The organism is Mycobacteroides franklinii (assembly GCF_001853795.1).
Classification (GTDB): Bacteria; Actinomycetota; Actinomycetes; order Mycobacteriales; family Mycobacteriaceae; genus Mycobacterium; species Mycobacterium franklinii.
On record NZ_MLIK01000004.1, the window covers coordinates 169393 to 226382 of the forward strand.

56 protein-coding genes and 2 tRNA genes (2 of these 58 only partly in view) are annotated in these 56990 nt (G+C 62.9%); 22 read left to right on the plus strand and 36 right to left on the minus strand.

Annotated elements, in window-relative coordinates; genetic code table 11:
* The 3 genes in view from BKG76_RS01330 to BKG76_RS01340 are tightly spaced (at most 46 nt apart) and all read left to right on the plus strand, a layout consistent with a single transcriptional unit that may run on beyond the window.
* Nucleotides 1-552, plus strand: the 3' end of a protein-coding gene (locus BKG76_RS01330) for a glycogen/starch/alpha-glucan phosphorylase (protein WP_070935278.1). It extends 1932 nt beyond the left edge of the window; 552 of the gene's 2484 nt are visible here — the last part of the coding sequence; its start codon lies beyond the left edge, outside the window; it ends in the stop codon at nt 550-552.
* A gap of 46 nt (nt 553-598) precedes the next feature.
* Nucleotides 599-1225 (plus strand): TIGR03086 family metal-binding protein, encoded by a 627-nt coding sequence (locus tag BKG76_RS01335; RefSeq protein ID WP_070935281.1) that lies wholly within the window; start codon nt 599-601, stop codon nt 1223-1225.
* Nucleotides 1222-1848 (plus strand): cysteine hydrolase family protein, encoded by a 627-nt coding sequence (locus tag BKG76_RS01340; RefSeq protein ID WP_070935284.1) that lies wholly within the window; start codon nt 1222-1224, stop codon nt 1846-1848. The genes BKG76_RS01335 and BKG76_RS01340 overlap by 4 nt, the downstream gene beginning before the upstream one ends.
* Here the strand turns inward: BKG76_RS01340 and BKG76_RS01345 are convergent.
* Nucleotides 1845-3779 carry a neutral/alkaline non-lysosomal ceramidase N-terminal domain-containing protein gene (locus BKG76_RS01345; RefSeq protein WP_269085927.1) on the minus strand — a complete coding sequence of 645 codons (1935 nt, stop codon included), beginning with the start codon at nt 3777-3779 and terminating at the stop codon, nt 1845-1847. The genes BKG76_RS01340 and BKG76_RS01345 overlap by 4 nt on opposite strands.
* A 139-nt stretch (nt 3780-3918) precedes the next feature.
* On the opposite strand from BKG76_RS01345, the gene BKG76_RS01350 reads away from it, so the two are divergent.
* On the plus strand, nt 3919-4497 hold the full coding sequence (locus BKG76_RS01350; protein ID WP_070935287.1) for a TetR/AcrR family transcriptional regulator: 579 nt from the start codon (nt 3919-3921) through the stop codon (nt 4495-4497).
* 167 nt (nt 4498-4664) lie between these two features.
* On the opposite strand, the gene BKG76_RS01355 is transcribed toward BKG76_RS01350, so the two are convergent.
* Nucleotides 4665-5804, minus strand: coding sequence for an acyl-CoA dehydrogenase family protein (locus BKG76_RS01355; RefSeq protein WP_070935289.1), 1140 nt, complete (start codon nt 5802-5804; stop codon nt 4665-4667).
* Nucleotides 5805-5903: 99 nt separating this feature from the next.
* Between BKG76_RS01355 and BKG76_RS01360 the strand changes: the two genes are divergently transcribed.
* Nucleotides 5904-6221 (plus strand): hypothetical protein, encoded by a 318-nt coding sequence (locus BKG76_RS01360; RefSeq protein WP_070935291.1) that lies wholly within the window; start codon nt 5904-5906, stop codon nt 6219-6221.
* On the opposite strand, the gene BKG76_RS01365 is transcribed toward BKG76_RS01360, so the two are convergent.
* Together BKG76_RS01365 and BKG76_RS01370 are read right to left on the minus strand one after the other, a co-directional pair.
* Nucleotides 6218-7804 (minus strand): ABC-F family ATP-binding cassette domain-containing protein, encoded by a 1587-nt coding sequence (locus tag BKG76_RS01365; protein WP_070936779.1) that lies wholly within the window; start codon nt 7802-7804, stop codon nt 6218-6220. The genes BKG76_RS01360 and BKG76_RS01365 overlap by 4 nt on opposite strands.
* Before the next feature lie 155 nt (nt 7805-7959).
* Nucleotides 7960-8616, minus strand: a complete 657-nt coding sequence (locus tag BKG76_RS01370; protein ID WP_083337873.1) for a M15 family metallopeptidase — start codon at nt 8614-8616, stop codon at nt 7960-7962.
* A gap of 50 nt (nt 8617-8666) precedes the next feature.
* On the opposite strand from BKG76_RS01370, the gene BKG76_RS01375 reads away from it, so the two are divergent.
* From BKG76_RS01375 to BKG76_RS01385, 3 genes are all read left to right on the plus strand, one after another.
* On the plus strand, nt 8667-9698 hold the full coding sequence (locus tag BKG76_RS01375) for a catalase family peroxidase (protein ID WP_070935293.1): 1032 nt from the start codon (nt 8667-8669) through the stop codon (nt 9696-9698).
* Complete coding sequence (locus tag BKG76_RS01380; RefSeq protein ID WP_070935295.1) at nt 9698-10237, plus strand: cytochrome b; 540 nt, start codon at nt 9698-9700, stop codon at nt 10235-10237. Before BKG76_RS01375 ends, BKG76_RS01380 begins: the two co-directional genes overlap by 1 nt.
* Before the next feature lie 66 nt (nt 10238-10303).
* Complete coding sequence (locus BKG76_RS01385) at nt 10304-11128, plus strand: glycoside hydrolase family 16 protein (RefSeq protein ID WP_070935297.1); 825 nt, start codon at nt 10304-10306, stop codon at nt 11126-11128.
* Nucleotides 11129-11149: 21 nt separating this feature from the next.
* Here the strand turns inward: BKG76_RS01385 and BKG76_RS01390 are convergent, their stop codons facing one another.
* The 3 genes from BKG76_RS01390 to BKG76_RS01400 form a co-directional block, all read right to left on the minus strand.
* Nucleotides 11150-11701: a hypothetical protein gene (locus BKG76_RS01390; RefSeq protein WP_070935300.1), complete on the minus strand. Its 552-nt coding sequence runs from the start codon at nt 11699-11701 to the stop codon at nt 11150-11152.
* A gap of 229 nt (nt 11702-11930) precedes the next feature.
* The gene (locus BKG76_RS25435; protein WP_070935302.1) at nt 11931-13037 is read right to left on the minus strand and encodes a GGDEF domain-containing protein; all 1107 of its coding nucleotides are present in this window, start codon (nt 13035-13037) and stop codon (nt 11931-11933) included.
* A 203-nt stretch (nt 13038-13240) separates the two neighbouring features.
* The gene (locus BKG76_RS01400; protein WP_070935303.1) at nt 13241-15601 is read right to left on the minus strand and encodes an arylsulfatase; all 2361 of its coding nucleotides are present in this window, start codon (nt 15599-15601) and stop codon (nt 13241-13243) included.
* Nucleotides 15602-15729: 128 nt separating this feature from the next.
* Here BKG76_RS01400 and BKG76_RS01405 point away from each other — a divergent pair, with 128 nt between their 5' ends.
* The gene (locus tag BKG76_RS01405) at nt 15730-16557 is read left to right on the plus strand and encodes an RsiV family protein (RefSeq protein ID WP_109420518.1); all 828 of its coding nucleotides are present in this window, start codon (nt 15730-15732) and stop codon (nt 16555-16557) included.
* A gap of 500 nt (nt 16558-17057) precedes the next feature.
* Here the strand turns inward: BKG76_RS01405 and BKG76_RS01410 are convergent, their stop codons facing one another.
* The 7 genes from BKG76_RS01410 to BKG76_RS01440 all read right to left on the minus strand — a co-directional run bounded on the left by BKG76_RS01410 (nt 17058) and on the right by BKG76_RS01440 (nt 25266).
* Nucleotides 17058-17933, minus strand: a complete 876-nt coding sequence (locus BKG76_RS01410) for a DNA adenine methylase (protein WP_070936782.1) — start codon at nt 17931-17933, stop codon at nt 17058-17060.
* A gap of 82 nt (nt 17934-18015) precedes the next feature.
* A complete protein-coding gene (locus tag BKG76_RS01415; protein WP_131815779.1) occupies nt 18016-19524 on the minus strand; it encodes a hypothetical protein in 1509 nt (502 codons plus the stop codon).
* A 259-nt stretch (nt 19525-19783) separates the two neighbouring features.
* A complete protein-coding gene (locus BKG76_RS01420; RefSeq protein WP_131815780.1) occupies nt 19784-21490 on the minus strand; it encodes an AAA family ATPase in 1707 nt (568 codons plus the stop codon).
* Between the two features lie 429 nt (nt 21491-21919).
* Nucleotides 21920-21993, minus strand: a tRNA-Ile gene (locus tag BKG76_RS01425).
* Between the two features lie 50 nt (nt 21994-22043).
* On the minus strand, nt 22044-23594 hold the full coding sequence (locus BKG76_RS01430) for a DUF4153 domain-containing protein (protein ID WP_070935307.1): 1551 nt from the start codon (nt 23592-23594) through the stop codon (nt 22044-22046).
* On the minus strand, nt 23591-24607 hold the full coding sequence (locus BKG76_RS01435; protein WP_070935309.1) for a sensor histidine kinase: 1017 nt from the start codon (nt 24605-24607) through the stop codon (nt 23591-23593). The genes BKG76_RS01430 and BKG76_RS01435 overlap by 4 nt, the downstream gene beginning before the upstream one ends.
* On the minus strand, nt 24604-25266 hold the full coding sequence (locus BKG76_RS01440; protein WP_083337875.1) for a response regulator transcription factor: 663 nt from the start codon (nt 25264-25266) through the stop codon (nt 24604-24606). The genes BKG76_RS01435 and BKG76_RS01440 overlap by 4 nt, the downstream gene beginning before the upstream one ends.
* 240 nt (nt 25267-25506) lie before the next feature.
* Between BKG76_RS01440 and BKG76_RS01445 the strand changes: the two genes are divergently transcribed.
* From BKG76_RS01445 to BKG76_RS01460, 4 genes are read left to right on the plus strand one after another with little or no spacing between them, the layout of a single operon-like run.
* Nucleotides 25507-26439 (plus strand): metal-dependent hydrolase, encoded by a 933-nt coding sequence (locus tag BKG76_RS01445; RefSeq protein ID WP_070935313.1) that lies wholly within the window; start codon nt 25507-25509, stop codon nt 26437-26439.
* 50 nt (nt 26440-26489) lie between these two features.
* The gene (locus BKG76_RS01450; RefSeq protein WP_070935315.1) at nt 26490-27563 is read left to right on the plus strand and encodes a PDR/VanB family oxidoreductase; all 1074 of its coding nucleotides are present in this window, start codon (nt 26490-26492) and stop codon (nt 27561-27563) included.
* Nucleotides 27564-27609: 46 nt separating this feature from the next.
* The gene (locus BKG76_RS01455) at nt 27610-29451 is read left to right on the plus strand and encodes an SDR family oxidoreductase (RefSeq protein ID WP_070935317.1); all 1842 of its coding nucleotides are present in this window, start codon (nt 27610-27612) and stop codon (nt 29449-29451) included.
* The gene (locus BKG76_RS01460; RefSeq protein ID WP_070935320.1) at nt 29448-31031 is read left to right on the plus strand and encodes a flavin-containing monooxygenase; all 1584 of its coding nucleotides are present in this window, start codon (nt 29448-29450) and stop codon (nt 31029-31031) included. Before BKG76_RS01455 ends, BKG76_RS01460 begins: the two co-directional genes overlap by 4 nt.
* Before the next feature lie 12 nt (nt 31032-31043).
* Here BKG76_RS01460 and BKG76_RS01465 read toward each other — a convergent pair whose 3' ends face one another.
* Nucleotides 31044-32420, minus strand: a complete 1377-nt coding sequence (locus BKG76_RS01465) for a metallopeptidase TldD-related protein (protein ID WP_070935322.1) — start codon at nt 32418-32420, stop codon at nt 31044-31046.
* Nucleotides 32417-33931, minus strand: coding sequence for a TldD/PmbA family protein (locus tag BKG76_RS01470; RefSeq protein ID WP_070936784.1), 1515 nt, complete (start codon nt 33929-33931; stop codon nt 32417-32419). Before BKG76_RS01470 ends, BKG76_RS01465 begins: the two co-directional genes overlap by 4 nt.
* Before the next feature lie 41 nt (nt 33932-33972).
* Here BKG76_RS01470 and BKG76_RS01475 point away from each other — a divergent pair, with 41 nt between their 5' ends.
* From BKG76_RS01475 to BKG76_RS01490, 4 genes are all read left to right on the plus strand, one after another.
* Complete coding sequence (locus BKG76_RS01475) at nt 33973-34839, plus strand: carbohydrate ABC transporter permease (protein WP_070935323.1); 867 nt, start codon at nt 33973-33975, stop codon at nt 34837-34839.
* Between the two features lie 174 nt (nt 34840-35013).
* Entirely contained in the window at nt 35014-36600 is a 1587-nt protein-coding gene (locus BKG76_RS01480; protein WP_070935324.1) for a PPE family protein, read from the plus strand.
* A gap of 39 nt (nt 36601-36639) precedes the next feature.
* Nucleotides 36640-37476, plus strand: coding sequence for a carbohydrate ABC transporter permease (locus tag BKG76_RS01485; protein WP_070935328.1), 837 nt, complete (start codon nt 36640-36642; stop codon nt 37474-37476).
* Nucleotides 37476-38738, plus strand: coding sequence for an ABC transporter substrate-binding protein (locus BKG76_RS01490; RefSeq protein ID WP_070935330.1), 1263 nt, complete (start codon nt 37476-37478; stop codon nt 38736-38738). The genes BKG76_RS01485 and BKG76_RS01490 overlap by 1 nt, the downstream gene beginning before the upstream one ends.
* Before the next feature lie 31 nt (nt 38739-38769).
* Here BKG76_RS01490 and BKG76_RS01495 read toward each other — a convergent pair whose 3' ends face one another.
* From BKG76_RS01495 to BKG76_RS01505, 3 genes are all read right to left on the minus strand, one after another.
* The gene (locus tag BKG76_RS01495; protein WP_070935333.1) at nt 38770-39576 is read right to left on the minus strand and encodes an energy-coupling factor transporter transmembrane component T family protein; all 807 of its coding nucleotides are present in this window, start codon (nt 39574-39576) and stop codon (nt 38770-38772) included.
* Entirely contained in the window at nt 39573-41573 is a 2001-nt protein-coding gene (locus tag BKG76_RS01500) for an ABC transporter ATP-binding protein (protein ID WP_083337932.1), read from the minus strand. The genes BKG76_RS01495 and BKG76_RS01500 overlap by 4 nt, the downstream gene beginning before the upstream one ends.
* Nucleotides 41574-41657: 84 nt before the next feature.
* Complete coding sequence (locus BKG76_RS01505) at nt 41658-42389, minus strand: VIT1/CCC1 transporter family protein (protein WP_070935337.1); 732 nt, start codon at nt 42387-42389, stop codon at nt 41658-41660.
* Nucleotides 42390-42448: 59 nt separating this feature from the next.
* Here BKG76_RS01505 and BKG76_RS01510 point away from each other — a divergent pair, with 59 nt between their 5' ends.
* The gene (locus BKG76_RS01510; RefSeq protein ID WP_070935339.1) at nt 42449-43165 is read left to right on the plus strand and encodes a DUF5642 family protein; all 717 of its coding nucleotides are present in this window, start codon (nt 42449-42451) and stop codon (nt 43163-43165) included.
* On the opposite strand, the gene BKG76_RS24980 is transcribed toward BKG76_RS01510, so the two are convergent.
* The 4 genes from BKG76_RS24980 to BKG76_RS24990 form a co-directional block, all read right to left on the minus strand.
* Entirely contained in the window at nt 43155-43421 is a 267-nt protein-coding gene (locus BKG76_RS24980; RefSeq protein WP_131815781.1) for a hypothetical protein, read from the minus strand. The genes BKG76_RS01510 and BKG76_RS24980 overlap by 11 nt on opposite strands.
* Before the next feature lie 70 nt (nt 43422-43491).
* Entirely contained in the window at nt 43492-44193 is a 702-nt protein-coding gene (locus BKG76_RS01515; RefSeq protein ID WP_070935342.1) for an alpha/beta hydrolase family protein, read from the minus strand.
* Nucleotides 44190-44630 (minus strand): VOC family protein, encoded by a 441-nt coding sequence (locus BKG76_RS01520; protein ID WP_070935344.1) that lies wholly within the window; start codon nt 44628-44630, stop codon nt 44190-44192. The genes BKG76_RS01515 and BKG76_RS01520 overlap by 4 nt, the downstream gene beginning before the upstream one ends.
* A 539-nt stretch (nt 44631-45169) precedes the next feature.
* Entirely contained in the window at nt 45170-45388 is a 219-nt protein-coding gene (locus BKG76_RS24990; protein ID WP_070935349.1) for a cold-shock protein, read from the minus strand.
* A 102-nt stretch (nt 45389-45490) separates the two neighbouring features.
* Between BKG76_RS24990 and BKG76_RS01535 the strand changes: the two genes are divergently transcribed.
* A complete protein-coding gene (locus BKG76_RS01535) occupies nt 45491-46078 on the plus strand; it encodes a hypothetical protein (RefSeq protein ID WP_070935351.1) in 588 nt (195 codons plus the stop codon).
* A gap of 184 nt (nt 46079-46262) precedes the next feature.
* Here BKG76_RS01535 and BKG76_RS01540 read toward each other — a convergent pair whose 3' ends face one another.
* A complete protein-coding gene (locus tag BKG76_RS01540) occupies nt 46263-46706 on the minus strand; it encodes a hypothetical protein (RefSeq protein WP_131815782.1) in 444 nt (147 codons plus the stop codon).
* 190 nt (nt 46707-46896) lie between these two features.
* Between BKG76_RS01540 and BKG76_RS24155 the strand changes: the two genes are divergently transcribed.
* Together BKG76_RS24155 and BKG76_RS01550 are read left to right on the plus strand one after the other, a co-directional pair.
* A complete protein-coding gene (locus tag BKG76_RS24155; protein WP_236737510.1) occupies nt 46897-47415 on the plus strand; it encodes an LGFP repeat-containing protein in 519 nt (172 codons plus the stop codon).
* A 183-nt stretch (nt 47416-47598) separates the two neighbouring features.
* Nucleotides 47599-47811 (plus strand): CsbD family protein, encoded by a 213-nt coding sequence (locus BKG76_RS01550; protein WP_070935356.1) that lies wholly within the window; start codon nt 47599-47601, stop codon nt 47809-47811.
* A 44-nt stretch (nt 47812-47855) separates the two neighbouring features.
* Here the strand turns inward: BKG76_RS01550 and BKG76_RS25075 are convergent, their stop codons facing one another.
* The 11 genes from BKG76_RS25075 to BKG76_RS01605 all read right to left on the minus strand — a co-directional run bounded on the left by BKG76_RS25075 (nt 47856) and on the right by BKG76_RS01605 (nt 55965).
* A complete protein-coding gene (locus BKG76_RS25075) occupies nt 47856-48014 on the minus strand; it encodes a hypothetical protein (protein ID WP_165611477.1) in 159 nt (52 codons plus the stop codon).
* 155 nt (nt 48015-48169) lie between these two features.
* The gene (locus tag BKG76_RS01560) at nt 48170-48523 is read right to left on the minus strand and encodes a hypothetical protein (RefSeq protein WP_070935360.1); all 354 of its coding nucleotides are present in this window, start codon (nt 48521-48523) and stop codon (nt 48170-48172) included.
* Nucleotides 48524-48667: 144 nt separating this feature from the next.
* Nucleotides 48668-49063 carry a hypothetical protein gene (locus tag BKG76_RS01565; RefSeq protein WP_070935362.1) on the minus strand — a complete coding sequence of 132 codons (396 nt, stop codon included), beginning with the start codon at nt 49061-49063 and terminating at the stop codon, nt 48668-48670.
* Entirely contained in the window at nt 49060-49542 is a 483-nt protein-coding gene (locus tag BKG76_RS01570; RefSeq protein WP_070935363.1) for a hypothetical protein, read from the minus strand. The genes BKG76_RS01565 and BKG76_RS01570 overlap by 4 nt, the downstream gene beginning before the upstream one ends.
* 417 nt (nt 49543-49959) lie before the next feature.
* The gene (locus BKG76_RS24715; protein ID WP_109420519.1) at nt 49960-50727 is read right to left on the minus strand and encodes a hypothetical protein; all 768 of its coding nucleotides are present in this window, start codon (nt 50725-50727) and stop codon (nt 49960-49962) included.
* Nucleotides 50728-50729: 2 nt separating this feature from the next.
* Nucleotides 50730-53084 carry a TPR repeat region-containing protein gene (locus BKG76_RS01580; protein ID WP_131815783.1) on the minus strand — a complete coding sequence of 785 codons (2355 nt, stop codon included), beginning with the start codon at nt 53082-53084 and terminating at the stop codon, nt 50730-50732.
* Between the two features lie 27 nt (nt 53085-53111).
* Entirely contained in the window at nt 53112-53435 is a 324-nt protein-coding gene (locus BKG76_RS01585) for a type VII secretion target (RefSeq protein WP_070936787.1), read from the minus strand.
* Between the two features lie 27 nt (nt 53436-53462).
* A complete protein-coding gene (locus tag BKG76_RS01590) occupies nt 53463-54677 on the minus strand; it encodes a hypothetical protein (RefSeq protein ID WP_070935367.1) in 1215 nt (404 codons plus the stop codon).
* A gap of 15 nt (nt 54678-54692) precedes the next feature.
* Nucleotides 54693-55289 (minus strand): DUF3558 family protein, encoded by a 597-nt coding sequence (locus BKG76_RS01595; RefSeq protein WP_070935369.1) that lies wholly within the window; start codon nt 55287-55289, stop codon nt 54693-54695.
* A complete protein-coding gene (locus BKG76_RS01600; protein ID WP_070935371.1) occupies nt 55289-55684 on the minus strand; it encodes a hypothetical protein in 396 nt (131 codons plus the stop codon). Before BKG76_RS01600 ends, BKG76_RS01595 begins: the two co-directional genes overlap by 1 nt.
* Before the next feature lie 208 nt (nt 55685-55892).
* Nucleotides 55893-55965: transfer RNA gene (locus tag BKG76_RS01605), tRNA-Asn, on the minus strand.
* Between the two features lie 224 nt (nt 55966-56189).
* Here BKG76_RS01605 and BKG76_RS01610 point away from each other — a divergent pair.
* Nucleotides 56190-56438 (plus strand): hypothetical protein, encoded by a 249-nt coding sequence (locus BKG76_RS01610; protein ID WP_030095233.1) that lies wholly within the window; start codon nt 56190-56192, stop codon nt 56436-56438.
* Nucleotide 56439: 1 nt separating this feature from the next.
* Here BKG76_RS01610 and dnaG read toward each other — a convergent pair whose 3' ends face one another.
* Nucleotides 56440-56990, minus strand: partial view of a DNA primase gene (gene dnaG, locus BKG76_RS01615; RefSeq protein ID WP_070935373.1) — the 3' end only. The gene runs 1354 nt beyond the window's last position; 551 of the gene's 1905 nt are visible here — the last part of the coding sequence; its start codon lies off the right edge, out of view; its stop codon occupies nt 56440-56442.

Genomic DNA, 56990 nt, shown 5'->3' on the forward strand with positions numbered 1-56990 from the left:
AGCGCGCACCTGATCTACCCGGCGGCCGACCTGTCGGAGCAGATTTCCACGGCGGGCAAGGAGGCGTCGGGCACCGGGAACATGAAGTTCATGCTCAACGGGGCGCTCACCATCGGCACGCTCGACGGCGCCAATGTCGAGATGCGCGAGGAGGCCGGGGCCGAGAACTTCTTCCTGTTCGGGCTGACCGTCGACGAGGTGCAGCGCCTGGTGCACGAGGGATACCGGCCCGAAGACTTCGTCGAACTGAACGACGAGTTGCGTGCGGTGTTGGATCTGATTGCCAGCGGCCACTTCTCGGAGGGGGATCCATCGGTGTTCGCCCCGATTGTCGACTCGTTGCGCAGCCACGACCCGTTCCTGGTGCTGGCCGACTACTCCTCGTACATCGAATGCCAGCAGCGAGTGTCCGAGGCATGGCATGACGCGACGGCGTGGACGCGGATGTCGATCCTCAACACGGCCCGCAGCGGCAAGTTTTCCTCGGACCGTGCCATCGCCGAGTACTGCGACGAGATCTGGGGTGTGCAGCCGGTCACTGTCCAGGTGTAGATAAATACGCCTTGGCACATCATATGTGTGCGCATATGATGTGTGTATGAACACGCCCGCTGATCTTCGAGATGTGCACAGAACCGCCGTCCTGGCGTCCGCCGATATCGTCGCGGCGGCCACCCGGGACGACCTGCAGCGCCCGACCCCATGCGTGGGGTGGACGCTGTCCGACCTGCTGATCCACATGACCGTCCAGCACCATGGTTTCGCGGCTGCCGCCCGTGGAGCCGGTGCCGATCCAGCAGTCTGGAACCCCGCCACCGTCACCGATGCGGTGATCGTCGACCCCGCGGGCGCCTATCGCCGCGCGGTCGACGACGTACTCGAGGCGTTCGGCGCCGACGGGGTGCTGGAGGCGACCTTCACGCTGGGAGAGCTGGGCCCGGAGGCCTCCTTTCCCGGTGCCACGGCCATCGGCTTTCACTTCATCGACTACGTGGTGCACGGATGGGATGCGGCGCGCAGCATCGGTGCGCCGTTCGAGCTTTCCGATGACGTGATCGCCGCGGCCGTCCCGATCGCATTGGCCGTGCCCGACGGCGACTTTCGTTCCGCCCAGGGGTCGGTATTCGCACGCGCGCTGAGCGGAACCGATGGCCAGGGCGATTTCGACCTGATCCTGCGTCACCTCGGCCGCTCACCGGATTGGGCACCTACTGTGGTGGGGTGACTAGCTTCGTCGCTCCCGAGTGGGACCGCTCAGCCCTGGTGGTCATCGACGTGCAAACCGAGTTTGTCTCCGGCGCCATGACGGTGCCGGGGACCGCGGACCGGATTCCGGCGCTCGGTCGACTGGTCTCGGTATTCCGCACGGCCGGGCGCCCGATCGTGCATGTGGTGCGGCTCTACGTTCCCGGCGGCACCGATACCGATTTACCCCGTCGCGCAGAGATTCTCGCCGGACGCGAGGTCGCCGCGCCGGGCAGTGAGGGTTCGCAGATTCCCGTCGAGCTCTTACCCGCCGGCGAGCAGCTGGATCCAGAGCTGCTGTTGGCGGGCGGATTCCAGGAAGTCGGTCCCGCCGAGCACATTCTGTTCAAGCCGCGCTGGAGCGCGTTCTACCGCACCGAGCTGGAGCGGCATCTGCGCGAACGCGGCGTCTCGACCCTGGTGGTGGCGGGCTGCAATCTGCCGAATTGCCCGCGCGCCACACTGTTCGACGCCTCCGAACGGGACTACCGCGCGGTGATCGTCGAAGACGCGACCTCACAAGTCACGCCCGAGCGGCTGCACGACCTGACGCTCATCGGGGTGACCGTGACCGACGTCGCGTCGGTGGAGAAGGAGTTCTAATTGACGTGGAACGGCTCTGAGCACCCGCTGAACGAGCGAAGAGTCCCGTCACCGGCCAAAGCTTCTCCGTGATAAGCGATCCGGTAGCGACCGGCGGGGGTCGCCGGGGGAATGTCCCAGGTGATTGTCACGCGGAAGGCGTGTTTCCCGGCTCGGTTCCATCGTATTTTCGTTGACCAGTCGCCGTCGTCGGCAATGGTGCTCCACTGTGTGCCCGATTCACGATTGATCTCGAGATACGTACTGCGCGTGTGGAGATCATTGTTTGGGTTGGCACCTGCGAAGGCGACGCTGACCTGCTCACCCACCCCGTAATGCGTAGCCGGGCCGTCGACCACATCGCCGAACTGGAAGCCAGACAATGGCTCGTCCACCGTTGCGGAGTGTTCCCGCCCACGGCGTGCGCTGAGATCGGGCGGCGGGGGGCCAGATACCGCGTCTCGGCCCCGCAACATGGCACCCGCAAGTTCGGCGACAACCTGCTGCAACGCGGGCAGCTGCCATTTACCGAACAGTGTGCTGCCGCCTTCGTAGCGCTGCTCCTCGTATTCCTCCGGCGTAGTGACGTAATGAAAGTAGCCGTTGCTATAGCCCGCGACGAGCACACAGTGCAGGTCCACGCCGAGGACCGCGGCAACGGTACGCCGGAGCCGAAGACCCGCGACAATGGTGGCCTCACCCGGCAGGCCGATGAGGTAAAGGCACCCAATACGCATCAGCTGAATCGGATAGCGCTGTTGAACTATCGGGAGTAGGCGCCCGGCGAGGCCTCCCGAGAACAGCAATCCTTTGGGCGCCTGGGTTTCCCGCAGTCGCGGCGACAGGCGATAAATCACCTGGCGTGCCAAGGTGTCCCAGAACCGGTTGCGGCCTTGCCGGAAACCCTTGAATCCGGGACCCTCGTCGGTACCGGCCAACGCGGCGGCACCGACTGCTGGGGCACTGGTCCGGTGTTCCCTTCCGTCTCCGGTGAACTCAGGTCGCACATGAATATCGGCGAGGTTGACATACGTCGTCAGGGCGGCCACCCCGCCCTGCAGTGAAACGCCCGGTTCCCCCGCGAGCGCGCTAGCGGCGCGGGCTTGCCGTCCTCCGATAATCCGGGTGTTCTCGAATTCGTCTTCGGTGGGCCCACTACCGGGTCGGCGATTCAGATTCGGAGACATATCGCCCGAGTTGGTCTGGGCGAAGGCGACAATCAGCGCCGGGTTGGTGTCGGCGCGGTAGTCGACGCCAGCATCCAGACGTTCTACCTGATACGCCGCGAAACCCTTGTTATCGCTACTTATCAGCGTGTTCGTGTTCGTCATGGACGTGCCGTGAGTAGCGAACCAATTGACAGCACCGATCAGTGCCCCGCCACGTTCCATACGTAACAACGTGGTGAGCGGATCAATCCGGTCCGGAAAGCAGTCGCGTTCAGGCTTCGGGTTGCGGTCGAACGCCGTCGGGGAACGGTTCACACTGGCATCGAACAGCTCTCCGTGCGAGAGCCTCAGCGTCGCCGGCGCCAGGTCTTCGTGCGCCCTCGAGACCGCATGCACAATGCCGCTGACGATTGCCTCGAAGGTCTTGACCTGGAAGCCGCCGGTAGTCGTGTTGTACAGAAGATGCTCGGAGTAACCGCCCGGCCCACAATGCGTGTGGGTGACCGTCAGCATCGAGTTGCGGTCGGTGTAGAGGCCGCCGTACAGCGCGCGCAATCTGCGTAGTACCGCGCGGTGCACACTGTCGAACATCAGCGGCAACTCACTGACCACCAGCAGCACCCGCTCACCCGTCCCCGCGTCGACGACGATGAATGCGCGCGAGCGCAACCGAGTGTGTATTCCACTGGTGATCTGATCGGCTTTGCCGTAACCGAGCATGCCTCGTCCCGAGGGCTCGCCCGTGACGTCACCGATACCGCGGCCCACCAAGTAGTCCGTCAACGCCCCTCCTTGGTCGCGCTCCGCTATCGGAGTTTCGACGTCACTGTACCTCTCGTTCGTTCGAACGAACGAGAGGTATAGTGAGGTGTGGGCATCGGCGGCAACGGCGGGAAACAGCGCGGCGCGCTCGGGGCGACCAGTGGCTGATCAACTCACGATTCGAAACAAGATCTTGCGGGTGACGCTGGAACTGATCGGCGAGCATGGCATCGCAGGTTTAACGAATCGCAGCATCGCGGCCGCCGCCGGCATCTCCCCCGGCACCCTGACCTATCACTTCCCCGGTCAAGACGAACTCGTCCGCGAAGTGCTGGAAAATTTTGTCATCGAGGAGACCTCGCGACTTCAGTCGGTTACCACGGCGCTCGAAGATGCCACAGTCGACGTCGAGACGGCCGCCCGCATGGCGGTCGCCGTGATCGAAGAAGCGGTGACGCGACGAGAACAGATCGGTCAGTTCGAGATCTATCTGCATGCTGCGCGGAATGTTGAAGTTCGACATGCGGTTTCACGCTGCTATCGCGCCTACGACGAGCTATCTGCGGCAGCACTCAAATCTCTTGGAGCGTCCGAACCTCATGTACTGGCGCCTGCGCTCACTGCGCTACTCGACGGCGTCGAGTTGCGCCGGCTGGCGACCGGCTCCAGCTCCGAGGGATTGGTGCAGCTACTCATGCTCATCGCCGCCGCCATCCATCACGACAGAACACCCGGGTAGTTCCTCACATTCGGCACCGGTGTTCGCCTCGTTGAGAATCGCCCATTCGGAAGGGATTTCATCGTTATGGACTGGCCCAAATACACATCCCAGCGCCGCGCCACGATGGTCTTCGACCAACATATGTCGGACCGCAACGCGACCGGGCGCAGCCCCGACCCCCAGCATCAGGAGAATCCGTCGATCTGGGATAGCACCCGCATCATCACCTCGTCGGCGCCGCCGCCGATGCTGAGCAGGCGCTGATCCCGGAAGAATCGTGAGGTCCACGTCTCGGTCATGTATCCCATGCCGCCATGGACCTGCAGGCACCAGTCGGCGACCTCGCGGACCAGCGGCCCGGCCGAAAGCTTGGCGATGGTGACCTTGCGGGTCACGTCCTCCCCCGCCATGTACCGGCCGGCGATATCGCGGTTGTAGGTCTCCAGCATGTCGGCCCGCGCCGCCAGCCCGGCGTATTGGTAGGCCAGATGCTGATTCTTGGTGAGCGGCTTGCCAAACACCTGGCGTGCCAACGCGTATTCCTTGGTGCGCTGCAACGCCCGGTTCACACCGGCGGGAATGCCGTAGGCGCCGAACATGCGCTCCATGACGAACTGCGACATCTGCTGCTGGAACCCTCGGCCGATCTCGCCGATGGTGTTGGCCACCGGCACCCGCACATCGTCGAACGTGATCAGCCCGGTATCGGAAGCGTGCATGCCCAGTTTGTCGAGCTTGCGAACCTCATATCCGGGTGTCTTGGTCGGCACGATGATCTGGCTCATCCCGGCATAACCGCCCTCGCCGGACGTTCGGGTCAGCACACACAGCCAGTCGGCCTGAACGGAGTTGGTGATGAACATCTTTGAGCCGTTGATCACCCAGTCGTCACCGTCGCGCCGGGCATGGGTCTTGATACCGGCCACATCGGAGCCGGCATCGGGCTCGGTCACCGCGATCGCCGCAATCTGCTCGCCGGTGAGCGCCGGGGCCAGGAACTCGCGCTTGAGCTCATCGCTGCCGTGTTTGTGCAGCGACGGGGTCGCCATCGCCACATGAACCCCGAACGCCATCGGGAACGAACCGTGGTCCACCCGGCCCAGTTCTTCGGCAAGCACCAGCGTGAAGAGATGGTCGGCCCCCTGGCCGCCGTACTCGGGGTCATATTCCAGCCCGACGAATCCGAGCTTGGCCATGTCGGCGACCACGTCGTGCAGCGGCATCATCTGCTCGCGTTCCCACTCGTCGACGCGGGGGTTGATCTTTTCCTCGATGTACCTGCGGATGGTGCTGCGGAAATCGTCGTGTTCGGACGAGAACGTCATCGGTCTCTCCTTGTGTCGGTGTTCCAAGCCATCTTGCCTCAGCCGAGCGAGCTAACATGATGGAGGACGGCCGTCGTCGCCGTCCGTTGGAGGTCTGCCATGGTGTCGCCAGTGGTCCGTATCGCGCTAATGCCGCTGTGGCTGGCCGCTATTGCTGCGTCCCTTTCCCTCCCGGTGGTGGCCCAGGCCGCACCGGTGCTGCCGGTGGGCGGCGAGTCACCGTCGCAAACCATTTCTGATCTGGAGGACGAAGGGTACGACGTCCAAATCAACTACGTGATGGGCAACAGCAATACTCCGCTGGATATGTGCAGGGTGCTTGCCGTCCACAACCCGAACCGTTCAGGCAAGCCGGTGGACACCTTCACCACCGTTTATGTCGATATCTCCTGCCCCGACTTCTGGCAGGACGACTAGCCGTCCCCGGACGTCGCCCGCCAGTTGACCGGCGCGGCGTCGATGTCCTCGAGGAATGTCGCGTCGTGACTGGCCACGATCAGCGCGCCCCGGTAGTCGGCGAGCGCCGAGACCAGTGCGTCGTAGGACGCGAAGTCCAGGTTGTTGGTCGGTTCGTCGAGCAGTAGCAGCTGTGGCGCCGGGTCGCTCAACAGCACCGCCGCCAGTGTCGCGCGGAACCGCTCCCCACCGGACAGCGCGCCCACCAGACGATCGGCCGCGTTGCCACGGAACAGGAAGCGCGCCAGTCGCGCCCGGATGGTGTTGGTATCGGCGTGCGGTGCCCGGCGCACGACATTGTCGGCGACGCTGAGATCATCAGCCAGCACGTCGAGCCGCTGCGGCAGTAGCCCCATCGGAACATGCACGGTCACAACGCCTTCGACGGGTGCGATGCGTCCGGCGATCGTATGCAGCAGCGTGGTCTTACCCGAGCCGTTGCGGCCGGTGAGCCCCACCCGCTGCGGGCCATGCAGCTCCAATTGTGCGGCCGCACCGTGACGTAGCACCAGGTTCTCGGTGGTCAGCACGACGCGACCGGTGTGTACCTCGGTGTCGGGCAGGTCGATGCGGATGGTGCGATCAACGCGCAGCCTGGATTGCGCCTCGTTGGCGTGTTCGCGGGCCTTGTCCAGCCTGTCGGTCTGGGTTTGTTTGAGCGCGGCCGCCGACTCCTGCGCGGCCCGTTTGCGCAGGCCCATCACGATCTTGGGTTCGCGCTTGTTGGCCTGCATCTTGGCGCCGTAACGCTTGCGCTGGGCGATCACCCGCTCGGCCTCCGCCAGGTCACGCCGCTCACGGCGCACCTCGGCCTTGGCCGTCGAAATCGCCTGTGCGGCAGCCTCCTGCTCGACGGCCACTTGTTCGGCGTAGGCACCGTAGCCGCCGCCGTACCAGGCGACGGAACCATCGCGCAGATCGCCGATGCGCTCGACGCGCTCCAGGAGCTCCCGGTCGTGGCTGACCACCAGCAGGGTGCGCGGCCAGGTCTCGACGAGTTCGTAGAGATGCGCACGGGATTCGCCGTCCAGATTGTTGGTGGGCTCGTCGAGCAACAGGATGTCGGGGCGGCGCAGCAGCAGCCGGGCAAGGCCCAGCCGAATGACCTCGCCGCCGGAGAGTTCACCAAGACTGCGTTCCAGCACGGCCTTTGGCAGCCCGAGACGTTCCAACTCGGCGGTCACCCGATCCGCCAGGTCCCAATCGTCACCAATGGTGTCGAAGTGTTGCTGGTCGGTGGACCCGTTCTCGATGGCCTCGATGGCCATCAGCACCGGCGTGAGCCCGAGCACGTCGAGCACCGTGTCATCGGCACGGATAGTGAGATCCTGTGGCAGATAACCGATATGACCGGAGGCGTGAACTGTCCCCGACGTCGGGGACAGCTCCCCTGCGATGAGCCGCAGCAGGGTGGATTTGCCCGAGCCGTTGACTCCGACCAAACCGGAGCGCCCGGCCGGCACCAGCATGTCGAGCCCATTAAGGGCGACGGCACCGTCGGGGTGGATGTAGGTGAGTGCGCCGCAGGAGATGACAGCAGACATGGAAGAGCCTTCCTGTGAGGTGGGGTCGCCGAAATCGCGCGATGGCGCGCCGGCGGATTGCCAGACCTCACAGATCCATGTCGTACCTTTCGTCGGGGACGAGGACGCCAGCCACACTACGTACGGCCAACCATGCGCCGCAACGGGTTTTCGGTCTAGTTGACCGGAACCTGCAGAATCGGCCGGTCCACCCCGGCGCCGGGGCCGTCGAAGTGCCACCACTCGCCGTTGTACACCTGCAGTCCACCGGCCTGCATGGCGCTACGCAGCCGCGCACGGTTGGCTTGCTGTTCGGGGCTCACCTCGTCGGTGGCGTACGCCAGCGAGCGCGGCGTGAAGTCGTCGAATCCGGTGCCCATGTCGACCAGACCGCGCGCGTCGGCCAGGGTCACGTCCACCGAACGCCCGGCTTCGTGGCTGCGGGCGTACTGGCCGGGCTTGGCGACCCAGTTGGGGTTGGGCACCACCTGGAACATGCGGACCTGCACGTCATGCGGGCGGTAGCAGTCCCAGAAGACCAGCCGCTCGCCGTTGGCACGAAGCGTGTCGGCGGCGGTCTTGAGCCCGGGCGCCATCGACTCGTGCACCAGGCACCGGGCGTCGGCCGGATACAGCTGCACGCCGGTGAAGTTGTTGGTGGTGGCGTAGCGCAGGTCGATGATCGCATCGGGTACCACGGTGCGCACGTCGAGCAGTCCGGCGGCGCGGGCGGCCTCACTCACGGGCGGGACACCGGGGTCGGCACTGGCGGGCGCGACCTGGCTGAGAGCACACCCAATACCGAGGGCAACAAGAAGAAGACGCTTCATCATCTCTTCATTGTCTTCATTCAACCTTCAGAATCCGGTATTACGCTCAATTCGTGGTCGCACAGAAGCTGGATCGCCGCATGTTTGTGGGTCTGGTCGCTGCCGGAGCCGTCACTGTGACGGGGCTGGGTGGTTTCTTGGCTTTGGAGGGCCGGGTCGGCTCCCGGTTGACCGGACGCTCGTTCATCGACCTTTTCGAATCGACGGGCGGCAAGTTCGTCGGGTATCGCCGCAATCACGCCAAAGCCCTTGCCGTTTCTGGGCGTTTCGAGAGTAACGGCGCGGGCGCGCAGGTGTCGTCGGCATCGGTTTTCGCCAAGGGCGTTTATCCGGTCGTAGGACGGTTCTCGGTGGGCGGTCAAAACCCGCATCAGCCCGATACCGGTTCCGGGCAGGCCCTGGCCCTTGAGTTTTCGCTTCCCGGCGGGCAGCAGTGGCGTACCGCGATGGCGGCGGCGCCGGTGTTTATGGCCCCGACACCGGAGATGTTCTTCGGGCTGCTCTCGGCGCGAAGTTCAGGCAAGGACGCTACGGCGGCGTTTCTGCGGGATAACCCGCCGGCTGCCGCCGCACAGAAGCTGATCGAGGCCGCGCCCAAGGCGTCGTCGTTCGCGGAGGCGAGTTATTCCAGCCTTAACGCCTTCATCTTCGTCTCGAAGGACGGTGCGCGGACTCCGGTGCGGTGGCGCGTTGTTCCCGACGGGGACGTGGCGGGGGCCCCGGCGAAAAACGGCCCCAATTGGATGTTCGAGGCGTTGGCCCAGCGGGTACGTCGCGGCGAGCTGCGGTACCGGCTGTTGCTGCAGCTCGGCGTTCCCGGACAGGATCCGACGAACGATCCCACGCTTCCGTGGCCGTCGGACCGCATGCAGATCGATGCCGGCACACTGGTACTCGGGCATGCGATACCGCAAGAGCAGGAACACATCCGGGATACCAACTTCGATCCGACAGTGCTGCCCAAGGGAATTGAGTTATCCGATGATCCGATTCTGGCGGCGCGGGCGCCGATCTACGCGGAGTCGTTCCGGCGTCGCGCGCGGGAGACGCCCGCACCGGTGGAACAGTTCGGACAGGACATCTGATGACTGAGACCACCGTGTCCACTGTTGACGAACGTTTCGGGTTGGCGGCGCAGCTGCTGCATTGGCTGATGGCGGTCGCGATCATCTCGATGTTGGTGCTGGGGGCGCTGCTGGTCGGGTCGCTCGGCGACTACCCGATGGTGCTGGCCTGGCATAAGGCCATCGGCGTGCTGGTGCTGGTGCTGGCGCTGCTGCGCATCGGGAACCGTATTTGGCACAAACCCCCATCGCTGTCTTTGGCGGGGCCGGAGCGGTTTATCGCGGCCGGGTCCGAGCTCGCGATGTACACGCTTTTCCTGGCGCAACCGGTGATCGGGTGGGCACTGGTGTCGGCCTCGGGGGTGCCGGTGGAGATCGCCGGACTGCGTCTGCCGTCGATCGCCCCCACCAGCGTCGAGTGGTACGGCTTACTGCGGGAGGCACACGCGTGGGTGGCGTATGCGTTGCTCGCCTGCATAGTTGCCCATGTCAGCGCCGTGCTGTTTCACACCATCGGGTTGCGGGACAAACTGCTCGCCAGGATGCTGCCGCGCCACTAGCAGCCAATATGGCCGGGGCTGCGCCCGTGCGCCAGGAACAACCATTATCGTTTCGGGGTGCCTCAAATGGATCGCCGCAAATTGATACTGACCATGGGCTTCGGCATGGCCGCAGCTGCCTTGCCTCTCCCCACGGCTCAGGCCGATCGGGTGCACCCGCCGGCGGCACCGCCCGACGCCCAATCCACTGGTTTTATCTTCCGCGACGAGTTCGACGGCCCCGCCGGCTCGGCCCCCGACGGCTCCAAGTGGGTGGCCGCGAAGTTCCGCGAGCGGATCAAGAACCCGGTGTTCTGGGATCGTCCCGAGAACATGGGCGAGTACCGCGACAGCCGCACCAACATCTTCCTCGACGGAAACTCCAACCTGGTGATCCGTGCGACCAAGGAAGGCAACAAGTACTTCAGCGGCAAGCTGCACGGCACCTTCCGCGGCGGCATCGGCCACACCTTCGAGGCGCGCATCAAGTTCAACTGCTTGACCGACGGCTGCTGGCCGGCGTGGTGGCTGCTGAACGACAACCCCGAGCGTGGCGGCGAGGTCGACATGGCGGAGTGGTACGGCAACCGCGACTGGCCGTCGGGCACCACGGTGCACGCGCGGCTGGACGGCACCTCCTTCGAGACGCTGCCGATGCCGATCGACAGCAACTGGCACACCTGGCGCTGCACCTGGACCGACGCCGGGCTGTACTTCTGGATGGACTACCACGACGGCATGGAGCCGTACCTGACGGTCGACGCGAATTCCCTTGATGACTGGCCGTTTAACGATCCGGGCTACACGCTGCAGCCGATGCTGAACCTGGCGGTGTCAGGCTCGGGTGGCGGCGACCCGGCGGGTGGCTCGTACCCGGCGGAGATGCTCGTCGACTACGTGCGCGTCTGGTAATCAGGCGCGCACGAGCGCAACTCAGAGCCTGCTCGAGAGTTCGAGGCCTACCGCCGCTGACAGCAGGACTATTGCCAGCACCTGAAGCGCCAGGCCGCATACGACGAGATTCGCCTTGATGCCGTTGCTTTCACGCAACGAGCTGATCGAGATGACTTGCCAATGCACCCAATTGCGGGCGGCATCGTCTGCCGTTCGGGACCAGTTGCTGTTGTTCTCAAGGCTTTTCAGCGTCTCGCGGTCCATGACCGTGTAGCCGAATCCATATGTCTGCACAAAGATCGCGCAGGTGGCCGAGGCAATGAACGCCAATAGCGCACCGAGCAGGATGATGAAGGAACAGTGATCCCGGAAGACGTAGTCCTTCCCCATCACCAGCACCGTCACACCCGTCACCAGGGTCAACAAGGAGACGCTTGATGTCACCAGGATCGCGCCCCTGGCTTCCAGCGTCTTCTTTCGATCGAACTCGGTGGCCAACAGGCTGGCCACCATCAACTGATAAACCTTGCCCGCGGGTGAGATGAATTCGGAGTCTGCGGTACTAGAACTGCTGGGTGTCTCTGCTGCCATCGGCTTGGCCGAATTTCTGCTTCTCGCTAGTGCCCCACGGCTCCCACGTGTCGTCTGACGCCGGCCTGCGCGGCGAGGAGGCTGGGGGTTTATCGGGCACTTCGTTGCTGCTCGGAATCTCGGTCATGAGACCGCGCCCTTCATGTGAATCGAATGCCAAGCAGAGGTGCCCTGGCGTGCATCAATCGTCCCACCGCCAGAGACAAGCGCGAGCCTGAATGACCAACTTTTAGCGAGGTGGGCACTGCTCGATCCCGTTGTCCTTTTTCGCGTGATACATCGCGCCGTCGGCCTCCACCAGCAGGTACGGGACCACGGAGGCCAACGAATGCGTCACCGTGCGGTCCGATTCCGGCAGTACGGTGCTGGCCACCCCGACGCTGGCGGTGACGGGTAACGGTTCTTCTCCGCCCAGTGCCTCGCTCACCGCGGTCCGGTAGTCGATATCGCGCGGCGAATCGGTGAGCGCCACGATGCCGAATTCGTCGCCACCAAGCCGGGCCAACAACGCATCCGGCCCGGCCACCGCGCGGAGGCGGTCCGCGGCCCGCTGCAGCACCTCATCGCCCACGTGGTGGCCGAAGGTGTCGTTGACCGATTTGAACGAATTGAGGTCGACGACCGCGACAACCACCTGCATGCCGGGCACGCCGACCCTGGCCGCATAAGCCTCTTGTAGGCCTCGCCTGTTCAGCAGGCCCGTCAGATCATCGTGACGGGACAGATGGTCTCTGCCGACGGCGTGTTCGGTGAACTGCGCCTTGCCGATATAGATGAGCCATCCGGCAATCACATTGGCCAGCAGCATGGTGAATACCACCGAGGTCAGCACCGTGGCACTCACGTCGTGGCGAACGATAGCTCCGCTCACCGCCAGTACGGTCCCGAGTGCGGTCACCAGTGTTTGCACCACGACCGCCACCCGACCGTGCAGCACCGACACATAGGTGTTGGCAGCTAATAACCAGGCCAGCTTCACAAAGGCGGCACCGGAGGTCGTAACCACGCAAATGCCGACAAGAATGGCGATATCGCAATACACGACGTATGCGATTGACTCGGCGTAGCTAACCTGTTTTTTCAGGGAATAGCGGATTCCCCATCCAAATGCCGGAAGGGCAATGCAGCTACACAGCGCAGGAATGATCGACAATCCCGCCGATGCCATGAGAATGGCCGAAGCGCCAATGGTACTGATCACGATGGCCGTGACCAGCGAGACCGCACGATGCAGCCGAACCTGTTCCAGGAGTTCGTTGTTGGCCTGATAGATGCGCCTACCCCGGCCGCACTGTTCCCCGTCCGCGTCAGCCCGACCCGGATATGTGGTACCCACTTATCGCCCTTACTAAAGCAACTATCGACACACCGCAAACCGACATTGCCCGACCCATCGACGGCTAGCCAACTGTGGTCACCGTCAATCCCCAATTCAGGCATAGTAGACCATTCGAACGACAGGTAACGCGGGCGCAATCCCTTTGGGCGCCGTAAGGCCAACATGGCATTGGTCAAGGGCTGAGTTGGCCCGCCTAGTCCTCAGTCTTTGGCGAAGGCGATCGCGAGTTTCTTCTCCAGGTTTTCGTACGGCTCCTCGGAGATGTCGACCACGACTTCGGCAATGGTTCCGCCGGTGAACGGGTAAGGAGCCTGGTAGTCCGAGGACACGGCCGAGCCGCTGTTGCGGCCGACGGACAGGCCGGCTCCGGCGAGACCGAATGTGCCCGGGTGGATTTCGACGCTGCCGATCGTGCCGACGGCGTGTTCGTCCATGAACAGCGTCACGTCGCCGACCGGGGTGTGGCTGCCCGTTACGGTGCCGGTCTTGGCGAAACGGGCGCCGAGCACATGGGCGCCCGACGGGACCGCATCCTCGGAGGAGACCTTCTGTTCCTTCTCCCCCATGAAGTTGTAGATGTAGTGCAGCTTCCCGTCTTGTATGAAGAGCACGTGGCCGCCGTGGGCGCCACCCTGTTTGAAGATCACGCCCTCGGCTCCGGTGTCGACGGTGACCTCGGCCAGGATCGAAAAGGATTGTCCCCGAATATCAACCATCGCACCGAGACCCACCTCGGCGCTGTTCGGATAGTACGTGAACGAGGTGCGCTCCCCCGCCAGGTACGGCCGCCATCGGGTGAGGGTTTCCAGGATGTTGAGGTCGGCCAGCGGCAGGCCGTTGTACTTGGCGGCCTCGTCGAACCAGAGTTGTTTCAGCTCTTCGAGTTTCTCGGGGTGGGCGTCGGCCAGATCGTGACACTGGCTGCGATCGGCCTCGATATGGAACAGCTCCCAGCGGTCCTTGTCGAAATGGGACCAACCGGACGGTGTCGCCGCATGCACGGTGTTGGCGAACCAGCCCTTGTGCCAGATGCCGCGGGTGCCGAGCATCGTGTAGAACTGGGTATCCTTGCCGGTGTCGGCGTTCGGATCCTGCAGCACCGCTTTGAAACTCAGACCGTCGAGTGGTTTTTGCGCGACGCCCTTGACTGCGTCGGGTGGGGTGATGCCGAGTAGGTCGTAGATGGTCGGGGTGATATCGCAGACGTTGACGTAGGTGTCGCGGACTTCGCCGTGTGCGGCGATTCCCTTGGGCCAACTGATGATTGCGGTGTCGGCGATGCCACCCTCGTGGGAGGCGTAGCGCTTGTAGAGTTTGTAGGGCGTGTTGAAGGCCATTGCCCACCCGATGGGATAGTGGTTGTACGTCTCTGGGGCACCGAGGTTGTCGTAGAAGCGCAGGCTCTCCTCGACGGTGTCGATGTAGCCGTTGAAGAACTTGACCTCGTTGACCGAGCCGTTGGGTCCGCCCTCGCCGCTGGCGCCGTTGTCGGAGATCACCACGATGATGGTGTTGTCGAGCTGACCCGACTCGTCCAAGTAGTCCAGGATGCGACCGATCTGGTCGTCGGTGTAGCTGAGGAATCCGGCGAAGACTTCGGCCATCCGGGAGAAGAGGCGCTTCTCCTCGTCGTTGAGTGAGCCCCAGGGCCGCACGGTGTCCTGCAGCGGCCAGGGTTCGCCGTTGGGGCCCTTGACGTCCAGATACGGGTTGACGGGCGATAATTCGGTATCGGACGGGACGATCCCGAGCCTCTTCTGGTTCTCCAACACGATCTCGCGGTACAGCTCGTAGCCCATGTCGAACGTGCCGGCGTACTTGTCGGCCCATTCCTTGAAGACGTGGTGCGGAGCGTGTCCCGCGCCCGGGCAGACGTACGAGAACCAGGGTTTGTCGGGCGCGATCACCTTGGCGTCACGGATGAACTCGATGGTCTTGTCGGCGATGTCCTTGGACAGGTGGTAGCCCTCTTCCGGGGTGGCGGGCGGCTCGACGGGGTGGTTGTCGTAAACCAGGTCCGGGTACCACTGGTCGGTCTCGCCGCCCATGAAGCCGTAGAACCGCTCGAATCCTCTGCTCAGTGGCCAATGCCGTTTGGTGGCAGCGAGATTGGCTTCTTCCAAGGGGGTCAGGTGCCACTTGCCGACGCAGTAGGTGTTCCAACCCTTTTCAGCCAAGACCTCGGAGAGCAGCGCGGTGTCGAACGGGATGCGCCCATTGCAGTTCGGAAAGCCGTCGGTGAATTCCTCGATGGTGGCCATGCCGACCGTGGTGGCGTTGCGTCCGGTGAGCAGTGAAGCTCGGGTGGGTGAGCAGAGCGCGGTGGTATGGAACTGCGAGAGGCGCACTCCGCGTTCGGCGATACGGCTCATGGCGGGCATCTCAACCAATCCGCCGAAGCAGTCCCAGGTGGCGATGCCGGTGTCATCCCAGACGAGATACAGGATGTTGGGCGCGCCCTCGGGCGCCGTGGGTGCCGCGTAAGGGGTCCAATCCGGCTCGGAATCCCTTATGTCCAAGGCGATTTTGCCGTTGAATCCGGTGTCTGACGATCCCGTCATGGCTGCTCCCTAGTAGGGGTTCACGATCCAAGGACGGTGTGATCGTAGCGAGGTGACGGGGCTGCCGAGAGGGCTTTGATCTCGCCGGTCCGGGCATTTGGTTCACCTTGCGAAGTTAGAGTGCAGGCGTGCCCTATTTATCCATGCGCTCGGTAAGCGTGTCCGTGCTGGTCACGGCTGCCGCCCTCTTCGGTTCTGCTGGTGTGGCGGGGGCGGCACCACACGATTACTGCGGCGACCTGAAGGGCAGCAATACCGGAAAGACGTGTGAGATCCGCCTCTCCGATACCGGATATAGCGTCGATGTCACCATTCCGCTGAACTACCCGGACCAGAAGCCGATCGCCGAATACGTGGCCAAGACGCGCGACGCGTTCGTCAACGCGGCCAAGTCTGGCGGGGCCCGCAGTACGACGGCTCAGTTGAGCATCAAGCCGACCGAATACAACTCCGACCTGCCCCCGCGCGGTACGCAGACCGTGGTGTTCAAGGTGTACCAAAGCAGCGGGAGCGGGCAGCCGCAGACGGGGTACAAGGCGTTCAACTGGGATCAGAGTTATCGCAAGCCGATTCTCTACACAATTCCCAAGGACGACAAAGACGATGCGCCGCTGTGGCGGGTGGACGATCCGCTGAAGACCGTCGCGCCGATTGTGCAGGCGCAGCTGCAGCAGCAGCTGGCACCGCCGCCGGTGGTGACCCCCACGCCGACCACGACCTCGGGGCAGCCGACTACCACCACGTCGACGACGTCCACGACTACTACGCCTCCACCACCCCCACCGCCGCTGCCGTTCTCAACGGCGACGCTCTACGACCCCTCCAACTACCAGAACTTCGCGGTGGTCAACGACGGGATTCGGTTCTTCTTCGATCAGGGTGCGATATTGCCCGACTCGTACGGGGCGTTGCAGGTGCTGGTGCCGCGGTCGGCAATTGACCCGATGATCGCGTAGCGGTTTCTAGCTTCTCCCGCGGTCACCAGAGTTAGTGTGCGGTTCGTATCCGGCATGCATTCTGTTCGCGGACCTCCACCGGCGCTACTGACGCACCACCCGACAGCTGGCATCGATGTTGTTCAAGTTGGGGCCACGCGAAGCCGAAACGCGGACGGGCACAAAACTAGGACCAACGGATTCGGTTCTGGAGGTTCTCGCCGCGTTGAAGCGAAGTTTCTTATATCCCAGTACTGCAACAGCTTCCAGTCACATCAGCGACTCAACGAGTGTGATCCATTCTAATCAAACCCCGGCCATTACTGCTGAATACCCAATGAGGAGGACATTCAACGTCGGAGACCAAACCATCGCCCGTATCAGATATCGCGACGCTAGAGGCCGCTGCACAACACCATCCGCGTCGTTCTCGTCACAGACCTGGAGCAAGAGGCATTCGGTGGCTCTCGGCCACGGCGCTGGGCAAGGTTTCGGACGTCATGGCACACGCTCCATACTTCTCAGACCACAACCCAGCGGCCTTTTGCCGTAGCCAACACCTGCAGGTCGCCTGGGACGGCGATCGTGTCTGCGAAGACGACGAACTCGGTTCCCATGTGATTCACCTGAGCCGTGTGGTTGATGTCAAACTCCGCGCAACGAAAGTCGACGTAGAGTTCGTCCGTCACGCGATCGTCAGCGTCGTAAGTCAGAAACCATTTCAGCTTCGAGTGCTGCAACGTGACGGCTAGGTCGCGGTGATCGTCAGCGCTCAGCCTGTCGAGATAAAGATCGTCTCCTTGACCGAGATAAGGCGGATCAACGTAGACGAGTACGTCTCGCCGATGCGCAGACAAGATTTTAAGGAACTCGCGAGCGTCAAGCTCTGTGAGCTCGACGCGGCGTCGGTACGACCCGATGTAGGCGATCCTCTCCGCGAGATTTTCCCGGTTGAAGCGTGCGTCGATCTTCCAACGCCCTGTCTGCTCCAAACCGCCGATCGGTCGAGCATTCAGGATTCCAGATCGGTTGCACCGGTTGAGGAAAAACGTTGCAAATCCCAGTTCTAGGTCCCCGTGCCGCTTTGGGTGGTCGTACACCTCACGCGCCGAATGCCAAGCGTCCAAAGTCACCTCGGCGTCCTCTACTCGCTTGATCAACCGCTTCGTCTGGTTGAACACGCAACGCCAAAACGCCGCAATACCAGGATTAAGGTCATTAACGTGGATAATGTCGACATGCTCCCCCACCAGGAGTGTTAGCGCACTGCCCGCCCCGCCAGCGAACGGTTCTGCATAACGGCGCGGGCGCGGGTTCTGAGATCCCAATAGCTCAGCGGCAAACGGCGCGATACGCGCCTTTCCTCCAGGATACCGAAGCGGACTGATGTACCTCATGAGTGCAATAGCATTGATAAGCAACACATCTGACCGTTATCCACGCGTTGATGGTATCGCTTGAGCTCCGTGGTGGCCACCATCACATTAGACCGTCCAAGTCCTCCAGAAGCGGTCGATACGTTTCGCTCAGTGCCCGCACGTCACTCGGCCCCGCGGTCTGAGTGAAGCTATGAACGTATGCATTCATAATATCGACGCCCAAGCCATTGGCAGCATTGTCCTTTTGGCTATCCATCCACGCCGCCGCGAGCCGTGGACCCCGATTCTGAGAATGCCCGATCTGCGGATCAAGCTGCTCTAGAACAGCTTTCAACTTGTTGCGCAATGTTGGGCGGCCAGTCACAGTCAGGGCGAGCTTGTCGACGGCCTCGGTTACGCAAAGCTCGACTATCACCCGAACCATCACGCCAGCCACCAGCGTCATGGTGTCAATGTCGAGTCGCTGTGCCTGTACGAGGGTATCGAAGGTACGTAATTGAAATCTCGCGAGCCGCAAGCCCTGGAAGATGCTCCGCTCAACCCTAGGATGGCGCCGGCGCGCGATCGGGGCCGCCGGCGGCGTTGGCAATGGCTGCTGCGGACCACTTCCACTCGTCGGAGGGGTTGCGATTCCCCTCCCGGATGACGGGGCCGAGGACTGACCAGAACTCGGGGACGGATTCGAAGAGCCGGTCAAATTGGCGGATCCATCAGGCACTTTAAAGTGACTGATGCTGGCGATATAGCCCTTAATGAGGTCTTGGTTGTTGATGTCGCGCGCGGTCATTCCTTCCGACACGTCGAAAATGATCTTTCGGAAAGCGTCCTTCACCGCCTGCTCTGGCCCGATCATATGGATAGCACCACTGCTTCGCTCAATCCTGTAACCGAATGCCTCCTGCATCTGCTTGGGCGCGATGAGTCGGCCGAGCGTTGTCACGCGGCGCCGTACCCGAGTCCCAGCAGTGTTGTATCCACCCCGGAAGATAGTCGTTAGGTGTCCCAGCAGTTGGGCATCGTCGGGGTATGCGTTCGTCATTAGATCGCGAAGCTGCATCGCGAGGCCGGTTTGGGATCCCGGCGTGGGATTGAATCGCTCGGACATATCTGTTGTCCACGGGCTCAGTCCGCGTCCTTCATTCTCACCGCTGTGTCGCAGCTCGATCCACCGTCTTGCAGACTCTCGGTTCGTGAACAGCGAGCAGGCAACGTCATCAGGCCCGGTCCCGTTTTCCGCGATAATCCCCTCAACACGCCTACGGATCCTCTGGTCGTCTATGAGTCCTGGTGACTTGAGCATCTTTAGGGCTGCGACCCGTCGGTTTCCCTCCACCACGATGTACAAGCCACCCTCGACAATGACCCCGGGCAGCTCGAACGGGCTGAGCGTGCCCGACTCGGCGATATCGCGGGCAATGTTGATCTGCTTGGCCGTATCGAGTTCGATAAGCGCATTGATTGACTCCCGCGTGGTTTCCCCGCTCTCCTCTAGCCGCGGATTCTCCTCATCTAGGACCAACTCGGCCCAAGACAGCACAATCAATCGGACGTGCCCGATGTCGGTAACCGGTAGTCCGCCCTGGCCACTAGTGATGCCATCAGTTGACATGTGTTGACCCCACCATCGCCCCCTGGATGCTCGTCCTGTGAATAGCGAGTGTAACCAGCGCGCTCACAGAACCACGGCCATTCGATGAGACGCCTTGGCTGCACCGCTGGCCCCTACGAAGAAGCACAACAGGCCTGAGTCTGGCGCCGAGGTCCACAGCGTCGTCCTTCTAGGCATTGAGATCTACCAGCATTCCGACGACTTCCGTCAGCACGATGTCGAGCTTCAGCAGGGATATGCAGTTCAATTAAGAACATTGCTAGATTTTCCGTGGGGTCACTTCAACAAGCCCGGAAAACTTGACAGCATCCACTGCATATGCGTTTCTCATCACGCCGCGAATCGCTATTTTGAAACTGTTCAAAAATTCGTTCGTCGACACGGGATTACTGTCAGTCCAATGCCTCCAAGGATTATAAGGTTTTGCGCCAGCAGAGACTAACTGCTGGATTTCATCAGACTTATAGAAACGCTTAAAAACTTCCCTTGGCTTCTTTTCTCCACAATAGGCGTCTAACCGCTTCTTTACGTCAACAGAACTCCCACTAATCTGAAACTCGTTGAGCAACTCACGTGCGGCATTGGTAAAAACATCTCGCGTAAATTGCAAATCATTCTTCCAGAATTCATTATCCGGGGTGAGATTATACAAATGCTCGAAAATCAATTGGTCTGGCGGCAAAAGCCCCGGAAGCAGGACTACAGTTTTGTAGTTCTTCCCACCGACTGCAGACTCCTGGTCCGCATCCAAACAGACAACACTCCTCTCTGCGAACTCGGGAATTTTCTTTTGAATCAATTGCAAATAATTTGAGCACCCCAGCGTTATTTCTGGCAGAGGAGCAGTGAACTTCTTTAAAGGTTGCCTGATCATCAAGGCAGCGAAAAAGTCTGCAGCCTCTTTATCTTCGAAATAGACGTTAATACGCGGCAAAGATGTCCCCGAGACAGTGTCAATAGTCTTTGTATTGATGTCCGCACTGATTTGCGACCAGGACCAATCCTGCATCACCTGAACGTCACCGTAGGTGTTACTGAGATATATTGTCTTGTAACTCCTTCCGAATTTTTTACTTTGCTCAAATGCATATTCGATCATGACAGGGGAATGCGAAGTCATCACTACTTGAATATTCAAGTTTCTGCACTCGCGGTCGAGCATCTTGAGTAGGTTTATCTGCGCAGTCGGAAAGAGTGCAGCATCGGCCTCGTCTATCAGAAGCAAACCGCCCTTATAGTCCGAGTATTCCTCTTTTAACTTCTTGAAGGACATCAGCGCCAGAATGATTTGGCCCGTGTTGTCCTCGCCAGCAGAAACGGATTCCTGATCGTAGTTTTCACCGTGCGCAACGGCCGAACTGATCGTTCCATCAGTTCCCGTGGCGTATGCAGAATTTCGATTAAGAATTTCATTGGTAAGGCTGATAAAGTCTTGCTTGTATTGATTTAGATAGCCGAAATCACCGATTGCGTAATCTCTGGCTGCAATAGGATAGAGGCGCTTTAAACTCAAAAAGATAACGGGATGTGTGAAATTTCTGCTAGCATTGTCCTTGCCGAATGCTGTACTGTTATTCCTGACTACTGGCCTTGGCAACGTATTTCCCTGCTTAGACTGGCGTTTCATCAACTCCAGCCTAGCCGTCGCGGCTTGCTCGGTATACCCATCATATAATTCGATACCTACAGTCATCGACCCTGGAAAATCGAACGTCTCGGATATTCTAAAGTGCTCACTATATTGGGACTTGAAAGGACCGCCCGTAATTTGTTCGAATGCCAGAACTTCGTTCTTGACATAGTCTCTATCGAAGCTAAAAATTTGGGCCGCAATGCCAAGAATGGACGACTTGGATGTCCCGTTTTTTCCACATACAACAGTTATGCGATCGCCGAATTCTACCTCAACGTTTATTAGTGCACGAAACTTGTCGATCACTAACTTTTTCAATTGGGTCTTGGGCACAATATTCGCAATACTCTTAACGGCCAGAAGCCTGAAGGTTGCAATCAATTTTGATAGACATTTGCGATCCTCTCATAGCCAAATTCTTCAGCTCAATCTGTTTAGCGCTATTTTTTAACTTATTCTGCACTACGCCAGAAGCAGGAAATCCTGCTACTCGCCGCTGCCAGCTTAGCCAGTGCCCGCGCCTTGAGACCAGATTTTTCGCCAGTTGGTGTGTGACCACGCTGAGTTCTGACCCACAATCTCCACCACTGGAGGCCGAACACGTCTCGAAAGAATAGTCGATTTCGGTGTATCTATTCCCACAACCTGGTGGCCAGCCGCCGATAAAATCGGCTCGACTTGCCAGCGGTGCACCCGTAATTGCGTCTACCCAGAAATGCCCCGCCACCAACGCCCCCGAAATCTTGACAAATAGCTTCTTTGTAGGGCGGGCGGGGCTCGAACCCGCGACCAATGGATTATGAGTCCACGGCTCTAACCAACTGAGCTACCGCCCCCAGCAGGTCACGACTCTAGCCGATCCCCCGCCGCGTCCCGGGAACCCAGGTCACCTGTGGTCGCGATCCACGTTGCAGGAGGTTTCCTTGACCTCAGCAGACCGCAGGTTGGCCCGGCTCACGTTGTGCTCGTACCAGGGCGCCGTCGGCCGCAACCGATCCTTCATCCGCCCCTGCACGCACACCCGCACATCCTCGGGCAGCGACTTCGTCGCCTCAAACGCGTCCGAGGACAGGGTTCCCATATACCACTGATCGATCTTGCCGGTCTGCTGGAAGAACTCGACATTGCGCTGCGCGATATAGCTTTCCGGGTTGAAGATGGCCAATCCCAGCATCCCGAACGAACCGACCGCCACCACGGCGGTGGGCAGCCACCGGGCGCTCATCCGGATACCCGTCACCAGGATCAGCACCAGCACCAGGCCCAAGCCCAGCTCAATCCAGCGCACCAGCAGCCGCTCCACGCTGTACCCGTACGCGTTCTCATACAGCGACATCCGGTGAATAGCCGAGGCCACGATCACCAGTGTGGTCAGGCACAGCCCGCCAATCAGCACCCGCAGGTACAGCCGGTCGCGAGCATCGTCGCGCCCCGCGACCCGGATCGCCACCGCGATCACGCCCAGTACCAGGATGGTGACAAACAGCAGCTGCCAAAAGCCCTGCCGCGCATACTCTGCGTAGGTCAACCCCTCAGTGACCTGCACATGCTCGTCTCCCCCGAACAGCACCGAAATCTGCACGCCCACAAACGCGATGAACAACAAGTTCAGCGCGGCCAGCGGCAGGCTCCACTCCCAACGCGGCAAACGCTTGGGCTCCGTCGGCGACAGCCGGTCAAAGGTCGGCGGCTTGGACAGCACGTAGATGGCCCCCAATGCGAATCCGCCGACCAACACCCCGACCACCACGCGCCCGATCATGTCGCCAACGGACATGAACGGCAGAACCCCAGTGACCAGCGCACTGAACCGGGCATCGGCATCGGCCAGCAGGGCCCCAAACGCCACCACCAGCGCGACCGTGACCAGCACCACGATGGCCACCCGATCCGGACTGACCTTGCGGCCGCGCGACATCGTGCGCGTGCCGCGGCGCATCCACCCCGCCACCCGCAGCGGCACCCTCGCCATCACGAGCTGCCCGTACACCAGTCCCGTCCACGTCCGCGCCGGAGCCAGTGCATAGAAGAACAATGCCAGCGAGGTCAGGACACACAGCGCGACAAGCCATCCCGCGTCGCGCACGGTCGGCACCACCGCCAAACACAGCGCTAGCACCAGCGTGCCGATGCGCGTCGGCGTCCATTGCACTTTCTGCGTCGCGAACGCGGCGAGGGCCACCGCGAATGCGGTCAGCGTCCAGCCCACGCCCGGCAGCGAGGACCGCCAGCACAGCGCCGCGACCAGCCCGGCCCCGATGCCGCTGAGCAACGCGCCCTGCGTCATCTTGGACCGGATGTCGCGCGGCCACGCCGTCAGGAACCGGGTCGGCGGCCCGAAGATCGGCACCGGCGGACGCGGCACGGGCGGCCCGGCGGGTGCGCCCGGAACCGAGGCCCCCGGAATCGGATATGGGTACGGCGGCATAGACGTCATGAATTCCCCTCCTCGTTGTCAAACTGCGGCAACGTGACCCGCACCCGGCAACCGGGCGCGTCCACGATTTCGATGCGGCCGCCATGTAGATCGACGGCCCACTGCGCGATGGCCAGCCCCAAACCGGTGCCACCATCACGCGATCCCCCGTGGGTGAATCGCTCGAACACTCGTGATCTTTCGTGCGGGGCAATGCCCGGGCCGGTATCGGCGACCTCCAACAGCAGCGCGTCGTTCTCGGTGCGCGCGAACACCGACACCTGCCCCCCGGGCGGGCTGTGTCGCGACGCGTTGTCCAGCAGATTGGCCACCACCTGATGCAGCCGAGCCGTGTCGGCGACCGCTTCCAGGTCGAAGGGCTCGACGGTCACGTGATAGCGCACCAGGCGTCCGGTCGTCTTCGCCTGCGCCACCGCGTCATCGACGAACTCCCGCACCGCGAACGATTCGCGGTGCACCGGCACCGATCCGTTCTCAAGTTTGGACAGGTCAAGTAGGTCGTCCACCAGCCTGCCGAGCCGTTCGGTCTGTGCCAGCGCGGTTTTCAGGGTCGCCGGGTCCGGTTCGGCCACCCCGTCGACAATGTTCTCCAGCACCGCCTGCAGTGCCGTGATGGGCGTGCGCAGCTCGTGCGAGACATTGCCCACCAGTTCGCGCCGGTACCGTTCGGCGGACTGCAGCTCGGCGGCCATGTGATTGAAAGCCGTTGCCAGCTGGCCCACTTCATCGCGCGAGGTTGAACGAATCCGGCGCGAGTAGTCGCCCTGGGCCATCGAGCGCGCTGCCGTGGTCATATCGCGCAGCGGCGAGGTCATGCCGTGCGCCAGAAACCACGTGACCCCGAACGACACAAACAAAGCGAGCGTGAGGGCGTACCGCAGCTTCCATTCGGCGGTGATCCACAGCAGGCAGGTGGCGATCAGCAGCGCCACCCCCACCAACACCGCCGTCTTGAACTTGAAGGAGCGCAACGGATCCAGCGGACGCGGCAGAAGTTCCAGCAGTTGGCTCATCGCGGTGCCTCCAACGCGTATCCGATGCCGTGCACGGTGCGGATCAACTCCTGACCGAGCTTGCGGCGCAACGCCTTGATGTGGCTGTCGACGGTGCGCCGCCCCGACGGCAGCCCCTCGCTCCAGCCCCACACCTGATCCAGCAGGCGGTCACGGCTGATCGCCACCCGCGGGTTATCGGCCAGGTAGGCCAGCAGATCGAACTCGGTGCGCGTCAGGTGCACCTCGTCGTCGCGGTGATACACGCGGCGCTCGGACACATCGATGCGCACCTGACCGATCCGCACATCAGTGCTCGGCGCCGCGACCCTATCGGTGCGGCGCAGCAGCGCGGCCACCCGGGCCACCAGCACGCGCATGCTGAACGGCTTGGGCAGGTAGTCGTCGGCGCCCACCCCCAGGCCCACCAGCATGTCGGTCTCGGTGCCGCGCGCGGTCAGCATCAGCACCGGGATGGGCGCGTGCGCCTGCACCTGACGGCACACCTCTAGCCCGTCGAGCCCGGGCAGCATGACATCCAGCACCATCAGGTCCGGTGCGTTGTCGCGGCAATGCCGCACCGCATCGAGGCCGTTGTCCTCGGTGTCTACCGCGTACCCCTCGGCGCGCAGCCGCGCGGAAATGGACGCACAGATCGTTGGCTCGTCGTCGACAACCAAGATTCTTCGCTGGCTAGGCACATGAACAGGTTATTTGACGGTTGTGGGGATGGCTGGAGCCTTTTGTGAAGGTTCCGTGGAGGTGCCACCACCGCACTCATGGGACAGCCGTTATTCCCACGCCACTGCCAACTCATTAACCATACTTTCAGTATCCGTTACATGTAGTACGGCTATTCATATACACTCCGAGCCGCGAAGCAAGCGCACGAACAAAGGCTCTTGAGCAGGAGAAACACGATGAGTAGACACGTACTGGCCACCGCCATCTCCTCGGAGATCGCCGACGTGGCTCCGCCGGCCGACGCAGGCCAGGTCGCATTGCACGCCCGCAACGTCACGTTCGACTTCTCCCGCTCTCCCCTGATCTGGATTCCGGGCGAACCGATCGCTTCCTATGCCCTCTCCGCGCTCAACCTGATGCTCCCCGTCGGCGAGCAGATGTTCGTCGACGTATTCGGCCGTGCCCTGCCGTACATCAAGGACGAACGCCTCCGAGAAGACGTCATCGGGTTCATCGGCCAAGAGAAGATGCACTCGGACACCCACGATCACGCATTACGTGAATTCTTCGCGCAACACGGCATCGATCTGAGCGTGTGGGCCAAGCATTCGGAATCGATGTTCGAACGATTTCAGCAGCGCATGGACGCGTTGCCGCCGAAACTCCAATACCGCGTCATGGTTCAGGGCCTCGCCATCATTGCCGGCCTGGAACACCTCACCTCCACCGGCGGCGACTGGCTGCTCAACTTCGACTTCGAGAAGTTCGGGGCCGATCCGGTCATCACCGACATGTTCCGCTGGCACGGCGCCGAAGAGGTCGAACACCGCAGTGTCGCTTGGAATGTCGCCCGCTACTTCGGGGCCAGCCGTACACGGCTGATGGCGTACTACCTTGGCGCCTGCGTGCCCATTGTCGGCGGACTGATAGCCGGAGGCTGGCTGCTGGCCCGCGCGGACCCGTCCTTGCCGAAGATCGGCCCCATCAAGTTCATACGAGAAGTGCGACTGGCGATGAAGCGGGAGTCGACGCTGAGTCTCGCTCTACTCGGGAAGGCCTTCAAGGCTTATCTGCGACCCGATTTCACCCCGGAGGCCATCGGCGACACAGCGCAGGCCGTCGCCTATCTCGCGAAGTCTCCAGCGGCCAAAGCCGCCGCCGTCGCATGACCAGGCCTCACCCGTCGCCACCGCACGCCCCGAGCGGGCTGGACACGCTGATGCGGTTCATGGATCGCGTGACTCCGCCGCTGTTGACGGCCTTGGACAAGGCGATGCCGGTTGTGTTGCGGTTGACGCCACTGATCACTCCCAAACCTCCCGAGCCGAAGCCGATAGACCGGACGTTGCATCTGGTGGTGCGCAGCCGATCAGTGGTGGCCGCCGATGAAAACGTGGTGAGCCTTGTCTTCACCACGCCCGACGGCAGTGAGCTACCCAGCTGGCGTTCCGGTGCGCATCTCGATGTCACGCTGCCCTCCGGTGCGGTGCGCCAGTACTCGCTATGCGGTGACCCGCGCGATCGCTCCTACTACCGGATCGCGGTGCGGCGCATCCCCGAGGGCAATGGCGGCTCCGTCGAGCTACACAACGGGGTCCGGGTCGGCGACACTCTGGAGATACACGGGCCACGAAATGCCTTCCCGCTAGCCACCACCGGGCATCTCAATACCGCCAACCGCCAGTTCCATTTCATCGCCGGCGGTATCGGTATCACTCCCATCCTGCCCATGCTGGCCACCGCGTCCGACCTCTGGCTGCCCTGGACGATGACCTATGTGGGCCGCAGTAAGGAGTCGATCCCGTTCCGCGAGGAGCTGGCCCGCTACGGCGATCGCATCACCATTCGCACCGACGACGAATTCGGGCTCCCCACCGCCGAAGACCTGATTCCCGAGCTCCACTCGAACCTGGCGGTGTACTGCTGCGGACCGGCACCGATGCTCAAGGTGGTACGGGACGCGGTCGCCGAATACCCCGGCGCAGAGCTACATTTCGAACGATTCGCCGCACCACCCATCAACAATGGGGTGGCCTTCGAGGTCGAGCTGAAGCGCAGCGGCACAGTTGTTTCCGTGCCCGCCGACCGCAGCGCCCTGGAAACCATACTGGCCACCCGGCCCGACACCGCCCACTCGTGCAGGCAGGGCTTCTGCGGCACCTGCAAGGTACGCGTTCTGGACGGCGTACCCGATCACCGCGACACCCTCCTGACCGACCAGCAGCGCGCCGCCGGAGACATGCTGATCTGTGTCTCACGCGCCGAAGGTGGACGTTTGGTTCTGGATCTCTAAGCGACTAACGAACATTCAACAACAGGAAGCATGAACGGAAGCCAGCATGACGAGCACGATCGATCCAAAAGCCACCTTGTCCGCAGACGATCTCACCGAAATAGCCGAGCACACGGTCCGCAACGGCGACATCGACGTGGCCTACTTCGTGCAGGGGAACCCCACCGGAGAGACCATCCTGCTGGCACACGGCTGGCCCGATACCCATCATCTCTGGGACGGCGTAGCCCCGCTGTTGCGGGACCGGTTCCGACTAGTGTCCATCGACAACCGCGGTGCAGGAAAAACCACCAATCCCAGGAGTTTCCGCGATTTCCGACTCACCGAAATGGCCAGCGACTACGTCGCGGTCGCCAATGCAGTCAGCCCCGACAAGCCGGTGCACCTATTGGCACACGACTGGGGTAGTGCCGCCGCGTGGGAGGCCGTGTGTGATCCGGAGCTAGAGCACCGATTCGCCTCGTTCACCTCGGTGTCCGCTCCGTGCGCCAGCCATATGAGTAAATGGGTGCGGGCCCGGCTAGCGCACCCCACCCCCAAGAACCTGGCGCTGGCGCTGGGTCAGATCGGATCTGTCCTCTACATGCTGGCATTCGGGACGCCCGGCATCCCCAACCTCGTCATGAAACTTCTGATCAACGAGAAGCGTTGGCGAACAGGGCTTTCCATCGCAGAAGGTGCACCGCAGGAACAGATTCACCTGGGGTCCACCTTCACCAGCGATATCACCAGGGCATTGCGCGTCTATCGTGCGAACGCCATTCCCGCCGTCTTACACCCCGAAGATCGCTACACGAACGTCCCGGTTCAGGTAATCGTCGGAAAGCGCGATCCCGCTATCAGGCAGTCGTGTTACGACGACGAACCCATCTGGAACAAGCAGACCTGGCGTCGGGTTCTCGACGGCGGCCACTGGCTGCCGTTCTCGCACCCCCAGGCGCTGGCGGCGTCGACCGTCGAACTGATTGACGCGGTAAGCGGCAAGCAGCCTGCGAGGACGCTGCGACGTTCCGAGATGGGCAAGAACCGCAAGCCTTTCGAGGATCAGTTGGTGGTCATCACCGGCGGCGGTAGCGGCATCGGGCGGGAAACCGCCCGCGAGTTCGCGCGTCAAGGTGCCGAGGTGGTCCTCTCGGATATCAACCTCGACGGCGCCAAAGACACCGTCGCACTGATCGAGCAGGACGGCGGAGTCGCACACGCCTACCAGCTCAACGTCGCCGATGAAGCCGCGATCGACGCGCACGCGGACGAAGTATTCGCCAACCACGGCGTGCCCGATGTACTGGTCAACAACGCCGGTGTCGGCGCCGCAGGCGGCTTTCTGGAGACGCCCGCCGCGGAGTTCAGACGCGTGATCGATATCAACCTCTACGGTGTGGTGAACGGCAGCCGTGCCTTCGGCGCCAAGATGGCCGAGCGTGGTCTCGGTGGGCACATCGTCAATCTGTCCAGCATGGCCGCGTATTCTCCGCAGCAGAAGTTTTCTGCGTACTCGACCAGTAAATCCGCGGTCTTCATGTTCTCCGACTGTCTGCGCGCGGACCTGGCGACCCACGGTATCGGCGTGACCACCATCTGCCCGGGCATCGTGCACACCAATATCATTGCCAAAAGCAAGATTTCAGGTGTTAGTGCCGAAGAAGAACGCCGTATGCAGCAAGTCGGCGACAAGGCGTACGCGATGCGCCGCTACGGTCCCGAGAAGGTGGCCAAACAGATCGTGCGGGCGGTGCAGAAGAACAAGCAGGTCGTTCCCGTGACGCCAGAAGCACAACTGCAATATCTCAACAATCGGATGGCTCCTGGTCTGGTCCGTTTCTTCGCCAGCAAGGGCAGTATGACCGATCTGATGAGCCTCATTCCCGGCCAGAAGGAGGGTCGATGACGACATTCTCCGCAGCTCGCGCAGTGGACAACGATGCCCTCCCTGCGTACAAGGATCTCTTGGTACCGGATCTGGTCGCGGTCGTCATCGGAGCCGGATTCGGCGGACTCGCCACAGGAAACCGGCTCCGCAAGAAAGGCATCGAGAACTTTCTGATCCTGGAGAAATCCAGCGGGGTCGGCGGAACCTGGTGGCACAACACCTATCCGGGTATCGAAGTGGACATCCCCTCGATGGCGTACTCCTACGCGGAAGCTCCCAACCCGAAATGGTCCCGAATGTTCGCTCCCGGCAGTGAACTTCGTCAGTACGCGCAAGACTGCGCCGACAAATTCGGGTTGAGGGATAAGCTGCGGCTCAACACCACCGTCCGCAGCGTCGTCTTCGACGAGATCAATGACCTCTGGCGCGTACGTGCCGAGGACGCCGACGGCGAATTCGAGCTTACGACTCGATTCATCGTCTCCTGCCACGGCGCCTTGAGCACACCCGCCGTACCCGATATCGCTGGGCTGGAATCCTTTGCAGGCAAGACGATCTTGTCACAGGAGTGGGATCACAACTACCCGTTGACAGGCAAGAGGGCCGCGGTAATCGGCACCGGAGCGTCCGGCATCCAAATCATTCCCGCGATTGCCGACACGGTGAAGCATCTGACCGTGTTCCAGCGCACCCCTATCTATGTGGGCCCCAAGGCGAACCCGTTGATATCCCCCTTCCTTCAGCGGGTCCTGCGATACACGCCCTTCCTGCTGCGGTCCATCAGATTCGGCGGTGGGCTCGGCGGCGATCTGGTGCAGACCGTCGGCGTGGTGCACTACAAGCAGTTCCCGTATGCCACCAAGATCGCCGGCGCCGTGGTCAAGGCCAGCATGAGGGCTCGCATCAAGGATCGCGAGCTGCGTAAGAAGCTCATTCCTGCTTATGGTTTCGCGTGCAAACGGCCCTCTGCGTCGGCCAATTATCTTGAGACATTCGCCCGCCCGGACGTCGATCTGGTCACCGATTCCATAGCCCGGATCGTCCCCGCGGGAATCGAAACTACCGATGGCGTCCTCCATCGGCTCGATACCCTGATTCTCGCTACCGGGTTCAAGGTGTTCGACCTGCCGTACAGGGTGCAGGGCACCGACGGACAGGATCTCGGCGACTTCTGGGAAGACAATCGCATGCGCGCCTACCAGGGCGTCGCGGTACCCGGATTCCCCAACTATTTCCTGGCACCCGGACCCTATGGCGTGGTCGGCTTCAATTGGTTCGACACGATCAAGATGTGCACCAGTCACGCCACCGACATGATCGCCGACGGCATTATCCGGCACGCGACGCGCGTGGAAGTCAGTCAGGATGCCTTCGACCAGTTCTTCGAACAGGCAGCGGCCGCAACCGAGAACCTGGTGTTCAAGAGCCCCAGCTGCGCGAACTCACACAGTTACTACATCAACAAAGACGGCGACACCCCATTCCTGCGGCCGTTCGCGATCGCACATTCGAATGCGATGATGCGTTCTGCGGGAGAGGCTTACATCCACTCCCGCAGATATCCCGATGCGGCCGGACGCGTAACCATCTACCCGTAGCTCGGCCGCTTCTTACTGCGCGGCGCTGACCGACGACATGTGGAAGTCCGGGATGCGCAACGCCGGCATGGCCTGCCGCGTTGCGTAATCGCTCCACTCGCGCGGCAGCGTGTACTCGGTGGCCCCCACCTGCGAGACCCGCCGCAGCAGATCGATCGGGCTCTCGTTGAACCGGAAGTTGTTCACCGCGCCCGTGATCTGTCCGTCGCGCACCAGGTACACCCCGTCACGGGTCAGCCCGGTCAGCAGCAGGGTGGTCGGGTCCACCTCGCGGATGTACCACAGCGTGGTGAGCAGCAGACCGTTCTCGGTGGCGGCGATCATCTGCTCCAGCGTCTCGCTGCCGCCTCCGGTCATGATGAGGTTGTCGGCGCCCACCGTGGGGGCGGCATCGAACTCGGCGGCGTCGGCGCGTGAGTAGCTCAGCGCGCTGATCACCCCGTCGCGTACCCAGTCGACGCGCTCGATGCCGACCCCATTGTCGAAGACCGACAGCGATTCCCGCGAAATCGGGGTCGCCACAAAGGGGCTGCTCTCCAGTCCGGGGTACGACGGGTCCGAGTACACGGTGACCGGCAGCTCGGTCAGCCGTTCCCCGATGCGGGTGCCGCCCGGCGCCGCGAAGGCGTTGCGGCCCTCGTGTGCGCCGCGCCCGCCCATGGTCCACACCAGGTACTGCATCAGGTCACCGGTGGCCGACGGCGGCAGCAGCGTCTCGTAACGACCGGCCTTGAGCTCGATCTGATTCTGTGCGGCGGTGAGCCTTTCGGAGAGCTGGCGCAGCAGCGATTCGGTCGGCACGTCCACGAATTCGGGGGTGCACACCCCGGCCCAGGCGCTGCCCACGCCGCGCTTGGCGTTGATCTCCACCTGACCCGTGGGCTGGGTGAACCGGCGGCGCAGCCCCGTGGACGAGGCCAGGAAGGTGGTCTGCCGTTCGTGCCGGGCGTATCCGTACAGGGTGTCGGGGCCGTCGAAGCCCGTTGACAGATCCGCGGCCAGTGAGCCGAATACCCCGGCGCTGGTGGGCACGATCTCCGCGTCCCAGCTCTCCCCCACGGCCTCGCCGGGTCCCAGCAGCGGCATGGCGTCGCGCGACGGCGGCGCGGAGGCGGCCTCGGCCTGGCTGGCCGCCACCAAATCGGCGAGCGCGGCCGGGTCGGCGTCCTCGGTGAGCACCGAACCCACCCGGGTCTGGTCCCCTTGCCGCAGTATCGATATCACCGCGATGCTGCGCTTGACCGATTCACCGTTGGTGGTCATGGAACTGCCCGCCCAGCGCAGCGACGCCTCGCTGCTGTCCTGGATCAGGACGATGGTGTCGTCGGCGCCACCGCGCCGCGCGGCCTCGGCGAGTACATCCTCGGCGACCTGCTGTGCGGGGATCACGCGGCACCACCTTCCTGCTTGGTGTTGAGAACATTGACGCCACGGAACAGCGCCGACGGGCAGCCGTGGCTCACCGCGGCCACCTGGCCGGGCTGGGCCTTACCGCAGTTGAAGGCGCCGCCCAGGCGCCAGGTGGATTGCCCGCCAACGGCTTCCATCGACCCCCAGAAGTCGGTGGTGGTGGCCTGGTAGGCGACGTCACGCAGCTGCCCGTCCAGCTTGCCGCCGCGGATGCGGTAGAACCGCTGCCCGGTGAACTGGAAGTTGTACCGCTGCATATCGATTGACCATGACTTGTCGCCCACGATGTAGATACCGTCCTCCACCCCGGAGATCAGGTCGTCGGTCGAGCGCTCATCCGGCGAGGCCTGCAGCGACACGTTGGCCATCCGCTGAATCGGCACGTGATGCGGCGAGTCGGCATACGAGCAGCCGTTGGAACGCTCCTGGCCCAGCCGGGGCGCGAACACCCGGTCCAGCTGGTAGCCGACGAAGATGCCGTCGCGCACCAGATCCCAGCGCTGCGAGGCCACCCCCTCGTCGTCGTATCCGACCGAGGCCAGGCCGTGCACCTCGTTGCGGTCGGCGGTCACGTTCATGACGGGCGAACCGTACTTCATGGCGCCGAGCTTGTCGGGCGTGGCGAACGAGGTGCCCGCATAGGCGGCCTCGTAGCCGATGGCCCTGTCGTATTCGGTGGCGTGGCCGATGGATTCGTGAATGGTCAGCCACAGATTGGTGGGGTCGATCACCAGGTCGGTGGGGCCGGCGACCACGCTGGGCGCCTTCACCTTCTCGGTGAGCAGCTCCGGGATCTCGCGCAGCTCGGTGCTCCAGTCCCACACCCCGTCGCTGCCGATGGCCTCCCAGCCGCGGCCCATCGGCGGGGCCAGCGTGCGCATGGTTTCAAAGGATCCGGTGGCGGCATCGACAGCGATGGCGTCCAGTTGCGACATGACCCGCACCCGCTGCTGGGTGATCGACGAGCCGAAGGTGTCGGCGTAGAAGGTCTGTTCCTTGACGGCCGTCAGCGACGCCGAGGCGTGGTCCACCCCGTCGGAGGCCAGCAGCCGCGCCGAATACTCCTGCAGCACCGCGATCTTCTCGGCCTGCGGCACCGCGAACGGGTCGATCTCATACTCGGACACCCACTGCACGTCGGCGTAGACGGGCTCGGCCGCCAGCTCCACCTGCTCGCGGTTCAGGCTGCGCAGTCCCCGCGCGACCGCCACGGCCCGACGCGCGGTCTCGGCGGCCGCCGTGCTGTCGAGCTGCACGTGGGAGGCGAAGCCCCAGGTGCCGTCGACAATCACCCGCACCGCCAAACCGATGGTGCGTCCGGAGACCGCGGTCTCGACCTGCTCGTCGCGCAGCATCAGCTCCTCGTTGATGAGTCGATGAATGCGCAAGTCGGCATAGCTGGCACCGGCGGCGCGCGCCGCGCTCAGGGCGGCGTCGGCAAGTTCGGCGCGGGGCAACGCTAGGAAGTCGGGATCTACGGACCGAGTCACGTGCCCAACGCTACCGGCGACGTCCACGGTTTAATGTTCCAGTGCACCGCTCCCGGCAGACAGCGCTGGCCTACGGGCTGCTTGCCCCAAGCCTGTTCGGGGTGGCGGCGTTTCTGCTGCTGCCCATCCTGGTGGTGGTGTGGCTGAGCCTGTGCCGCTGGGATCTGTTGGGCCCCATCGAATTCGTCGGCCTGGACAACTGGCGTTCGGTATTCACCGACGGCGCCTTCGGCCATTCCCTGCTGGTGACGCTGATCTTCGTGGCGCTGGTGATTCCGACGCAGACCGTCCTCGGACTGGGCGCGGCGACACTGTTGGTGCGTGGACTGCCGGGCACCGTGCTGTTCCGGACCATCTACGTGATCCCGTGGATCTGCGCGCCGCTGGCCATCGGTGTGCTGTGGCATTGGATGCTGGCACCCACCGATGGTGCGATCAATGCGCTTCTGGGACAACGCATCGAGTGGCTCACCGACCCCTCGCTGGCGCTGCCGGTGGTGGCGGCGGTGAGCGTGTGGACCAACGTCGGCTACGTGGCGCTGTTCTTCATGGCCGGCCTGCTGGCCATCCCCGGTGACGTGCACAACGCGGCACGGGTGGACGGTGCAACGGCCTGGCAGCGGTTCCGCCGCATCACCCTGCCGATGCTGCGGCCCACCTTCTTCTTCGTGCTCGTGACCGGTGTGGTGAGCGCGGTGCAGACCTTCGACACCGTCTACGCCCTGACAAGCGGTGGCCCGCAGAACCGCACCGACTTGGCGGCGCACCGCGTGTACGCCGAGGCATTCGAGTCGGCTCACGTCGGGCGCTCGGCGGCGATGTCGCTGATTCTGTTTCTGATCCTGGTTGTCATCACGGTTGTTCAGCACCGCTACTTCCGATCCAGGGTCAGTTACGACCTGGTGTAGCCGCGTGGGCGCTTTGCCGCGCCTCGGTTAGGACTGCACCGGCAGGTGGGGTGAAAATCTCGCAGAAATTTCTCGGGAACTTATCGGCGCCATTGTTCGACCAATCAGCGTGTTCGAAAAATGCACCCTGACCAGCAGCTTAAAGGTTCCTGTGAGTGACAGCGTCCCGCTGCCGTGACCGCGCCGATCTGGATGGCACTGCCGCCCGAGGTGCACTCGACACTCCTGTCCAGCGGGCCAGGTCCGGGTCCTCTGCTCGCCGCCGCAACGCAATGGACGTCACTGAGCGCCGAGTACGCCTCGGCTGCCAGCGAACTCACAGCAATGCTCGGTGCGGTGCAGGCCGGCGCGTGGCAGGGCCCGAGCGCCGACCAATACACCGCCGCACACGGCCCGTATCTGGACTGGCTGTTGGGCAGCGGGGTGAAGAGCACGTTTGCCGCAGCCCTGCATGAAACCGCGGCGGGCGCCTACACCGCTGCCCTGGCCGCAATGCCGTCCTTGCCGGAGCTCGCAGCCAACCACGCGCTACACACGGCGTTGGTGGCCACCAACTTCTTCGGGGTCAACACCATCCCCATCGCGGTGAACGAGGCCGACTACATCCGCATGTGGATCCAGGCCGCCGAGACCATGACCGCCTATCAGGCCGTCGCCGAATCTGCTCTTGCCGCGGTTCCGGTCACCAGCCCGGCGCCGGCGATCCTGGCGCCCGGCGGGGAGGCGGCGTCCACTGCCGCGGCCGTGCAGAGCGCGGCAGCCGCCCCGGCCGCACAGTCGGGAAGCAATCTTGACCAAGCCGATGCCACCGCAACCGCGCAGAGCACCACCTCGTGGCAGGACCAGCTGGCGGCCCTCATCCAGCAGTACACCAGCAATTTCGCGTGGCCGGTGTCCAAGGATCTGAACCCCGGCGGATGGCCCATCCCCTCGGGCCCGTTCACGTCCGGACTGATCAACCTGTTCTCGAACATCCCCGGCATGACCCCGACGCTCGCCAGCGCGCTCGCCTGGGCGACCTTCCACACCTTGATGATTTTCTGGCCGATCGGGCAGACCGTTATTCAGGCCGCAGTCATCGGCGCGGCCGTGGGCGCCGTACCCGCCGCCGTCGCGGCCACCGGCTCGCTGGGCGCCCTCGGAGCGTTGGGCGCCGTGGGTGCGGGAGCACCCGCGCCGATGCCGGCACCCGCTGCGGCCACCTCGGTGGGCGGTGCCCCGGCCATGACCACCTCAGCGCCCGCGCCGTCACCCACCGTCACGCACACCAGCAGCATGAGCAGCCCGACGCCGTCCCCGGCTCCCTCACCTGCAGGCGGTGGACCGGCCACGGGCGGCCCGGGGCCGGGTATCGGGCCGACCACGTCGAATCCGCTGGGAACGGGCATGGGTGACTCGTTCTATGCGGCGCAGGCCTCCGGGCTGGGGACGGGAAGCACGCTCGCCGAACGTCGCACGCGGCGCCGGGAACGCGACCTCGACGATGAACTTTCCCGCGACGAGGACACCGCGCTCCCCCACGACGAAGCGGCCCGCGAACGCCTCCGGGCGCACGCCCGTGACCGAGGCCTGGGCCGCGAGTACATGGACCTGGAAGACGAGGTTTCGGCCACCCGCCGCGGGATCGGCTCGCTCGGCATGGGCGCGGTGCCGCCCGCCGTCGGGAAGGTGACCGTCACCCGCGGCACTCTCGGCGGGACGCGAACCGTCCCGATGATGCCCAGCAGCTGGCATCTCGATGGCTCGGGCGGCACCGGGTGACGTTCCCGCGCTATTGATCCGGACCACTACTGTCTTCTCATGCCGGAAGACGCGGGCGTTCGGGCCCGGACCACGAGCCTCGCGGTCTATGCGCTGCTGATCGTCGGCGCCGCCCTCACGCTGGGCCCATTCCTGCTGGCGGCCTTCACGTCGGTAAAGACCACGCGCCAGTTCGCGACCGATACGCCGCTAGCACCGCCGAATCCGCTCACGCTCGCCAACTACACCGGGCTGGCCGATGCCGGGTTCGGGCGCGCCGCCCTGGTGACGGTGTTGATGACGGCGATCATCGTGATCGGCCAGCTGACGTTCTCCGTGTTGGCCGCGTATGCCTTTGCGCGGCTGCAGTTTCCCGGCCGCGACGGACTGTTCTGGGTGTATCTGGCGACGCTGATGATTCCGGCGACGGTGACCGTGGTGCCGATGTATTTGATGCTGACGCAGATCGGGCTGCGGAACACGTTCTGGGCGTTGGCCATCCCGTTCATGTTCGGCTCGCCCTATGCGATCTTCTTGCTACGTGAGCATTTCCGCACCATTCCCGACGACCTGATCCGCGCGGCCCGCTTGGACGGGGCCAACACCCTCGACATCCTGTGGCATGTGGTGGTGCCGGTGAGTCGGCCGATCCTCATCACGCTGACCCTCATCACCGTGGTGTCGCAATGGAACAACTTCATGTGGCCGTTGGTGATCACCAGCGGCGGCAACTGGCGGGTACTGACCGTCGCGACCGCCGGGCTGCAGTCTCAGTTCAACGCGCAGTGGCCCATTGTGATGGCAGCCACCACCGTGGCGATCGTGCCGTTGGTGATCCTGTTCATGGCGTTCCAGAAATACATCGTCCGCTCCATCACCCTGAGCGGACTCAAGTGATGAAGGCCTCCACGCGCGCGGCCCTGACCCTCGGATTGATCGCGCTGCTGCTGTTCGGCGTTGCGGCATGGCTCGGCATTCCGAAGAATCCGCACGGGAAAACGGTGGTCACCGTTCGGGTGTGGGACCAGCAGGTGGCCGACGCGTACCGGAGTTCATTCGACGAGTTCAGCCGGCGCAATCCGCAGATCCAGGTAGCGGTCACCGTGACGTCGTACGCGAGTTACTTCAACAGCCTGCGCACCGATGTGGCCGGGCACGGCGCCGATGACATCTTCTGGCTCAGCAATGCCTACCTGTCCGACTACGCCGATACCGGGAACCTCGTCCCGGTGAAACCGCAGGCGGGCTGGGACCCGTCCGTCGTCGCCCAATTCACCCGCAGCGGCAAGCTCTGGGGTGTGCCGCAGCTCAGCGACGCCGGGATTGCCCTGTACTACAACAAGAATCTGCTGGACGAGGCGCAGGTCGACCCCGCCGAACTGTCCGAGCTGCGCTGGGGTGTCGACCCCGAGGTCGACACCCTGCGCCCCATGCTGCACCGGCTCACCGGGCCTGGGCACTGGGGATACAACGCCGCCAACGATTTACAGGGCATCTATCTGAACTACCTCGGCTCGGCGGGTGCGGTGTTTCAGGCGGACGACAAGTTCGCGTTCGCCAATCCCCGCGCCGAGATGGCGTTCCGGTACCTGGTAGATCTCATCAACGTCGACAAGGTGGCGCCCTCGGCCGCCGACACCAATGACAACAACGACTTCTCCCGCAACCAGTTTCTGCAGGGGCGGATGGCGCTGTTCCAATCGGGCACCTACAACCTGGCCCAGATCCAGGCGAATGCCACCTTCCCGTGGGGCGTGGCGATGATGCCGGCGGGCCCGGAGGGCAGGGTCAGCGTGACCAACGGGATTGTGGCCGCGGCGAACTCGTCGTCACCCCATCCGGATGAGACGCAGAAGGTGCTGGCGTGGATGGGCAGCACCGACGGGAACTCCTTCCTGGGCCGCAGCGGCTCGGCGATCCCCGCCGTGCTGAGCGCGCGTGAACCGTACTTTCAGCACTGGGCAGGCAAGGGCGTCGACGTCGCACCGTTCTTCGACGTGCTGAGCGGCCAGCAGATCTCCGCCCCCGGCGGACAGGGTTTCGGGGCCGGATTCGCCGCGCTAAAGCCGTATTTCGCCGAGATGTTCCTGGGGCGTCTTGATGTATACACCGCGTTGCAGCAGGCGCAGCAGGCCGCGAATAGGGCTATCGAGCGGTAGATCCGCCGAGTGTGCGAGCACGAAGGGCGCGCTACAGCACCTCGAACAATACGACGGCCGTCCCTACGGCAATGACCAAAGACAACGCAATGGCGTCCCGCAGACCGGGCCGCGCCGGATGCGCCGCAATCTGTCCGGTGCCGCCGCGCGCGGTGATGGCATCGCCCATCTCCGAGGCACGTCGCAGCGCTGCGGTGATGGCCGCGGTGAGCAAGTCGACCACCTCCGTGATCCACCGAAACCCGCGCCGGCCGTCACGCACCTGCGGCGGACGCAGCCTGCGGGCGGCGATGAGCATTCGGAATTCGTCGGAAAGCATGGGGAACGAGCGCAGTGCCAGCGCCAGGGTGGCCGCCCGCTCGTCGACAGGAATCCCGAGGATCTTCAAGGGCCGACCCAGCACCGCCACCGCGGGCGCGATCTCGGAAACGTTGGTGGTCCACGACACCATGGCGCCCGTGCCGAGCAGCACCGCCGCGACCGCGGTCGTGCGGGCCACCGCAAGCACACCGTGGAATCCGATGGTGAGACCGCCGATATGCCAGAAGGGCGGACCACCGCTGAAGAACACCGTGAGGCTGCCACCGATCACCAACGCCACCAACCAGATCGGAATGGTGGGCACGGCACCGCGCGGGATACGCGCCAACCACGCGGTGAGAATCACCAGGGCCGCTACTGCGCCGATCGCCGTCCAGGTGGGGAACAACGTCAGCAGCACCGAAATGAGGAAGACCGCGAGAAGTTTGGTCCCGGCCCACAACTCGTGAATCGGTGAGGTGCCGGGCACCGGACGCAGCAGCACCACCGGACGACGCTGGGCACGTGTATTGGTCATGAGCGACTCCCCGACCCCACCGATTCGGGCAGCAGCACACCGGATTGCAGATGCACCGTGCGCGGGCACAGATCCTGCATGCCATCGAAGTCATGCGAGATGACCACGACGGTGAGCCTGTCGCGTTCCCGCAGATCGATCAGCAGCCGCAACAGGCCCGCCTGTGATTCGGCATCCAGGCCCGCGAGCGGTTCATCGAGAATCAGGGCACGCGGCGAGCGGGCCAGCAGTCCGGCCAGTACCACCCGGCGCATCTGGCCCCCGCTGAGCTGGTCGATGGGACGCTTGGCGAGGTCCGCATCCAGTCCGACGCTGGCCAGGGCCCGCACCACTCGGTCGGTGTCACGACGAGAAAACCCTGCTGCCGAGGCAATTTCGTAGTCGACCCGGCTGCGCAGCAGCTGCAAGCGGGCGGCCTGGAAGCTGATGGCCACTGCCCCCACCTGATCCGAAACAGGCTTGCCGTCCAGCAAGCACTGCCCGGTTGTCGGTTTGGTGAGCCCGGCGGCGATCCACGCGAACGTCGACTTGCCCGAGCCGTTGCCGCCGTGGATGAGGACCCCGTCGCCCTCGTGCACGGTCAACGACACATCGCGCAATGCCGTTTTCGCCCAGGGTGTTCCACTGGCGTACTCGTGGCCTACGGAATCGAATTCCAGCACCACCGGCGACTCGGCATGGGGTAGCGCGGCTGTGGTGGTCGGCACGGGCACGGTCTGGATCGCGGTGTGCGCCGTCTTGCCGTTGACCGCGCGCAAGGCGACCTCACGGTCGGCGGCCGCGGCCTCGGACTGGAAATGCGTGATGTGCACCAAAGACATTCGGTGCTGCGCGGTGAGCCGGGAGATCACCCCCAACAGATCCTGGCGCCCCTGCGGATCGACCATGCTGGTGATCTCGTCGGCCACCAAGAGTGCGGGTTCGCGCGCCAGGGCCGAGGCCACCGCCAGGCGTTGCAGCTCGCCGCCGGAAAGGGAGGACGTGCTGTGCTCACCCATGCCCTCAAGACCGACCTCGCGCAGCAGGCCGTCGATATCAACCTCGTGATCGGCGGGCAGACCCCACACCACGTCATCGGCGACCTTGGTGCCCAGGACCTGACTTTCCGGGTGCTGCATGACGATTGCGGTGCCGCCGATGGCGCCAAGGCCCACCGAGCCCGGCCGCTCGATCTGCCCTGATGTCGGTTCACGACCGGCAAGGATCCGCATCAACGTGCTCTTGCCGGAGCCGTTGGGGCCGGTGATGGCGACGTGCTCGCCGACCTCGATGTTCATGGAAAGCGGTGCCAGTGCATCGGATTCACTGCGCGGATAGCGGAAGCGGACATCGTGCAGCCGGGCCGGCACCGGGCCCACCGCCCCCGCCACCGGCGGCGGATCCAGCTGGTGCACATCCGGAATCACTGCGAGGCGGCGGATCACCCGTGAAAGCACCCACCAGCCGAACATCGTGTTCAACAGCACGAATGTGAAGACGATGCCGGCGATGAACCACATCCAGTTACGCATCGCGAAGTCGATGGCACTCGTCGCGTTGACACCCACGGCTTCGAGATGCGGGATGTTCCCGATCATCTTGAACAGGCCCTCCAGCGAGGCGCGCAACGCATCGAAGAGCAGGGTGCGCATCCGGTTCAGGAGCGTCAGCGCACCGACCGCCAGGGCCGCGATGATGGCGCTACAGATGACCCCGAGCACCGTCAGCAGGGGCATGCCGTGGCCGCGGCGGCGCACCACACCGGTGAGCCCGCCGATGTAGACGCACTGACACATGGCGATGAATCCGCCGAGCCCGGCCAGCAGGAAGGCAATGACTCCACCGGCCACGGCGGCGGCCAGCAGCACCCGCACCCGGTAGCGATAGCCCAGCAGACCCATGGGTACGGCGCCGAGCAGCTGCACGGCACCGAAGATCGGCAGGGTGATTCCGACGATGACCATGGCTGCGGTGAGCGCGGACATGACGGCGGCCTGAGCCAGTTCATCGGGCTTCAGGGGCACCCTGGTGAAATTCACTTCAACAATTCTGCCAGCACCTTTACGCGCTCTCAGGACATTCTCAGCTTCGCGCGGCGGGCGCTAACTCACCGCGACGCCGATGAAATGACCTATCACGTAGGTGGTGCCGATAGCGACGAAACCAAACGCCAACTGCCGCAACGCGCTCAGCCACGGCGGGCGCGCGGTGAAACTCCCCGCGACCCATCCGGCGATCAACAGCCCCACGCCGCCACAGACCAGCCCGGCCAGCAGTGATGCGAATCCCAACAGGAAAGGAATCAGCGGCACCACCGCACCCACCGAGAACGTCACGAAGGAGGAAATGGCCGCCACCCACGGTGACGGGGTGTCGTTGGGATTGATGCCGAGCTCCCGGGTGAGGTGAATCGTCACCGCAGTGTTCTCGTCCTGATGAATCTCGTCGGCGGCGGCCGCCGCGGTCTGCGGCGAGAGACCGACATCGCCGAGCATGGCGATCAGCTCTTGCTTCTCGGCGTCGGGATGCAGCTGGATGGCCCGACGCTCAACGCTCGCCTCATGCTCGATCTGCGAATTGGACGTCGAGACCGACGTGAACTCCCCCAGTGCCATCGAGAACGCACCCGCCACCAGACTGGCCGCGCCAGTCAGCACAATCGCGTGCGCGTCGAGCCCGCTGGCGCCCACGCCGGCAACCAACGCGGTGTTGGTTACCAGGCCGTCCATGGCGCCGAAGGTGGCCGCACGCAACCATCCCCCGGACACGTCCGGGTGCGTGTGGTCAAATTCATGCGGTAGTTCGGCAGATCCCGTAGAGCCGTCGATTGCCACGATGATTGAATCTACTTCCAGGTTGCTGAAAACGCACTGCTCAGAGGGGAATTACCTACATGAATCGCTCATTGACTGTTTTCGGCACGGTGCTCGCGACCGGCGGGCTATTGCTGGCGTGTTCGAACAACGACAAGAAGGACGAGTCCGCGGGCACGTCGGGCAGCAGCAGCGCCACCAGCTCCGCAGCGGCAGCAAGCAGCTTCGACATCGCCAAGATCGACAGCATCAAGGATCAGTTCCCCGCCGGGTACACCGTCGAGATACAGCCCAAGACCACGGTGACCCAGCAGATGCTCGATCAGATGAAGGGCATCTTCGACAAGGCCACCTTCACCCCTCAGGAGTGCGCCGACAAGATGCTGGGCGCCTTCCCCCAGGTGACCGGGACCTCGATGCAGGGCGTCACCGGCTCCAAGGGCGGCGCCGACCCCATGTCGAAGACCATGATCATCGCCGCGGCGATGGAGACGGTTAACGCGATTCCCGCCGACACCACCGGCGGCGCGTGCGACAAGTTCACCCTGTCGATCGCCGGCATGGCAGAGGGCACCGGCGAGAAGATCGACGCGCCCGCCATCGACGGTGTGAAGACCACGGGCACCTCGACCAACATCAAGATCAGTGCGCCCGGCATGGAGAAGGAAATGGCGCAGGTCGCCTATTCCGCTCAGCTCGACGAGCACCACGCCGTTTCGGTGTCAGGCATGGGTGATGTCGACCGCAACGACCTCTCCGATGTCTTCGTCAAGGCCGTCAACGCCGTTAAGGGATAGGGCGTATCGGGATGCCCGCTCCGGCCAGGGGCGGGTATCCCGGGCCTCCCCAGTAGGCGCCGGGCGGGTAGTAGCCGTAGCCGTATCCCGCCGAGGCCGGCACGCCCTCGCATCGGGTGGTGTATCCGGCGGTGGCGCAGACGGTCGCCTGGGCAGTGCCCGCAGACGGGGCGGACAGAACAAATGGCGCTGAAGCCAGAGCCCCGGCAATAAACACGGAGCAGAGAATTCGCGCCACATTATGTGGTCGCTTCATGCCTCCAGGATAGTCCTACTCCGCCTTGGGAATTACAGATCCGTGCGCCCCGGACCCAATGTCGGTCGAATCACAGCGACTTAGTGGTAAGCCACGTAACAGCGTCGAGCCAGTGTGGGCCTGCCGGGTCAATTTGGTCACCGTGGGGCAGGCAACTGAACTCACGTAGCTCGACGTCGCAGCCGCTCTCGATTGCGGCATCCCGATAGCTACGAGAGTGTTCGACAGGGACCCGTTCGTCGTCGACTCCATGTGTGATGAGCACGGGTGTCGCAACCGGCAGCTGCCACCGTGGCGACGCGGCGCGGTATCCATCCGGGTTCTGTGCCGGTGAGGCGCCCATGAAAGCCACGGCAGCTGACTCACCCAAGTCCTCGTCGTACGTGCGCAGGACATCGGTTACCGGCGCCAGCGCCAGTACCAGATCCGCATGGGCGGCGTTCAGTAGCGACAATTCCCCACCCACCGAATGGCCCACCAGCACAACGCGTTCGACGGTATCGGCACGGGCTCGCGACGCATACTCGATTCCCGCGGCGGCATCCTGAAGCGTCACCGGGTAACCGCCGCCGGATCCGACCCGCCGGTACTCGACGTTGGCCACATCCCAGCCTCGCCCCACCAGATCGGCAACCAGTGGCTCCATCACCTGCGCGCCATAGGTTGATCTCCAATAACCACCGTGGACCAGGATCGCCAGACCGCGAGCAGACGGCGACGTCCAGGTATCCACGTACTGCTGTTCTGCGTCAGCGCCGTACAGATGCCTCATGTTTGGCTCTGCAGTTCCTCGGCGAGCATCACGATGATGCCGCTGGGGCCGCGAACGTACGTGAGCTTGTAGATGTCCTCGTAGGTCGCCACCCCGCGCAGCGGATGGCAACCATGTTTCGCGGCGATCTCGAGGGCTTGGTCAATGTCGTCGACGGAGAACGCGACACGGTGCATGCCAATCTCGTTGGGTCGAGTGGGCGCCGACTCGATGGCCGCGGGATGGATGTACTCGAAAAGCTCGAGGCGGCCATGACCGTCTGGTGTCTGGAGCATCGCGATATGGGCGTGGTTGCCGTCAAGGCCGACGGCGGTCTCGGTCCACTCACCGCTGACGGTGGCACGGCCGACAACCGTGAGACCAAGGTCGGTGAAAAACGCGATCGTCGCTTCGAGGTCACGTACGGCGATACCGACGTTCTCAAGTTTGATGGGCATGTGCCGGATGCTACTCAGCGAGCACCCTCCGGTTGCCGGTCCGACAAACGATGGTCTTTGGCGGGGCAGCAGTCTCCCTCCCCTCGGCCGAACTCCTATGTCGGGAATGTCATTGCGCGACAAGCGAATGCTCGCGATTTAGGCAGAGCCGGAAAACGTGGGGATCCGTACACATCGGATTTCACAATGCGTTCCGGCTGTCCAGGGTGGCCCGGGGAGGGGTGGTGGCCTGGGGTGTGCCTCAGCGTGTGCAACGATCGCCCCATGTGGGGACGAAAGTCGGTCGAGAAGGCCCATGCTCACTGCAGGAACAATCGCGTCGCACTGAGCAGGTCGGACGTCTGCGGCTGCTTCTACTGTCTGGCAATCTACTCACCAAGCGCGATCACGGAGTGGACCGACTACGACGATTCCGCCCTGTGCCCGAAGTGTGGAATCGATAGCGTGCTCGCCGAGGATTCGGGATATCCGATCACCAAGGTGTTCCTTACAAGGATGTATGCACGCTGGTTCGCAATAGTCCATCGGGTCGACGGCGGTCAGAGCTGACGCACGCGTGTTGCGACGTACTGGAAGCTGTCTTGTCGCCGCTGCTCGTAGTCGAACTCGACGCGCTCCCCTTCGCTGAGCATCCGGAAGCCGTCACCCTCGATCGCCGTGTAGTGCGCGAACGCGTCCAGCCCGTCGGGCAGCGCAGGTGACGTGATCGCACCCCAGCCCTTCTCGGGCCTGAAGAACTTCACGATGCCCTGCGCCATATCGTCAGCATGGCTGTCGGCGTCGCTCTCATCAAGCCTCAGGCGAACAGATTCGGGCTTCAGACTAGGAAACAGACCGCATCAGCTAACTAGAATGTCGCCATGCAGAGAATTGGCCGGTGGGCTGGCGGCGTGATGGCTTTGTGTCTAGGCGTTGCATTCAGCCCTCTTGCTCACAGCGACCCAGACCTCGACGGTTTGAGTCAGGTGGACGACAAGACGTTTCACACCTACTCGACCTACGGTGCGGGTGGCTGGCTGTTCATCGCCCCTGGCGGGTTTCATTGCCGAATCATGACGTACATGCGCTGGTCAGGACCGCCAGAGGCAAAATGCTGGGGCCCACTGCCAGGTGTCGATTCAGGCGAGAACTACGCGTTCGCGATTGCGCACAGACCAAGCGGTGACAACTCCGAGCCGCTGTCGGGCGTGCAGAAACTGGCCGATATCAGCGGATTCGAGACTCGCCACGTCTACAGCTACGAACCGCGGCAAGGCCCCGATCTTGTGGACCCGAGTGCGTACCACCTGTTGCCCTCGGGGTCGAAGCTGTCCGCGCAAGGCCCTGGCGCCAACGTGACCTGCGGCGTGCGGGCTCTGGACACCATCTGTGTAGTCGAAAGCACCAACGACGGCGAGAACTGGCGCGAGGGTTTTGTCCTGTCCCCCAACGGCAGCCACACCATCTAAGCCCTCTGACGGGAAGTCATCCTCGGTCCTCGGTCCTGGCCTTGTGGTCGTTACACGACTGGCACGCTGCACGCAGATTCTTCGGGTCGACTACGCCTTGAGTCGCGTGGACACAAAACGGTCAATAATCCTTGGTCTGTCCACTCTTGAATTGCTTAGGCCGCGAAGCGTTCCCTGGCCATGCTCAAGATCTGCCGGGGCCGCCGCCGACGGGCCCGTTCATGTCGGCGGGCCCGCTGGGTGAACCGCCGGCGGCCCCGTTCACACCGGCGGGGCCATTGGAGGAACCTCCCGCCGAATCGCCGCCCGGACCACCGCTGGGAGGAACATTCATGTCGGCGGAACCGCCGATGGGACCGCTTGGTGAACCACCGATGGGACCGGTCACGTCGGAGCGGTCAGAGGTTCCAATGGGACCTGTCACGTCCGAACCCCCGGAGGAATCGCCGTCAGGATCAGCCACCTCGGAACCGCCGGGGAGCGCCACCACCGTGGAAAGGACGCCGCCGCGGCTGCCGTGGTTGGTGGCGACGGCCCCGCCGACGAACAGAGTCAAGACCCCGCACACCACCAGCGCTCGTCCCAACACCCGGTGGCGGTCTATGTGGCGTGAAGACTCACCTCTCATAGCAACAAACCCTAGTTTATTCTGTAAACAATTGCTAGCATCGTCGGACACCGGAGGTTTATTCGCTGCGTAAATGTCTTGCCGGGCAAGATCGGCGTGATTGCAGTGCGTGTTTGTTGCAAAAGATCGATCACACAACCAAGGAGAGAAGTAGATGCGCGTGAGAAAGTTGCATGCCACCGCGTTGCCCGTGGCAGTCGGTATCGTCGCCCTAGCCGCGGTGGGCTGCTCACACAAGACTGGTGACGCGCCTTCGCTCAGTTCTGCTAGCTCGGCGGCTTCGTCGGCGATCTCGTCCATCACCGCACCACCCTCGGAGAAGCCCAGCACCACACAGATTCCGGGCAAAAACGGCACTCCTTACACCGTGGAGGGGCCGATCCTAGCCAAGTGGAACACTCTGAACGATGTTCAGAAGAAGGACTTGGGCGCACCGTATGACAACCAGAAGGACACCCTGGACCGTAGCGGCGTTTATCAGCAGTTTGACGGCGGCGTGCTGATCTACCGCAACGGAGAACCGGTCTATTTCGTGTGGGGCAAGATCCGAGACGCATGGAATGACAATCAAGCCTCACAAGGCAAACTTGGCTATCCCACCGCCGATGAGGTGACCGAGGCAGACGGCTCGTTTAAGTCCAGCTTCGAGCACGGAACGATCACCTTCAAAACCGGCGATGCCGCCGCGAAAGTCTCACTCACAAACTGAGTAACTAGTAGAAACGTCAGCACTGGCGCGGGTCGTCGGAGGCCGCCGAAACACCGCCGACGAGCCGCGCTGCTGACAACAGCGGAATCGACCGGGCAGGACAGGCTGATCGTCCTTCCTCGGTCGCACTTCAGAATTATGTCGGTAGCTTCGTTCTACAAACTGTGAGAAAGGTTGGAAAACATGGGGATTGCTGATGACGCCCAGAACAAGTTCGATGATCTTAAGGGCCGCGCTAAGGAAGCCGCCGGTTCCGTCACCAACGACGATGATCTGAAAGCTGAAGGACAAGCCGAGCAAGGTATCGCCTCTGCCAAGCAAAAGATCGCTGACGCCGCCGATAAAGTCAAAGACGGTGTTGAGGCCGTCAAGGACAAGCTAACCGGAAACGGCTAACCAAACCGCAGTCACGGGTTTTCTCAACGTGAGGTTGCGCCGCGCTAATCGCCTAGCGAAAACCTCGTAGCAGGCGCACGCTGACCCTCAACTATCAAGTACTTGGCGTTGTAGTGCGCGGCGAACCGTTGCGCGAGATCGGGCACGCGCACGTCGTATTCAGTCGTCGCGGTGCCGTCGGGCTGCGGCTTGATCTGCCCCACACCGTCAATCAAGCCGGTGCACGGGATCGAGGCGTTGCAGCGCGGGCAGTAGAGCACCATCTACATCGGATCTACGGCGCGCCTGCATCTCTTCCACCCTGCGTGGTTCGGCTTCTCGTTGAGCTTGGCGACGACGTCGCCGTAGGCCTGTTCGGCTACGCCTCAGGCAGAAGGGATTCAGCGACTTGCCGTCCCTTATCGGTGAGGTTGAGCCAGGCCACGTAATCCCAGACACCGTTTTCGTCGTAGTGGCCGACGTATTCGGCCCGGATACGGTCTAGTGCTTCATCGATGGGAATGTCCCACGGGACGAAGCCGGCGCCGCGTTCTACGGTGCCGACTTGGTATAGCCCCGCACTCACAAGGTCGGCCACAGTGTTGAGCGACTCGGCTTGTAGTTCGCCGACCGACGCGTCTGGGTTGGCGAGGTAGACCAGCCGATGCACACGGTAGAAGTAAACCCAATCATCCAGGCCGTCCATCAAGACAGCGTCACGCGCGTTGTTCATACAGCGCCTTCCGAACTGCGTTAAGCCGCAGCCGCTATAACCCCTGGTGGGGCGGGTTGCCAGATTCGGTTGTCGCGCAGCAAAACCCACAGCACGTCGACAAAGGCGTTGGGCCACCTGCCCGGTCGAGCTGGACACACATCGTCATCTCGACGGCGGCAATCCGTCTTCAGACAACGGCACAGGACAATTTGCGCCGAAATTCCCTACATGTTCGTTAAAGGTGAATATCTGGTAAGTGCACCCGTCGTCTTGGGCTTCGAACGCTCTGCCTGCTGCCCACTTGCCGTAGATCGGGAACTCGCGAGCGGGTAGATCAAGCCTGGTTTGGTCTTGTTTAGTCAGTTGGCGATACTGAAAGGCGTTGTCTGACTCGCAGATCGCCACCGCCAGGCGAGGTGTTTCGAAGCTGCTGACGGTGTCCTGTCCGATGTCACACAACTCCGGTGCGGCATGAGCGGTGACCGGAACAGTACACATCACGCCCACGACCAGCAGGGGTGCCAAAGGAAACGCCGCCAGGACGTGTGGCCGCGTCATTGGACACCGAGCGCGTCAGCGATTTTCGTGGCATCGGTGATGTACCGCGTATAAACGCTCCCGTCCGTGGAGAACGATCCCTGCACTCTCTGAGCCAGCACGCCGAGGTTACTCATGTCCTGCCAGCCGGGAACTTTCAACAACGCTGAATAGAATTTTTGGGTTGATGTGGTGGGGTTCAGCAGCTCCGGCATAGTGCCCCACATGTCCAACTGCTGCTGGAACAGACCCAGTGACGCGTGATCACTAGGCACATGGCCATCTGGGTATGCCTGCGCGCCAGGGAAATTCAAGGATTCGCGGAGCCGATCCACGCTCATCCCTGACGCGATTGTATCGTGGCCGCCGTTCGCGATATTCGGGTTGTTAGCAGCCATTTTCGTCCACTGGTTCCAGACAGGCGAACCAGGTATGTAGTACGAGCCATCATTGGGCGCCGCCGGCTCCACCGGCAATGAGCACGCCAACAACGGAATCACCGGGTCCGCCCTCAACTACTCCCGCACCCTCTCCGTCAACCGCTTTCGCGCCGCCGACGATGTCCACGTCACCACCGGTCGACGTGTCGAAATTGCGGGACTTGGGCTACGACGACACACAGATCGGCAATATAGCGTCTTGTTGCCGCTTGCGCAGAAACTGCAACGTCCGCCTGCGCATTCTTTATCGTCGCCCCAGCGGGTTGCTCCGGAAGTTCTGGTAAAAATCGTCCTCGTCGAATTCGACCGGTCGCTGTTGCTGACTATCGGTCCGACGGGGCGATTCTGTTGGGCAGGTGCGTGCGGATTTTGCGGTGGATGGTGCATTGAGTTTGGCAGCAGCGACTGCCGACTCAACGTTCCCGGTCCGAAGGGCATGCACGACGGTCGGATGAAGGTCGGAGGTATCAGCCACGGCTACGCACCCCCTGCCTCGGGCCAACCCGGATCGGGCGGCAGGACCGGTGCGGGATCGGCACTCAAGTACTTATCGGGCCGGTCAGTGGGAACACCGGGCGGGTATTTGTTGTGGCATTGCGGCAGCGTCTTGTCGGTTACCAAATCGATTTTGGTGATCACCCAGGTGCCAAACACATTGCCGGAGGGACGCAGTGCCGGGCCTTTCTGATTTGCCGGAGGCTCATGCTGCTGGTCAGGCGCAACGGCAGGATCGGGACCAAATGTGAACCAATGCCCCGTGCTATTTGGGGGGCCACCCCGCTCATACCTCCCGAGGGAGTTCTGGGACAGCGCCGAAAGGTAGTAACAGACTCCTGCGACAAATTGATTCCCCTCCTGACGGAAAGACACCACCTCGTAATAGATGGTGCCGGCCCATCCGCCTCCGGCGCCGCCGGTCACGAGGGCGGGCGAGATCGAGTTGCCGAGGGCGCGGACGAATCCGGGGTAGCCGCCAGCGTCGACGGTGTCAACATCACGGCGGAGAGAATGGTCGGCTCGCTCCCAGGATTCGAAAGCCGCGCGGATGAAGGTGCCTTCTGGTGACATTAAGTCGATGGCGGGGTTCGCGATCCAACGGCCAGACACATTGGGTTTGTACTTATCAAGCCCATCCGCAGGTGACGACGTGGTGGGCTGGGGCTGATCGCCGCGATGGCATCCCGCCGCCAACAGCACCACGGCCATCACAGCAGTGCAACTGCGCACCAAACGGGTGCGATCCATGTTCAGTGGCTCCAATCCGACTTGCCCACGCCGACGTTCTCTAGCCCCTGCCAGTTGCCGATATCCACGCCATACTGGTTCCTCCCCGTCGTCTGGAACCAATCTGTCAGAATTTTGTGCGCGTTCCCGCTGCTTACGACCTTTTGCATATCGACGTGATCGCCGGTGATGAGCTCGGCAAGGGCAGGGTCTGCGGCGATGGAGGCGTCGCGTGCGATCAGACCTCTGAGGACGGTGGCCCGGTAATCAGTGGAGTTGGCCGAGGCTCCTCCTGTGTCCACGAGTTGGCGGGCGAACTCGTCGCCATGGATCAGCAGTGGATTGGGCCCCGGAGGCTGCGTGAGTTTGGCTGCCAGTTCAATGGCCGAGACTGATTCTCCGAATCCGGGGATCATGCCGAGTGCTTTGAGACTGTTTTCAACCATGTTCTTTTGGCCATCCGCTTTCTCTGCGGCTTCCCAGCGTGCCTTCTCCTGGTCGAACAGGTGCGCGTCGTTGGCCCCTTCGTTCATCGAATGAGCCAGGCGACCTGCAATCTCCAGATCCCTGTCCGGGGTGCCATGTTGGCTTGCGCTAGTCACCAGACCCTCGTATTCAGTCTTGGCGGCACCGTTAATACTGATGGCGGAGTCGTGGTTCTGATCGAACACCGAGAACAGATTCTTCATCTGATCAGCGGAGCCGAAATGCTGGATACCGGGCGAGTCGAAACCGGTCTCTGGATCTGCTCCGGCGAACTGGGCCAGATATGGGTTGACGCCATCGGCCATCGCTTTCGCCAGGCCACCGTTGACCTCGCCGAACGTTCCGCCACCTGGCATGTTCTTAAACGTGTCAGCGTGGTCAGCTACGTAGTGACCGACCGCATTCGCGGTCTCCCCGGAGATGGGGTTACCGGTGTCGTCATGGGTCCACCGGAACGCATCGCCAATCTTGCTCGATTCGTCGCCCCAGCGTTCCTGGGTCATTGCGTGTAAGAACCCGTCACTTGTGGACGGGTTGGTGGCCAGATCATGCACGCTTAAGTGGTCACTGCCACCGACCTGCACCACATCAGCCAACGCGTGTTGCAGTGAGCCGCCATGCTGATCTCCGCTGTCGAAGTGCTGAACGTAGGCGCCGGTATCGGGGTGCTTGATATCGGCATTGGCGTATTGCGTGGCAGCCTCAAGCATTGACTTGGTGGCCTCACTGCCCGAAATCGCTGCGCCCGGCCGCAGGATGTCGGCGATATCCTGCATCGCCCCAACACCATTGAGCTTGGTATGGCTCTCCGAGGGCATCGTTTCCTTGCCGATATCGCGGGCCGGCGTTACCTGTGTGGTGACGCGGTCGGTGCGAGAGAGCTCCTTGGCCATCTCTGAGGGCAGGTTGACCTTTGAACCAGTCACGGGCACGAATGTCCCTCGGGTCGCATCAGTGGCGCCCTGGGCGTACGGCTTGATCTGATCGGCACCTGCAACCTGCACATTGGGATCCGAAACGATCTTCAAACCCTGCGCCAGCGCCGCTTGGGCATCCGCGGGCAGCGTCCGCTGCAGTTCTTTGATCTGCTCAGGACTCATGCCGTTGAGCGACTGGGACATCTGATACAGGTAGGCCATCTGCCCTGCCGGGATTTCCACCTTCTCCCCGCGGGCCAACTTATCGAGATCGGCCTGCGACAATGTGCCTGCCGCAACGAGTTTCGCCAAAGCCGCCGGATCAACAGGCATACCGGTGTACTTACTCACGGCGATCGCGTCGAGAAGGTCCTTCTTGCCTTCCTCGCCACTTAGACCCGCGGCCGGTGGGGCGGCAGCATCGATATCACCCTTAGCGCCGCTGATCGCGGTCGCAGTGTCTTGATCGGCCTGCCCGAGGGCATCGGCCCGCTGCTGCAAGCTGGCGGTATTGTTTTGCGCTTCGTTGCCGCGCTCGGATTGCAGTTGGTTCATCCGCTCGGTGGCCACCGGCTCTGGGACACCGAACGCCATCATGGCGAACTTGCCCGCCCGGTAGTCGAACATGTCGGTGACCGCCCAATCCTCAGACACCGCGAACGTATCGGCCTCCAAGCCCTCGCCGGTCTTGGTCAAGTCAGCAATCATCGGCGCCATCACGGCCGCCCCGTTCTGATAGGCATCCGCCAGCGCGTTGTAGCCGTTGACCACCTGACGGTCCTGAGCCAGTTCACGATCCGCACGTCCCACCGCCGCGTCCTTGCCGTCGCCCTCCCAGTCCAGATCCGCTATCGCGCCATGCACCTTGCCCGCCGCATCCAAAACCTGAGTCCCCAACGTGCGCGTCGGCTCAGCCAAATCACCCAGCGCTGTCGCGTTCGCGCTGTACACCACACTCTTTCCTGGCCTACTCACACCAAACCCCCTGCATCACAACCACTCTCACGTGGCACCGTTCAAGTCCCCCAAGGACGTCAACCCGTTGGCCGCCAAATCCGTCAACGAAATCCGGTTCTTACCGTCCTGATGTTCATACATGTCCGCAGAGCGCCGCAGGAGCTGCCCCATTACGTCGTAGCGGCCCGAAACAACCTCCAACGAGGACTTCACACCGTCATGAGCTGCCTGTAGCACGCCGGCCGTAGCGAAACCCTTCAACCCCGAAGCCGCGCTCAGCGACAACGGAGCCTGCAGCTTGGATACATCAGAGTGCGCACCATCGACCTTGCCCGCACCCTGACGCACATTCGTCGGATCAACCTCCACAACCACCCCCGGCAGTTCCAGCAATTCTCATTCGAACTTCACGTCCCAGCCCATGGACTTGTAACGGCGGATCTCGGCTTCACGGGCCTTCTTCTCGGCTTCCTCGTTCTCACTCCAGTCACCGATCACACCGGGCGACGCCTTGATTGATTCACCGAACAGTTCGTTGCCGTTGTCGACGTTGATCAGAAAACTCGGGATTGGCCTCTCTTCATCTTCCTCACCCTTACCGCCGCGACCATGCCCGCCGGCGCCGCCCATCATGCCCATGGGGCCCCCACGTACACCGGAAGCACCCATGGCGGCGGGGTTGACACCACCGGCACCGGCACCGCCTACCGCTCCGCCGGGTAGGCCACCACCGCGCAATGCACTGAGCCCGCCGGGACCACTCAGACCGGTGGCCGATCCACCCCCGGTGGTTCCCGTCGATGACGGCGAGAATCCCGCTGCAGTCGTGCTACCCAGCGGCAAGCCGGAATCCTTAGAGCCAGAACCAAACCCGGATCCCGCACCACCGGAACCTGAGCCGCCACCCGAGCCGGATCCTTGACCGCCACCGGATCCACCACCTTGGCCAGCACCCTGCCCTTGGCCTTGGCCTGCGCCAGCCTGTTGGCCATCGCCACCGGCCAACTGAGGTTTGGTCTCTTTGTTGGCCAGGCCGTCGGACGGCGAAGGGGTTTGAGTACCCGCGCCGGACCCACCCGAACCGGAACCACCGCCACCGTTGCCTCCACCCTGATCGCCCGGCGTCGACCCCAATTGCTGGACGTCGGGATCGGTGACCTGCGGGCGATTCGCCGACATCGGATCGGTGTACACCCGCTGCGCTTCGGCGCGAATCGCGTTGAGCGCTTGTTGCTTTTCGTCTTTGGAGGCGTTCTTATCCGGGACGGGATAGTTCTGTGGCACCCGGCTAGCCGCGATCAGCGTCTCGGCGTCCTGGTCAGCTGCCTGGCCAAGTTTCCCAGCCTCGGCCGCTAATCCTGTATCTGGGTTGGCAATCTTCTTGTAGGTGCTATCCACAGCGTCGTAGGCCGAATTAGCGGCTTCCCCCGACCAAGAATCGGTATCCAGAAGCTTGCTGCGCACATTCATCGCCGTATCCAACGAATCGGAAACCTTCTGGTAGACACCGCTCCAGCGGTCGGCCTCGGCGCGCGCCGAGGCCACCCCCAGATCAGACAGTTTGGAAATGATCTCCTGGTGGGACATTCCCTGCCAGCCGTCATCAGCCATTACTCACACCCCATTTCATTTCGGGAGGGTCGGGGCCACGACGGTGGCCACCTCGGTCGCCTTCACGCACGGGTCAGACAACGACGAGTTCTTCGGATCTGCGATCACCACCACAACGGCCACTGTCGCGTGCTCCGCCGGAAGGATCACCGTGCAGACGGGCAATTGAGGAACACTGCCCTGGTACATCGCACCGGCGAGACCTCCGATATCCACCGGATGCGCGTTCGTAAATTTGCCCGGATCTAGATACGTTGAAACCTTGGAGTTCGCGACGCTTAGCTCGAGCGACCAGCCGTCTGAGGCCCATCGGCATCCTCGAAGTTGTCTGTCCTCTACACCCCGATCACTAACCCGGGTTGGATCCACGCCCCAAGATCGGATCTGATCAGCCGTGTACATAAGGCACGGGTCATAGCTAGTCCCGTCATTCCACTGATTTGGCGGCGGGTGCGGAACCGTCAGCGTGCTCGACACATGTGGCCCTGATGTCGCGGTCACCGCTGGCGTCGACGTTGAAGCGCTGACATCCGCTGGCTTAGTAATGCCAGGTGAGGTCGCGCAACCGGCAGCCAGTACCGCCACGGCGCAGGCTAATCCCAGCCGTATCATCAGTAGCCCACCGTCGCCTTTCCGTCCTTATATGGATTGATGCGTCCGGTATTGCGCTCCTCGGTGTTGCGGAACAGCATCTCGGTAGCGATGAAGTGATCAGCATGGGACTGGTAGTGATCCCTGATCTTCAACAGAGCCGAAACAGCGTTTTGCCGCTGCTTTTGATAATGATCTGCGGCAGCCTGGCCTGATGGCAGCTGGCCAAGACCAAGATCGTGATCACTACCGATGACTTCAAGCTGGCTGACGATCATGTCCCGGGCCCGCAGCATGTCCCCCGCGAGCTCCACGCCGTAGCCATCCTTGAACTTCAGCGTGGTCCGCGCAGCGTTGGCAGCCTCCTGCCGGGCATCAGGGGACATCCCGTTGATGTCGAACTTGTACTCGCCCACCGCTCACCTCGCGTTTCATGGTCACAACTGGCATTCATCTAGTACGACGACGCGGAGCTGAATTCGGTTCCATGAATCTTCGAGAAACTTGCGTCGGCCTGGCCCTGCCCAGCGGTGCCCCAAAAAAGAACACGCCAGCACAGTCTGTGCCGGCGTGGACTCGAAAAGTGCCAGATGAGGGCCGTGGATCGCGGTGGCCCTCAGGTTGCTCCCCCGCTTGGACTCGAACCAAGAACCGTCCGATTAACAGTCGGAAGCTCTGCCAATTGAGCTACAGGGGATTACCCGGTTCGCGCCGATTTATGCCGCGAGCCGAGGCATGACTCTAGCCTACGAGCGGGGGTGAAAGCCAAGTCGGTTCCCCTCTGTGCCCGCCTCTGCGCGACAAAGACGGTGAGCATTGCGTGTTGTCGCATAGAGGCGGGCAGATGTGACACTCCTGACGCAGCCGTTCACAGGTGCGTCAGGCAGGATAGGGAGAACTTCGTTAGTTGGTGGAGGGTTCGTGATTCGGGTTTTGTTGGTGCTGGCAGCCGGCTACGTGCTGGGTGCGAAGGCTGGCCGCCGCCGTTACGAGCAGATCGTCAACGGGTATCAGGCCGTCACCGGCAGCCCCGCGACCAAGAAGCTGATCGAGATCAGCCGACGGCGCCTGGCCAACTCGCTGTCCCCTGATCCGCACATGGTGGAGCTCACACCGATCGATGAGACAACCATGATCTTGGAGCCCGAGCCTCAGCTCGACAACAAGTAGGTCAGACCGACAGATCGTCGCCGCTGACCTGCTCCAGCAGACTGCGCCGGTACGCCTCCAGCGCCACCAGATCGCCGAACAGCGCGTGGTACTCGTCTGCATGATCCACCGGCGACATCCGCTGCAGCTTCGACTTCACCTCGGCCACCTGCCGCCCCACCCACACCTCTTGCAGCTTGGCCAGCACCGACCCGATGTACCGCGGCAGCCGCTCGTCGCTGTCCACCTGGATGACCTCCGCGGTCAGCGCGTTGATCAACGTCACCTGATTCTGCGACGACGCACACTGACGCACCTTGTCGATCCATTCCCCACCGACGATCCCGGCGGCAGCACCGCCCGCCGCCTCGATAGCGGTGCGCACCGCCACATATCCGGGGTGGGTGAAGCTGTCGGCCGTCAGCGAGTCGAAGACCGGACCGGCGAACGCCGGGAACTGCAGCGCCGCCTTCAGAGCCTCCCGCTGCGGCCACAACGTGGGGTCCTTGGGGTCGGGCATGCTGGCCTTGGGCGCCGCGGCGGCCTCGGCCCCACGGGGACGACGGTCACTCG

What these genes read in the sequence shown, in the direction of transcription:
- BKG76_RS01335 (WP_070935281.1), top strand. Translation starts at nt 599, where the DNA reads ATGAACACGCCCGCTGATCTTCGAGATGTGCACAGAACCGCCGTCCTG.
- BKG76_RS01355 (WP_070935289.1), bottom strand. Translation starts at nt 5,804, where the DNA reads ATGACGTTCTCGTCCGAACACGACGATTTCCGCAGCACCATCCGCAGG.
- BKG76_RS01360 (WP_070935291.1), top strand. Translation starts at nt 5,904, where the DNA reads ATGGTGTCGCCAGTGGTCCGTATCGCGCTAATGCCGCTGTGGCTGGCC.
- BKG76_RS01365 (WP_070936779.1), bottom strand. Translation starts at nt 7,804, where the DNA reads ATGTCTGCTGTCATCTCCTGCGGCGCACTCACCTACATCCACCCCGAC.
- BKG76_RS01370 (WP_083337873.1), bottom strand. Translation starts at nt 8,616, where the DNA reads ATGATGAAGCGTCTTCTTCTTGTTGCCCTCGGTATTGGGTGTGCTCTC.
- BKG76_RS01380 (WP_070935295.1), top strand. Translation starts at nt 9,698, where the DNA reads ATGACTGAGACCACCGTGTCCACTGTTGACGAACGTTTCGGGTTGGCG.
- BKG76_RS01385 (WP_070935297.1), top strand. Translation starts at nt 10,304, where the DNA reads ATGGATCGCCGCAAATTGATACTGACCATGGGCTTCGGCATGGCCGCA.
- BKG76_RS01390 (WP_070935300.1), bottom strand. Translation starts at nt 11,701, where the DNA reads ATGGCAGCAGAGACACCCAGCAGTTCTAGTACCGCAGACTCCGAATTC.
- BKG76_RS01400 (WP_070935303.1), bottom strand. Translation starts at nt 15,601, where the DNA reads ATGACGGGATCGTCAGACACCGGATTCAACGGCAAAATCGCCTTGGAC.
- BKG76_RS01410 (WP_070936782.1), bottom strand. Translation starts at nt 17,933, where the DNA reads ATGAGGTACATCAGTCCGCTTCGGTATCCTGGAGGAAAGGCGCGTATC.
- BKG76_RS01415 (WP_131815779.1), bottom strand. Translation starts at nt 19,524, where the DNA reads ATGTCAACTGATGGCATCACTAGTGGCCAGGGCGGACTACCGGTTACC.
- BKG76_RS01430 (WP_070935307.1), bottom strand. Translation starts at nt 23,594, where the DNA reads ATGACGTCTATGCCGCCGTACCCATATCCGATTCCGGGGGCCTCGGTT.
- BKG76_RS01435 (WP_070935309.1), bottom strand. Translation starts at nt 24,607, where the DNA reads ATGAGCCAACTGCTGGAACTTCTGCCGCGTCCGCTGGATCCGTTGCGC.
- BKG76_RS01445 (WP_070935313.1), top strand. Translation starts at nt 25,507, where the DNA reads ATGAGTAGACACGTACTGGCCACCGCCATCTCCTCGGAGATCGCCGAC.
- BKG76_RS01450 (WP_070935315.1), top strand. Translation starts at nt 26,490, where the DNA reads ATGCGGTTCATGGATCGCGTGACTCCGCCGCTGTTGACGGCCTTGGAC.
- BKG76_RS01455 (WP_070935317.1), top strand. Translation starts at nt 27,610, where the DNA reads ATGACGAGCACGATCGATCCAAAAGCCACCTTGTCCGCAGACGATCTC.
- BKG76_RS01460 (WP_070935320.1), top strand. Translation starts at nt 29,448, where the DNA reads ATGACGACATTCTCCGCAGCTCGCGCAGTGGACAACGATGCCCTCCCT.
- BKG76_RS01485 (WP_070935328.1), top strand. Translation starts at nt 36,640, where the DNA reads ATGCCGGAAGACGCGGGCGTTCGGGCCCGGACCACGAGCCTCGCGGTC.
- BKG76_RS01490 (WP_070935330.1), top strand. Translation starts at nt 37,476, where the DNA reads ATGAAGGCCTCCACGCGCGCGGCCCTGACCCTCGGATTGATCGCGCTG.
- BKG76_RS01495 (WP_070935333.1), bottom strand. Translation starts at nt 39,576, where the DNA reads ATGACCAATACACGTGCCCAGCGTCGTCCGGTGGTGCTGCTGCGTCCG.
- BKG76_RS01510 (WP_070935339.1), top strand. Translation starts at nt 42,449, where the DNA reads ATGAATCGCTCATTGACTGTTTTCGGCACGGTGCTCGCGACCGGCGGG.
- BKG76_RS24980 (WP_131815781.1), bottom strand. Translation starts at nt 43,421, where the DNA reads ATGAAGCGACCACATAATGTGGCGCGAATTCTCTGCTCCGTGTTTATT.
- BKG76_RS01515 (WP_070935342.1), bottom strand. Translation starts at nt 44,193, where the DNA reads ATGAGGCATCTGTACGGCGCTGACGCAGAACAGCAGTACGTGGATACC.
- BKG76_RS01520 (WP_070935344.1), bottom strand. Translation starts at nt 44,630, where the DNA reads ATGCCCATCAAACTTGAGAACGTCGGTATCGCCGTACGTGACCTCGAA.
- BKG76_RS24990 (WP_070935349.1), bottom strand. Translation starts at nt 45,388, where the DNA reads ATGGCGCAGGGCATCGTGAAGTTCTTCAGGCCCGAGAAGGGCTGGGGT.
- BKG76_RS01535 (WP_070935351.1), top strand. Translation starts at nt 45,491, where the DNA reads ATGCAGAGAATTGGCCGGTGGGCTGGCGGCGTGATGGCTTTGTGTCTA.
- BKG76_RS01540 (WP_131815782.1), bottom strand. Translation starts at nt 46,706, where the DNA reads ATGAGAGGTGAGTCTTCACGCCACATAGACCGCCACCGGGTGTTGGGA.
- BKG76_RS01550 (WP_070935356.1), top strand. Translation starts at nt 47,599, where the DNA reads ATGGGGATTGCTGATGACGCCCAGAACAAGTTCGATGATCTTAAGGGC.
- BKG76_RS01560 (WP_070935360.1), bottom strand. Translation starts at nt 48,523, where the DNA reads ATGAACAACGCGCGTGACGCTGTCTTGATGGACGGCCTGGATGATTGG.
- BKG76_RS01565 (WP_070935362.1), bottom strand. Translation starts at nt 49,063, where the DNA reads ATGACGCGGCCACACGTCCTGGCGGCGTTTCCTTTGGCACCCCTGCTG.
- BKG76_RS24715 (WP_109420519.1), bottom strand. Translation starts at nt 50,727, where the DNA reads ATGGATCGCACCCGTTTGGTGCGCAGTTGCACTGCTGTGATGGCCGTG.
- BKG76_RS01590 (WP_070935367.1), bottom strand. Translation starts at nt 54,677, where the DNA reads ATGGCTGATGACGGCTGGCAGGGAATGTCCCACCAGGAGATCATTTCC.
- BKG76_RS01595 (WP_070935369.1), bottom strand. Translation starts at nt 55,289, where the DNA reads ATGATACGGCTGGGATTAGCCTGCGCCGTGGCGGTACTGGCTGCCGGT.